Source organism: Rhodococcus sp. P3_B8 (assembly GCF_056402775.1).
The window spans coordinates 1-43,711 of record NZ_JBFUGT010000039.1 but is presented as its reverse complement, the minus strand read 5'-3'; the positions used below and the strand labels follow the sequence as shown (position 1 = coordinate 43,711).

Genomic DNA, 43,711 nt, shown 5'->3' with positions numbered 1-43,711 from the left:
GGTCCTTGGTGTCCAGGACCAGCGGGATCGAGTTCAGGCCCGCGAAGTTCTTGAACAGGGCGGACTTGCCCTCCATCACGGGAAGCGAGGCCCGCGGGCCGATGTCCCCGAGACCGAGTACCGCGGAGCCGTCGGAGACGACGACCACCAGGCGGCTGGTCCAGGTGTACCGGTCGGCGAGGGTTTCATCGGCGGCGATGGCGCGGGAAACCTGCGCGACACCCGGGGTGTAGGCGATGGACAGATCACGCTGGGTGTCGAGCGGGGCGGTCAGTTCGACGGACAACTTGCCGCCGAGATGCCCGGCGAAGATCTCCTCCGCCGTAAGCTCGACCTTCTGCGGTGTGGTGGGTTCGGACACGACAGTCACGGGTGTACTCCAAAGGTATTGGGAGGGACTCGGTGGTGGGATTTCAGTGCACGGCGGCGAACCGGGCCGCGGGCGCGGAGAGCACCTTGCCGGACCAGCTGTGGTGGGCGGGGTCGGCGAGAAAGACGAGGGCGGTGTCGAAATCCGGAGTGATGTGCTCGTCGGGGAAAGCGGGTGACGGGAGTTCGTCGACCAAGCGGATGGTGTTGACCTGTAGGGTTCGTGCGCTGATGTCGTGTGCCGCGGCGGCGGTGAAGGCCTCGATCGCGCCGTCGATCACCTGACGGGCCAGGGTGGATACCCCTGTGCCAGTCTCTGTTCGGTTCACGCCGACGATGGTGACGATCGATCCCGCGCGGTTGCGGTCACTCATCGACTGCATTGCCCGGCGCACGGTTGTGAACAGCATCCGCAGGTGAGCGTGGAGGAATCGGTCCCAGTCGTGGGGATGGATCGATTGGAGTGGCGTGCCGGTGGATTCGGGTCCGGGGATCCAGGCGGCGTGAACGACGGTGTCGATATGGCCGTGGGTGTCTTCGATGCCGGTGAACAGCCGGTCGACCTCCCCGTGGATGGTGAGATCGGCGACGGCGGCGGTCGCGCGGCCACCGATGCCGGTGATGTCGTGGGCGATCTGTTCGGCCGCCTCCGAAATGAAACTGTGTGCGATGACGTCGAATCCGTGCGTGCCGAGAGTGCGGGCAGCATAGGCGCCCTCAGGCTGTTCGACGCCGGTGACCAGAACCAGTCTGTCTCGTGCGGGTGGAGTCTGCGGGTTCAGCGGAATGGAGTCCACCAGGGCTAGTCCGTCCTTCTGGGATAACTCGATCGTCAGGGTGCGCCGGTGTCGGCGAGGATCCGCTGGGCTCCGGCCACGGCGACGGCTGTCATCCGAGCCGCTGCAGGGTGTGCCCCATGCGGTCGCGTTTGGTGGTCAGATACGACCGGTTGTAGACGGTCGGTGACGACTCGTGTGGGATTTGTTCGGCGACGGTGATGCCGTGATCGCTCAGGGCCCGAACCTTGTCGGGGTTGTTCGTCATCAGCCGCACTCGGCCCACCCTCAGGTCGTCGAGGATTTCGCAGGCGACGCGGTAGTCGCGGCTGTCGACCGGCAGGCCGAGACTGACGTTGGCGTCGATGGTGTCGAGGCCCTCATGTTGCTGGAGTTCGTAGGCGCGCAGTTTGTGACCCAGGCCGATTCCGCGGCCTTCGTGTCCGCGAAGGTAGATCAGGACGCCGGTGCCGGCGTCGGCGATCGCGCTCATGGCGGATCGGAACTGGGGGCCGCAGTCGCAGCGCAGGGAGCCGGCGAGGTCACCGGTGATGCATTCGCTGTGCAGCCGGACCAGCGGGGCGTCGTCGGCGGCAACGTCACCCATCACCAGGGCCAGGTGCTCGACGCCGTTGCCGGGTGCTTGATAGGCGAGCGCGTCGAATGTCCCGACCTCGGTCGGCAGGGTGCTGCGACCGGACCGGAGAACGATGTTCTCGGAGCGGGCGGCACTGTGGCGCAGCGGTGTCACCGTGCTCGCCGCGCGTGAGCGCCAGGCGCGCAGTTCGGCGATGGAGATCATCGGGATCGAGTGCCGTGCCGCGAGTTGCCGGAGGTCGTCGCGGCGCATCATCTCGCGCCGGTCGGGGGTGACGATCTCACAGAGCAGGGCGGCGCCGCTGAGCCCGGCCATGCGGCACAGGTCGACTCCGGCTTCGGTGTGCCCCGGGCGCTCGAGAACACCTCCGGGCTTCGCGAGCAGCGGCATCACGTGGCCGGGCCTGGCGAGGTCGGCGGGGTGCAGGGCGGGGTCGGCCAGTGCCCGGATGGTGGCGCCGCGATCGCCCGCACTGATTCCCGTGGTGGTGCCGTGCCGGTAGTCGACGCTGACCAGGAAGGCAGTGTTGTGGGCTTCGGTGTTGTCGGGGACCATCAGGTCGAGACCGAGCTTGCCGGCGCGGGCCTCGTCGATGGCGACGCAGAGAAACCCGGATGTGTGTTCGAGGAAGAACGCGACCGCATCGGTGCTCGCGTATTCGGCGGCCATGATCAGGTCGCCCTCGTTCTCGCGGTCCTCGTCGTCGACGACGAGGGCCATTCCCTTGTTTGCCAGTGCGGTGACCGCGTCCGAGATGGTCGACATGATCGCTGGCTCCTTCCTTGGCGAACACACGGAGTGTGGTGGGACGTTCTGGGTCGAGGCGGAGTCGCGGGCTGACATCGTTGTCGGCCCGACGACTCCGCGCTCGGGATTGTGGGTGGTTACCGCTGGTGCGGAGCGGAGGTTTGGCTGAGGCTGCGGCCCATCGTTTCCGGGGCGAGGAGCTGGGAGACCGAGGCGCCGACGACGCAGATGCCGGCGGCGATGAGCATCGTGGTGCCCGCGCCGAGGTTGTGCATCGACCAGGGCAGCAGGAACGTGCCCAGACCGGCGCCGACGCGGCTGAACGCGGTCGCGAAACCCGTACCGAGGCCGCGGATCTCGGTCGGGAAGATCTCACCCGGGTAGACACCGGTCAGCGCGGTGCACATGGCGTTGGCGAACGCGAAGACCAGGAAGCCGATCAGCACCAGTACCGGCGGTGCAGAGGTCCACAGCCCGATGGCGGCCAGGACCGCGGCGCACACCCACTGCTGCGGGATGGTCAGCTTCCGCCGGCCGATGCGTTCGATGAGCAGGACCGAAACAACCACACCGGCGAGGGCGAGGCCGTTGACCCCCAGGGCGCCGACGAGTCCGTCACCGAGACCGTAGTCGGCGAGCACGCTGGCCGCGAAGGTGGCGATGGCGAAGTACGGTGCCACCACGCAGAACCAGAACACGGAGATGAAGATCGTCGCGCGCCGGTAGGCCGGGGAGAACAACATCCCGAAGGTGCCCTTGCGGGTTTGCTCGTTGGTGATGTCGAGGACGTCGGCGGGGTCTTCGAGATACGTATGGGCGATCTCGGTTGCCTCTTCGGTGCGGCCCTTGTTCATCAGCCAGCGCGGGGATTCGGGCATACCCAACCGGGCCAGGAGCAGGATGACGGCGGGCAGAGTGCTCGAGCCGAGCACGATGCGCCAGTCGAGGGACCACACGGTGGTCATCAGGAAGCCGGCGATAAAGGCCGTCATGAATCCGAGGTACCAGGCGACCTCGTTGCAGGCCATCAACCGGCCGCGCAGACGGGCGGGAGCGAATTCGGCGAGCAGTGGCCAGCCGACCGAGTAGTCGGCGCCGATCGCGACGCCCATCAGAAGCCGGACCAGGAACAGCTGCCACGTCGAGTCGACGAAGAACTGCAGGACCGAACCGACGGTGAAGATCGCCAGATCGATCGTGAACAGCGGCTTGCGGCCGAGTTTGTCGGCGAGCCAGCCACCGAGGGGGCCGCCGATGAAGATGCCGATCAGCGCGGACGCCCCGATCAGCCCCTCCCAGAACAGCGACATGCCGAGATCGAGGGTGATGGCCCCGATGACGGTGCCGATGATGCCGAGGATGTAACCGTCGATGAACATGCCGCCGGCGATGACACCGGTCAGCTTGACCAGGAAGCGCTGCTTGTCGACTGACTGTTGGCCGATGTCCACGGCCTCGTTGTTCGTGATGGTCATCAGGCCTCCTCGCTCGTGCGCTTGGGCATGGCGATCACGACCGACGACGGTGGGCAATCGCCGTGCGCAGTGGCGGATGGGCGGGAAGCAGATGTTCGCACGTGTTGTCACAACCTTCGTGAAATGGTGCACGGCCGCGGAATCCGAGGGATCTCCGGCGACTGCGGGTCGGTGGGATGGGCTCTATCGGTAGGGCGCTGCAGCGCAACCGTGCTGCGTGTTCATAAACTGAACGATGTGGTCAAAAGTGTGACATGGGACTCAGGGCGCGTCAAGACCTGTCCCGGGACGCGCGATGAATCCGGGCGTGCCGCCTCGCGGTCGGCGCCGGCGGATCGCGCCCCACTTATGGCGCCAGCTGGGAATTCGGTACACATCCCAAGTCGCCAGCGCCTGGGCCCGTGCGGTCGTGGGTCGGTGATTGGCCGGGGGCTGCGTCGCTCGAGTGCGGGCTGTACGCATGCTTCCCCTGAGCGCGCTCCGCCCGGCACACGCCCGGCGTCCGTCGCTCTTGACAGATTGTGACCTACAGCTCAGGATCAATGGCGAGAGGTTTTGAACGAGACGTTCAGTTTATGAACATCACGCGTACGCAGGGGTCCCGAATCCGTCCCCTGAGTTCACGGCGGTGAGGAGTGGATATGGCGGACAATGCCCACCAGCAGCACGAAGCCGATGTCGTCGTGGTCGGCGGCGGCATCGCCGGGTTGATCGCCGCCCGGGAACTGTCCGGCACAGGACTGAGTGTCGTGGTGCTCGAAGCGCGCGACCGGCTCGGCGGACGGGTGTGGACCGACCATCGTCTCGGTCGGGACCTCGAGATCGGCGGCACCTGGATGCACTGGGTGCAGCCGCACGTGTGGGCCGAAATCACCCGATACGGACTCGAGGTGACCCGCGGACCGCGCGCGGAGCAGGCGTACTGGCTCGCCGGCGACCAGGTGCGCACCGGCACGCTCGATCAATTCATGGAACTGATCGATCCCGGTATGCGTCGGCTGCTCGCCGACACCATGAAGTTCGTCCCCCGGCCCGATCTGCCGCCGGCAGCACCCGAGCTCGCGAATATCGACCGGTACAGCGTGCAGGACATGCTCGACCGATTACAGCTGAGCGAGGACGAATACCAGGCGAACGAGGCGGCGTGGGTCGGCCACTTCAATGGCCCTCTCACCGAGGGGGCMTTCACCACCGCCCTGCGGTGGACCGCCGCCGCCGCCGGCTCGTGGCATTTGATGCACGAGGCGTCGGCAGTATTCCGCCTCGCCGCCGGCACCCAGGCCCTGGTGGCGGCGATCGCCGCCGACACCACCGCGGAACTGCGCACCGGCGCGGAGGTCACCCGCATCGATCACGACGCCGAACGCGCTCACGTGCACCTGAGCGACGGTCACGTGATCACGGCGCGTCGAGTCGTGATCACCGTTCCCCAGAACATCCTCGGCGATCTCTCCGTCACCCCACCGCTCAACGACGGCAAGCTCTCCGCAAGCAAGGAGAAGGCGGCCTCACGCGGCGTCAAGTGCTGGATCCGGGTGCGGGGTCCGATCGCCCCGTTCTTCGCGTACTCCTCCGCCGCCCACCCGCTGTCGGTCGTGCGCACCGAATACCTCGGCGACGACGACGCGGTCCTGGTGGCGTTCGGCGCCGACTCGACGCGGCTGGATCCGAACGATCGCGATGCCGTGCAGCGGGCACTGACCGTCTGGCGTGACGATCTCGATGTCCTCGAGGTGACCGGACACGACTGGATGAGCGACCCGTACTCGCGGGAGACCTGGATGATGCACCGCCCGAACCAGGTCACTCGCTACCTGGGCGCGCAGCAAGCTACCGAAGGCGTCCYGCACTTCGCGAGCAGTGACATCGCCAATCTGTGGGCCGGATTCATCGACGGCGCCATCGAGAGTGCGCTGCGTGCCGCACGAGACGTCGCCACCGAACTGCACCCCGACCACTCCGCCCGCGCCGCTGCCGGGGCCGGCACCACGATCTGACAAGGAGTCATCATGCCTACTTCCACCATCGACCAGGCGCACTACCGGAATGTGATGGGGAACCTGCCCACCGGTGTGGTCGCCCTGTCCGGCATCACCGCCGACGCGGAGTACCCGTGCGGCCTGGTGGTCGGTACCTTCCAGTCGTTGTCGCTGGATCCGCCGTTGGTCAGCTTCAGTGTCGCGCACACCTCCACCAGTTGGCCGAAGGTCCGGGCCGCAGGACGACTGTGCGCCAGCGTCCTCTCCGCCGGCCAGGAATCGGTCTGCCGCGCACTCTCGAGCAAGCAGCCCAACAAGTTCGCCGACATCGACTGGTCCCTCTCCGAGGCCGGATCACCCCGGATCGACGGGGCGCATGCGTTCGTCGACTGCGAGGTCACCCACGAACTCGACGGCGGCGACCACGTCATCGTCATCGCCCGGGTGTTGCAGATGGACACCGGACACGGCGAGCCTCTCGTTTTCCATCAGGGCCGACTCGGTGGAATCCGGCAACTCACCGCCGCCTGACCCACACACCCCGGCTGCGCCGCACTCCGGCGCGAGCCTCGAACTCAGAAAAGGATTTCGCATTTCATGACTGACACCCGTTCGATCGAGCAGGACACCACCGACGCACAGCTCGACCGTCTCCTCGACGCCGCGGCCGCCGCCGCACCGCTCTGGGAGGACCGCACCCCCCACGGTCGCGCTGCTGTGCTCGTCGCGATCGCCGACGCCCTCGAGGCGCACGCGGAAGCGCTGGTCGCCGAGGCCCTCACCGAAACCGGGCTTCCCCAGGCTCGGTTGAGCGGTGAACTGAACCGCACCTGTGTGCAGTTGCGGATGTTCGCCGAGGAACTGATCGACGGCACCTTCCTGGACGTGATCATCGACCGCGCAGATCCCGACTTCGTCCTCGGCGCCCGCCCGGACCTGCGCCGGTATCAGATCCCCGTGGGCCCGGTCCTGGTCTTCGCCGCCAGCAACTTCCCCTTCGCGTTCTCCGTCGCCGGCACCGACACCGCCTCGGCGCTCGCTGCCGGCTGCCCGGTGGTGCTCAAGGCCCATCCCGGCCACCCCCGCACCTCCGCCGCCACCGCCGAGGTCGTCGCCGGGGCACTGTCCGCGGCCGGCGCCCCCGACGGCACGTTTGCGCTGATCAGCGGTTTCCGGGCCGGCACCCGTGCCCTCGAGGACCCGCGGATCGCCGCTGCCGCCTTCACCGGGTCCGTCGCCGGTGGCCGTGCCCTGTTCGACATCGCCGCCGCCCGACCCAACCCGATCCCCTTCTTCGGTGAACTCGGCAGCGTCAACCCGGCCGTCGTCACCGCCGGTGCACTCGACGAGCGTGCCGAGGCGATCGCGTCCGGCTTCGTCGGTTCGTTCACCCTCGGAGCCGGACAGTTCTGCACGAAGCCCGGCATCCTGCTGGTGCCTGCCGGATCGCCGATCACCGAACAGATCACCGCCCTCTCCCAGCAGGTGCCCGCGGCGCGGATGCTCACCGCGAAGATCGCCGAGGGTTACCACCATCGGATCGAGGCGGCCGCCGCGGCACCCGGCGTCGAGGTCCTCGTCAAGGGCACCGCATCGACCGGCGAGAGTGGGGTACCCGAGGTCACCCCGACGCTGCTACGCACGACCGCCGAGCAGTTGGTCGCCCAGGCGGACACGCTGCTCGAGGAGAGTTTCGGCCCCGCCGCGATCATCGCGGAGTACGGCTCCGAGGACGAGGTGAACCGAGTCCTGAACGGTGTCGACGGCACCCTCACCGTGACCGTCCACACCCGCACAGAACCGACCCCCGACGAACGCGACCAGCTCCGCAGGATCACCCGGATCGCCGCCACCCGCGCCGGGCGACTGGTGTTCAACGGGTGGCCCACCGGCGTCGCGGTCACCCCCGCCCAGCACCACGGCGGCCCCTACCCCGCCACCACCGCGGTCTCGCATACCTCGGTGGGCACCACTGCGATCCGCCGATTCCTGCGCCCGGTCACCTACCAGGACGCCCCGGAAGTGCTCCTGCCCGCACCGATTCAGGAACGCAACCCCCTCGAGATCCCCCGCACGGTCAACTCTGCCGGCGAATCGTCCACTTGGGGCCGCGCCCAGTCCTGACAACCGACGAGCGCGCGGTATGCGCCCGAGAGTGCCCCACCCAGCCGCCCCGGCGTTCACTATATGAACGCCGGGGCGGTAGAGTGGTCGTGGAAGCGCGCACCCGAGGGTGTGGTGCGCACCGACGCGACAAAGGGGTGGCATGAGCGAAGTACCCGAACCGACGGAGATGACGAACAAGTCGGTGACCAAAGCGGTTCGGCTGCTACGGGAGTTGGCCGCGCACCCGCGCACCGGCGCCACCGTGACCACGCTCGCGAAGGGGGTCGGGATCTCCCGGCCCACCGCGTTCCGTCTGCTCTACAGTCTCGAACGCACCGGGCTCGTGGACCGAATCGACAACAACTACATCCTCGGCTGGGAAATGGCCCGCCTCGGACGGCGCGCCGACCCCTACGCCGGACTCGTCGCGCGCGCGCAACCGCTGCTGCAGGAGCTGGCCGACAAGTTCAACGAATCGGTGACGCTGTCGGTGCCGAATTCGCAGGACGGCCTGGACCTGGTCGCCGAGGCCGCCGGCTCGCACGTGGTCGGGATCATGAGCCGCATGTCATCGCACATGGTCGGCCAGCAATATCCGCTGCACGCCAGCTCCACCGGCAAGGTACTGCTCGCCGAGATGCCGCTGGACAAGGTGCTCGCGCTGCTGCCCGAGAAGCTCGAGGCCTATACGCCCCACACCATCACCGATCGTGCCGTTCTGCTCCGGGAACTCGATCAGGTCCGCGAGCAGGGGTTCGGCATCATCGACAACGAACTCGAAGAAGAACTGATTTCGCTGTCGCGGCCGGTGCGGGACTCCTCCGGCACGCTGGTGGCGATCTTGACGCTCAACAGCCCCCGCTACCGCTTCGGGCGCGACCGCATTCCCGAAGCGCTCCAGCAGATGCAGGCCATCGTAGAGCGCCTCGTCGAGGTGTTCTGGCAGGACGCGGTGGGCGAATAGTCCCGCCGATCAGCCATTCTGGGTGAATCACCGAGAAACCGGAGCCCTGGTACGGACTCCGGTTCCCGGTGCTCTCGGCGGATGCCTCTCGTGATTCCGCTTGGGGGCGTTTCGGTCAGGTTCGTGCGGGCTGACCGACGCGGGGGGCCGAGGTTTCGCTCAGGTTGCGGCCCATCGTTTCCGGGGCGAGGACCTGGGAGACTGCGGCGCCGACGACGCAGATGCCGGCGGCGATCAGCATCGTGATCCCGGCGCCGAGGTTGTGCATCGACCAGGGCAGCAGGAAGGTGCCCAGGCCTGCACCGACGCGGCTGAACGCGGTCGCGAAACCGGTTCCCAGGCCACGGATCTCGGTCGGGAAGATCTCCCCCGGGTAAACCCCGGTCAGGGCGGTGGACATGGCGTTGGCGAACGCGAAGACCAAGAAGCAGATCAGCACCACCGCGGGCGGCGCGGACGACCACAATCCGATGATCAGCAGGACCACCGCGCAGACCCACTGCTGCGGGATGGTCAGCTTCCGCCGGCCGACACGTTCGATGAGCAGGACCGAGACCATGACGCCGACCAGGGCGAGGCCGTTGACCCCGATGGCGCCGACGAGTCCGTCACCGAGTCCGTAGCCCTCCAGCACACTGGCTGCGAACGTGGCGATCGCGAAATACGGTGCCACCGCGCAGAACCAGAAGATCGAGATGAAGATTGTCGCCCGCCGGTAGGCCGGGGAGAACAGCATCCCGAAGGTGCCCTTGCGGGTGCCCTCGTTGGCGATGTCGACGACGTCGGACRGGTCCTCGAGGTAGGCGTGGGCGATCTCGGTTGCGTCTTCGGTGCGCCCCTTGTTCATCAGCCAGCGCGGGGATTCGGGCATGCCCAACCGGGCCAGGAACAAGATCACCGCCGGAACGGTGCTCGAGCCGAGCACGATGCGCCAGTCGAGGGACCACACGGTGGTCATCAGGAAGCCGGAGACGAAGGCGAACATGAAGCCGACGTACCAGGCGACCTCGCAATAGGCCAGCAGTTTGCCGCGCAACCGTCGGGGGGCGAATTCGGAGAGCAGCGGCCAGCCGACGGAGTAGTCGGCCCCGATCGCGATGCCCATCAGCAACCGGACGGCGAACAGTTGCCAGGCCGAGTCGACGAAGAACTGCATAACCGATCCGAGGATGAAGATCGCCAGGTCGATCGCGAACAGCGGCTTGCGGCCGAGTTTGTCGGCCAGCCAACCGCCGAGGGGGCCGCCGACGAAGATGCCGATCAGCGCGGAGGCGCCGATCAGCCCCTCCCAGTACAGCGACATATCCAAATCGAGGGTGATGGCACCGATGACGGTGCCGACGATGCCGAGGATGTAACCGTCGATGAACATGCCACCGGCGATCACACCGGTCAGTTTGACCAGGAATCGCTTCTTGTCGACCGGCCCTGGGTCGGCCTTCGTGCCGACCGGGCCGTCCTCATACTCTCCGACGGAATCCGTGTTGGTAATCGTCACCAGGTCACTCCTTGCTGGTGCGCGTCGACATGACAGCCGACGTGGACGGTGCGAATGCCGTCCGGGGCGGGGAAAGGCGGGGATGAAGTGTGCGCGTGTGTCGGCGGCACCGTGTTCAACCACCGACATTGCAAACGTTCAATAAGTGAACGCCACGATCAAAATTGTGACATGCACCTCATGAACCGTCAAGACCCCAGTTCCTCACAGCTGCGACGAACCCTGCTCTCGCTTCAGGGGGATGCCGGCCGCGCGGGATGCGGACCGAGGGTGTGAACTTCCAAAAGCCCGGTTTCGACAGCACAAATCGACAGTGTCGCGAAATGGAATGCCCAGGCCCTGCCGCCTGCCGAGGTGGGTGGCGCGAGCGGCCGGGTCGTCGCCCACCTTGACAAGCTGTGACCTACACCGCACTATTCATCAACCACGAAGAATGAACGCACTGTTCACAAAGTGAGAGCCGCGCACACCAGGTCCCAGTCGCGGGACGGTCTCGTCCCCGGTCTGCGGAATCGGCCACGCAGCGCAGACGATGGGAGAGTTTCAGATGCGGCTGATCAATCTCGACGGCCGCCTCCAGGTTTCGACGCGGAGCGGCCCCGTCGATGTCGAGGCGGAGAGCCACGGCTACTTTTCGTCCGAACCGCAGAAGATCTACGAGCGGTGGGCGGAGTTCGTTACCTGGTACACGGGTAACCGAGACAGAATCACCCCGACGCACTGCGGCGGGATCGACCCGGGACGGATCGGGTCGCCGGTGCCGGCGCCGCGCCAGGTGTTCGCCGTCGGGTTGAACTATGCCGACCACGCGGCCGAGTCCGGGGTGGAGCGACCCGAGTCGCCGGTGATCTTCACCAAGTTCGCGTCGGCGATCTCGGGCCCGGTCACGACGGTGCCTCTTCCCTCGGAAACAGTGGACTGGGAGGTCGAACTCGTGGTCGTGATCGGCCGGGGTGGACGCAACATCCCGGCCGATCGGGCATGGGAGTCCGTCGCGGGGTTGTCCGTCGGGCAGGATCTGTCCGACCGCGGCCGGCAGTTGGCCGGACCGGTTCCGCAGTTCAGCCTGGCGAAGTCGCATCGCGGGTTCGCCCCGATCGGACCTGCTTTGGTGACGATCGACGAATTCGACGATCCGAACGATCTCACGCTGGAGGCCGGAATCAACGGCGAACTCGTCCAGTTCGGACGTACCGCGCAGATGATCTTCCCGGTTCCGGCGTTGATCGAGCACCTGTCGCACACCCTCGAGCTCTATCCCGGCGACGTGGTGTTCACGGGAACGCCCGCCGGTGTGGGGGTGGGCCGGACACCACAGCGGTTCCTCGCCCCCGGTGACGTGCTGCGTAGTCGTATCACCGACATCGGCGAACTCGTCCAGACCTTCACCTCCAGAGAACCGGTCGCCGCGCTGGTGTGATCGGGGTACACCTGCCACGGCGCACATCCCCTGAAACGCAGAAGGAGCGAACCTTGTTGCCGGAACACATGACCGCAGTTCTCCTGACCGGACACGGAGGGCTCGACAAGCTCGAGTACCGCACCGACGTCCCTGTCCCTCGAGCCGATCAGGGCGAGGTGTTGATCGAGGTCGCCGCCGCCGGGATCAACAACACCGACATCAACACCCGCATCGGGTGGTATTCGAAGACGATCACCTCCGAGACGAGCTCCGGTGGCGCGAGCGGCTTCGAGTCGGTCGACGACGACGACGCCAGCTGGTCCGGCACGACCCTGAAATTCCCCCGAATCCAGGGGGCGGACGTGTGCGGGCGCATTGTCGCGGTCGGCGACGGTGTCTCCCCGCACCGCATCGGTGAACGGGTCCTCGTGAGCACCATGCTGCGCAGCTACGTCGACTACCGCCCCTACGAATGCTGGACCTTCGGTAGTGAGGTCGACGGCGGCTTCGCGCAGTACGCGGTGGCACCGGCACGGGAGACCTACGCGGTCGACTGCGACTGGAGCGACGCCGAGCTCGCGGCGCTACCGTGCGCGTACTCGACCGCCGAGAACATGCTGCACCGTGCCGCGGTCGGAGCCGAACGCGTGCTGATCACCGGCGCATCGGGCGGTGTGGGCCTCGCTGCGGTGCAGCTCGCGAAACGCCGCGGCGCCACGGTGGTCGCCGTCTGCTCGCCCGACAAGGCGGCAGAGGTGAAGGCGCAGGGCGCCGACCAGATCATCGAGCGGGGAGCCGATCTGATCGGAGCGCTCGGTGCAGGATCGGTGGATGTGGTGATCGACCTCGTCGTGGGACCGCAGTGGCCTCAACTGCTCGACGTGTTGCGCACGGGTGGGCGCTATGCCATTGCCGGTGCCATCGGTGGGCCGATCTCCGAGATCGACCTGCGCACGGTCTACCTCCGGGACCTCACGCTGTACGGGTGCACCTTCCAGGTCGACGTCGTGTTCGAGAACCTCATCGGATACATCGAGCGGGATGAAATCCGTCCGGTCGTCTCGGCCACCTATCCGTTGTCCGACATCGTTCGCGCGCAAGAAGATTTCCTTGCCAAGAAGCACACCGGCAAACTGGTGCTGGTTCCACCGACCCCAGAGAAGTGACCGAGCCCGGCCGACCTCCGCTGCTCCACCCGCTACCGGTACAGAACTGGGATTACATGTCCGACAGATGTTTCCGCCTCCCTCAGCGCTCGACCGCTCATTGTTCCGCGGCGGGGGTTCCAGGATGAGGAGCGATCGGTGGTTCGCGCGCGACGATCTGGCCGGCTTCCTGCATCGCTCCTCGATCGCGGCCACCGGTATGGACAGGCACACCCTCGACGGGCGCCCGGTGATCGGCATCTGCAATTCGTGGTCGGACCTGGTGAGCTGCAACTTCCACCTGAGGGGACTCGCCGACGCCGTGAAGCGCGGCGTCGCCCGGGCCGGCGGCATCGCCGTCGAGTTTCCGACCATGAGCCTGGGCGAGAGCCTGATGAAACCGACCGCGATGCTGTACCGCAACCTGGTGGCGATGGAGGTCGAGGAGTCCATCCGGGCGTACCCGATCGACGCCGTCGTACTGCTCGGCGGCTGCGACAAGACCGTTCCCGCGCAGCTCATGGGTGCGGCCGGTGCCGACGTGCCGGCGATCGCCCTCACCGGYGGCCCGGCGAACCCCGCGATCTTCCGGGGCCGGGAACTCGGTGTCGGAACCGACCTGTGGGGGTACGTCAACGAACTGCGTGCCGGGCGGATGAGTCAGTCCGACTTCGACGAGCTCGAGGCGGCATCCATGCCGTCGGTGGGGCACTGCCCGGAACTCGGCACCGCGTCCACCATGGCCGCACTCACCGAAGCTCTGGGTATGGCCCTGCCGGGGAGCGCGACGATACCGGCCACGAATTCCCGGCGCTACGCGTTCGGTGAAGCGACCGGCGAGCGCGCCGTGACCCTGGCCCGCAGCGACCTTCGGCCGTCGCAGATCCTTACCGCGGCCGCCTTCGACAACGCGATCACCACCCTCATGGCGCTCGGTGGCTCCACGAACGCGGTGGTCCACCTGCTCGCGATCGCCCGCCGGGCCGGGGTCCCGCTCGCCTTGGATCGCTTCGACGAGATCTCCTCCCGGACACCGCTGATCGCCAACCTGCGACCGAGCGGCGAGGAGTTGTTCTCGCGCCTCAACGCCGTCGGCGGCATCCCCGCGGTCCTCGACCGGCTGGCCCCGCTGCTCGACCCCACCGCGCTCACCGTGACCGGCGAGCCGCTACTGGCCGGGGCCCGCCCCAGCCCGGTCGACGACGTCGTCCTGTCCTCGCTCGACACGCCGTTCGCCTCCACTGGGGGCATCGCGGTGCTGCGGGGCAACCTCGCCCCCGACGGTGCGCTGATCAAGACCAGTGCCGCGACACGAGCGTTGTTGCGGCACCGAGGCCCGGCGCTCGTCTTCGAAAATCACCACGAGCTCAGCCACCGCATCGACGACCCGGACCTCGATGTCACACCGGACACCGTGCTGGTATTGCGCAATGCCGGTCCCGTCGGAGGACCCGGAATGCCCGAATGGGGAGCACTGCCGCTACCCGCGAAGATTCTGCGTCGAGGGGTCACCGACATGGTGCGCATCTCGGACGGCCGAATGAGCGGAACGGCGTTCGGCACGGTAGCCGTGCACGTCGCGCCGGAGTCGGCCGCGGGCGGGCCGCTGAGCAAGCTCCGCACCGGTGATCCGGTAGTGCTCGACGTCGATCAGCGGCTGCTCGCTGTGGATGTTCCCGACGACGAGTTCCACCGGCGAGCCCCGGCGACCGCGCCGGACAGTCCCTCGCGGGGATACCTGCGGCTGGTCAACGACCACATCATGCAGGCCGACCAAGGATGCGACTTCGACTTCATGCCCGCAGACGGCGCCGCGCAGGACCTGGCTCCGCGCTCGATCCCCGCCGGCTGGCACGGAGGTTGGTAGTGCCTTCGCGGACGGTCGCCGATAGATGCACCGAATGGAGTACAACAGAATGACGTCGAACTCACCCTCCCCTTCGCTCGGAGCATGGCTGACACTCGACTCCGTGTTCGCTGCCGAACTCATGGTGCGAACAGGATTCGATTGGGCCGTCATCGATTTGCAGCACGGCGCGATAGGAACAGACTCGGTAGTGCCCCTGCTCTCTGCCGTGCAGGGCGCCGGCGCCGAGGCCTGGGTACGGACGCAGGCGACGAACTACGCACAAGCGAACTGGGCACTCGACATGGGGGCCGATGTCGTTGTCGTGCCGCAGATCGGCTCGGCCGCCCAGGCACGTGAGGCGGTGGCCTTCTGCCGCTACGCCCCCGAGGGGCACCGCTCGTGGGGACCGATTCGGGCAGCACTACGGCCGGCCTCGGCACCCCCTCAACGGGTCTACCTGATGATCGAGGACACGTACGGCCTGGCCGAAGCCGACGACATCTGCGCGACGCCCGGGCTCGACGGGATTCTGATCGGTACCGCAGACCTCACGTTGTCCCTGGCCGGCTCCGCCTCGGATGTGCTGGGCGGAGCTACTTTCGATGCCGTTCGCACCATCGTGGAGGCATGCACCCGCCACGGCCTGGACGTCGCCGCCTACGGGGGAAGTCAGGAGATGACGACAGCCTGCTCCGAAAACGGTATCCGGACGGTCTCTCTCGCCGCCGACTACGAAGTACTTCACGAAGGAGCTCGAGCAGCCTTGGCGCAGGCGCGCGCTTCGTATGCGGCACAGGGTGCCCGGCTCTGACATCTGTTGCCGTACACGTTCTTGCGTGGAGCGAGGCCCGCCTCGGGGTGAGTGGCAACACCCACCCCGACGCGGGCCTCGCTGCTACCTCAAGCGCTCCACACGGCGACCGGGTCGCCGAGCACGGCCTCGTCGACCTCGATTCCGAGGCCGGGGGCGGTAGGGGGCAGGATGCCACCGTTCTCGGTCAGTACGTCGAACCTTGCGGTCTGCAGCGTGACCATGTCCTCGCAATTGAGGACGCACCGCAGGGTGCGCGGCGGGACGGTGGCACCGAGCTGCACGATCGCCGCGAACGCGATGGACGAGCCGACAGTGTCCTGCACACTGACGGTCATCCCCGCAGCGCGGCAGATGTCGCGGTGACGACGGCCCCGGGTCAGACCTCCGGCCTTGGAGATCTTCAGGCCGATCCCGTCGGCGACATCGTGTGCCGAGGCGAAGGCGATGTCGTCGTCCTGCTGGGCGAGTTCGTCGATGATGATCGGGTACGGGCAGCGCTGGCGCAGTGAGATCGTCTCCCGCCACGTGGCACACGGGGCCTCGAGCACGAAGTCCAGGTTCGGCGGCAGCATCCGCAGCATCCGCAGCGCGGTCTCCGGCAGCATCCCACCGTTCGCGTCGACGAGGAAGAACTCACCGGGCTGCTTGTCGGCCAGGGACGCGGCGATCCGCTCCGCATCGAGCGCGGGTCCACCCTCGCTGTCGAGTGCACCGATCTTGATGGAGTGACCGCGGTATCCCTTGGCACGGTGGTCGGCAACCCGGCGGCGCATCTCCTCCGGTTCACCGGCGTAGATCGAGGAGATCATCGGCATCGGAACACCGGTCGGGCCGCCGAGGAGTTCGGCGACCGGAAGTCCGACGGACTTGCCGAAGACGTCCCAGCAGGCCACGTCGAGTGCGGTCTTGGCGTGGTTGTGGCCGACGAGTGCCTCGTCCATGGCGTCGTTGATCCGGTCGACCTGACGCGGGTCCCGGCCGAGGAGGTGCGGTGCGATCTCCGCAATCCCGGCGCGGGTGCCGAGAGCATGGGAGGCGATATAGGTCGAGCCGAACGGTGTGCTCTCGCCCCAACCCTGGATGCCGTCATCGGTGGTGATGCGGACGATGGAGGCATCGAACGAGCTGTACGAACGGCCGCCCGAGAGCAGGTAGACACCGCCCGAGTACGGCAAGTCCACCTGGAAGAGTTCGATCTGCGAGATCTTCACCTGTTCTCCTTATTCATCATCTGTTCTCGTACGTTGTGTCTGTCGGGCCGCCGCGACACGTCAGCCCTTCCCGCTTCAGCGAGAGGGTCCCGTTCGTCTTTCGAATACGTGCTGAAGTAGCGGGTTTCGCGTCCGTGCTGGTCGAATAATCGATGGCCCCTTTCGTGGCTCGGCTACCACACCGTGGTGGCGTGTCGATCTGATGGGATCGCGGAGCGCCCGCGGTGACCACGTCGTCTTCGCGGGCGCTCCGCTGCTGGGGAAGGGGTGGTTCAGGTGCGGGGGCGAGGTTTCGCTGAGGTTGCGGCCCATCGTCTCCGGGGCGAGAACCTGAGAGACCGACGCACCGACGACGCAGATGCCGGCGGCGATGAGCATCGTCACCCTGCCTCCGAGGTTGTGCATCGACCACGGCAGCAACAACGTGCCCAGACCCAGGAGCACCGATGACGGTGCCGATGATGCCGAGGATGTAGCCGTCGATGAACATGCCACCGGGGAGAAGCAGCAAGACAAAAAGCACACACCGCACGTGTTCATATACCGAACACAGCGATTGAAGTGTGACAGAGACCTCGTTGGTCGTCAAGGCAATCTTGGGCCATGCCTACATCGGCCACCGCCACCGAGGTCTGACTCACCCCCAGGGAGGCCGGCGCCACCACGAGGCCTGGCGCGCCGCGACAACACTCGAGTCCTCGCGACACCCTGCACCCGCAGCAATCTGATCGGAAAACGCTTGGCCAACAGCATAATGGCAGCCGAGATGACTGGCGAGCGAAGATCCACGACCGTGCGGTGTGGATGGATTCGGGTACATAGTTCCCGCACTCAGGCGGTCACGGACCGGCGTGGGCGCCGACGCGCACAGGTTGGGCCGGTCACCGTTGCACGCTTGACAGAGTGTGACCAAGGACGCAATACTGATACCAGTTTGAACAATACGTTCACATTATGAACGTCATTGAGTCGCATTCGCCCTGACCTGACTGGCGTCAGCGAAATGACCCGAAGAGGAGCCACCATGCTCACTGCCACCATCGACCAGGCGCACTACCGCACCGTGATGGGCCACCTGCCCACCGGCGTCGTCGCCCTCTCCGGCATCACACCCGACGCCGAATACCCCTGCGGCCTGGTGGTCGGCACCTTCCAGTCCCTGTCCCTGGACCCGCCGCTGGTCAGCTTCAGCGTCGCCCACACCTCCACCAGCTGGCCCAAGGTCCGCGCCACCGGACAACTGTGCGCCAGCATCCTCGCCGCCGGCCAGGAATCGGTCTGCCGCGCCCTCTCGAGCAAGCAGCCCAACAAGTTCGCCGACATCGACTGGTCCCTCTCCGAGGCCGGATCACCCCGGATCAGCGGCGCCCACGCCTTCGTCGACTGCGAGGTCACCCACGAACTCGACGGCGGCGACCACGTCATCGTCATCGACCGGGTCCTGCAGATGGACACCGGACACGGCGAACCCCTCGTCTTCCACCAGGGCCGACTCGGCGGAATCCGGCAACTCGCCGCCGCCTGACCCACACACCCACAACCTGGGCATTGCCTCACCTGACTCGAAAAGGAGTCGGCGCGAGAAGATTTGAACGATTGGAAACCGAGTAGGCGTGAGTCGCGTCCCACCTGAGATGGGATGCGCCGACGAAATCAGGGGTGCCATGAGCGAGCCGAAGGCGACCRCACTGATCGCGGTGAAGACCAGCGAGCCGGCGGAGATCGCCAACAAGTCGGTGACCAAGGCGGTTCGCCTGCTGCGCGAGCTCGCTTCCCGACCCAAGACCGGTGCGACGGTGAGTACCCTTGCCAAAGCGGTCGGAATTTCCCGTCCCACCGCGTTTCGTCTGCTTTACAGCCTCGAGCGGACCGGCATGGTGGACCGCATCGACAACAACTACATCCTGGGCTCGGAAGTGTCCCGACTCGGACGGCACGCCGACCCCTATGCCGGTCTCGCTGCCCGGGCTCTGCCACTACTGCGGGAGCTGGCCGACCAGTTCAATGAAACGGTGACGTTGTCGGTGCCGAATGCGAAGGATGAACTCGACCTCATCGCCGAGGCCGCCGGATCGCATGTCGTGGGCACCACATCCCGGATGTCGCATCACATGATCGGCAAACAGTTTCCACTCCACGCCAGCTCCAGCGGCAAGGTGCTCTTGGCTGAGTGGCCGATCAAGAAGATCGTGGGCCGGTTGCCCGAAAGGCTCGACGCATTCACAGCGCACACCATCACCGACCGCACAGCCCTGCTGGCCGAGCTCGATCAGATCCGCGAAAGCGGCTTCGCACTCATAGACAACGAACTCGAAGAAGAATTGATCTCCCTCTCCCTTCCCGTCAGGGATTCGTCGGGGAATCTGGTGGCGATCGTGTCCCTCAACGGTCCGCGATATCGGTTCGGCCCCGACCGCATTCCCGAAGGCCTTCACCGGATGCAGCAGCTCGTCGAGCGTCTCGTCGATGTCTTCTGGCAGGATTCGACAATCGCTTGACCGGTACCGCAACAGATATGCCCCTGAACGCAGCATGTCGATCTCCACGAAACGGGAACGTACTGAGCGGGATACATATAGTGTTCGGCGCCGCCGCGGACCTCCCGTTGCCGATCCGTCAGCAGCTCACCCAAACCTGCCATCTACGTTTCCGTGATCGACGCGCTCGACGAGGTCAGGATCGCACCATTTGCGGGACCGCAGTGACAACAGCACAACCACCCGGAAGTATCGGGAATCGCGACGGAAGGTCGGTGTGGTGACGCCGTACCGCTCGATGAACTCGTGCTGTTCGACGAACCGAAGGTCACCGGACGTGCCGGGCACCGAGTACTGCCGATTCGGCATGCGCCACGTGCCCGTGTCGGGTACGTCCCACATCTGCACGTTGGCGGGCAACAGTTTCCAGCCCTGGTCGGTGTGCAGTTCGAGGTTCGCGACGACCTCGATGGTCGCGACCACTCCGCTGACGGACAGTACTGGCTGAGGGGAGAACCCCGGGTACCTGTCGACGTAGAAGACTCCTCGGCCGACACCGTTCGGCCGACTCTCGACCTCCTCGGCCAGTGATCGGAGCTCGGCGGGAAGCTGCTGCTCGTCGAGCCACGAGAGGGCAGTGGTCACGGTGTCACCCGGGTGCCAGACGGAGTCTGCGGAGACAGGCTCGTCGTCGACGAAGACCGTGAGCGTCTGGGGTGAGGCATGGTCAGGCGTGCGCCGTGGTCGTTCGTCGAGCATCGTCAGACCCCGCGCAGTAGGCGGACCGATGGGCGAAGCCATCGGGTGCGGGGTTACCGTGCAGCAGACGATACGCGCCCGCCGCATCGGTTCGACCGCCGCTGCCGCACTGAACGCGGCAGCGGCGCCGGCGGAGGGCAGCTCGATCGATGCGAATCAGTACGGCAGAGACGAGCAGCTGGGGCGGTCGACGATGGCCTGGCCCTCGCAGAGCATGGCCTGCTCGTCGTCGTCGAAACGGTCGCGCCGATCCCGGTCGCGGGCATCGCGGTCCGACTGTGCGGCCACCGCGACATCAGTCCCCGACGAGGCGGGCATGGCGTGCGCGATTCCGGCTGCGCCGGTGAGAGAGAACGCGACCGCGGCGAACATCAGGCCGGCGCGAATGGCAGTGTGGCGAAACATGCGGTGTCCTTGGTGGTGTGTGGTCGAGTATTCCTTGGCCACAACAACACTGCCGTCCGGACATGCGGTTCGACAGACACCCTAGGGTGCGCGTTGCCCACCCCTGTGTGAACGCCGGGAACGCGTCCGGGCTGAGCGGTGCCGTCGTGAACGCAGATGACCAAGGCTGTTCGGGTCCGACCCGCCGCAAACAAAACCTTTGATAGCAGTATCACGAAATTCTATTACCACCCCATCATCATGTTGTTTCATGATCTTTGGGAGCGTCCATCGTCATGAATCGGAGCACCCATGAATTCCACCGTCAGCGCACCCGGCTGGCAGAAGTCCGTGTTCGACGTTCTGCGTGAAGGAGATGTCAAACAGATCGCGTACGTACCGGACGCCGGCCACTCGTACGCAATCCAAGCAGCGATCGCCGACCCCGGCATCGAAGACGTCGTCCTGACCACCGAGGAAGAGGGCGTCGGACTTGTCAGCGGCGCGTGGCTCGGCGGGCAGCGCGCGGTCCTGCTCATGCAGAGCAGCGGAGTCGGCAACTGTGTCAACATGTTTTCCCTGCTGGAGATGTGCAAGTTCCCGTTCCTCACGCTGGTGACGATGCGTGGTGAGTACGCCGAGTTCAACCCTTGGCAGATCCCCATGGGTTCGACCACGCAGCAGGCCCTCGAACTCATGGGCATCACAGTTTTCCGGGTCGACGACCCCGATCAGGTCGGCGAGGTCGTCTCCGCCGCCTTCGATCAGGCTTTCCTCGCTGGTGAGCGCGTCGCAGTGCTCCTGGGCCAGCGGCTCATCGGACGCAAGAAATGGGAGCGCAAGTGAACGCACACGACTCGACCATCGGAACCCTCGCCGGCGAACGCCTCGACCGACGCGATTTCGTCGCGACACTGCTCGACCGGGCGCCGGAGGCACTGTTCGTCACCGGTCTCGGCTCCCCCTCCTATGACGTGTTCGCCGCCGGGGAGCGTGACCGCAACTTCTATCTGTGGGGCGCCATGGGCGCCGCCGTACCCACCGGCCTGGGCCTCGCGCTCGCTCGCCCGGACGAGTCCGTGGTCGTCATCACCGGTGACGGGGAGCAGCTCATGGGCATCGGCGCGCTCGGATCGGTCGCGGTCAAGGCCCCGAAGAACCTCACCATCGTCGTCGTCGACAACGGGCACTTCGGCGAAACCGGCATGCAGCGCAGCCACTCGAGCCTCGGCGCCGATTTGGCCGGCATCGCGTCGTCGTTCGGCATTGCCCGCACCGAACGGGTCCGCGACATCGCCGACGCCGAGCGTGTCGCACGGATCGTCACCGCCCGGGAAGGTACGACCTTCGTTCAGGTGTTCATCGAGCAGACCGAGCCGCCGCGCGCCCTTCCGCCCCGGGACGGCACGGCGGTGAAGAACAAGTTCCGTGCCGCGCTCGGCCTCGACACGTTCTGATGGCCGACACCGAAGCGAAAGAGAACACTGTCATGCAGAAATACCTGCTCCATATCGACGGCCAGCAGCGCCCGTCCGCTGTCGATTCCTACTTCGAGACCGACAATCCCTTCACCGGCCGGCCGTGGGCGCAGATCGCGCGCGGACAAGCATCGGATGTCGAGGACGCCGCCCAGGCCGCGCACCGTGCCATGACCACGGGGCCGTGGGCGAGCATGAGTCCCAGCGCCCGCGGTCTCGTCCTCCAGCGCGTCGCCGACGTGCTCGAGGAGAACGCCGAATTTCTCGCCCGCATCGAGGTCCGCGACAACGGCAAGCTCTACAACGAGATGTTGGGCCAGTGCCGGTATCTCGCGCAGTGGTACCGGTACTACGGCGGTCTCGCCGACAAGACCGAAGGCCGCGTCGTTCCCGTCGACAAACCGGGATACTTCACCTACACCCGGCGCGAGCCCATCGGGGTCGTCGGAATCATCACCCCATGGAACTCACCGCTGCTGCTGCTCACCTGGAAGCTGGCACCCGCGTTGGCCGCTGGTTGCTCGGTCGTCGTCAAACCCTCCGAATACACCTCCGCCTCGACGTTCGAATTCGTTCGTATCCTCGAGCAGGCGGGCCTGCCTGCGGGAGCGGTCAACGTGGTCAGCGGATTCGGGCCGGACGTGGGTGGGCCGCTGGTCGAGCACCCCCTGGTGCGCAAGGTGGGATTCACCGGCTCCGACGCGACCGGGCGGCACATCGGCGCCGCGGCGGCGCGCGGCCTCAAACGGGTTTCGCTCGAACTCGGCGGCAAATCACCGAACATCGTCTTCGCCGACGCCGATCTCGACGCTGCGGTCAACGGCGCGGTGTCCGGAATCTTCGCCGCGACCGGTCAGACCTGCATCGCCGGAAGCCGGCTTCTGGTGCAGCGATCCGTGCACGACGAGGTCGTCGCCAAGCTGGTCGCGCTTGCCTCGACCGCGCGGATCGGTGACCCGATGTCCCCCGACACCCAGGTGGGGCCGATCACGACTCGGGACCAGCACAAGAAGGTCCTCGAGTACATCGACATCGCCACCGCCGAGGGCGCACAACTCGCGCTCGGTGGCGGCGTGGCCACCGGCACCGGAACCGATGGGTGGTTCGTACAGCCGACAGTGTTCACCGGGGTGAGCAACCAATCCCGGTTGGCGCAAGAGGAAGTCTTCGGCCCGGTGCTGGCGGTGATCCCGTTCGACACCGAAGACGAGGCGATCACCATCGCCAACGACTCGAAGTACGGTCTCGGCGCCGGGGTCTGGACCACCGATCTGCCTCGCGCGTTCCGCATGGCGGAGGCGATCGAGTCCGGGACGGTCTGGGTCAACACCTACCGCGCGGTCAGCTTCATGCTGCCGTTCGGCGGGGTGAAGGACTCCGGTATCGGCCGGGAAAACGGTGCCGAGGCAATCGACGAGTACCTCGAAACCAAGAGCGTGTGGATCAATACCGGGGCACCGACCGGCAACCCGTTCGTCCTGCGCTGACCCCCGCGCCGAGGGTCGTCTGTCGACTGAGAGGCAGGCACGATCATTCGCGTCGAGGAGGCCCGGCGAGGCCCGTGGTGTTCTCGACGAGCGTCTCGAGAACGAACCTCTGAAAGCCTGCGGCGACCGAGGAGGTGAGGGGTCGATCGGCCTGGATCATGCCGATCGTTCGCCAGGCATCGCGATCGCGGAGTTCGACCAGTGCAGTTCCGTCGGGAGGGGCGGCGACGGCCGGCGGGGCAGGCACAACTCCCACGCCGACTCCGGCCGCGATCATGGCGCGCATCGTGCCGACCTCGGTGACCGAGAACGTGATTCGTGGGGCGAAGCCGGCAGCTCGGGCGAGACGGTCGGTGAGCTGGCGCAGCCCGTACTCCGGCGTGAGCGCCACGAAATCGTCTTCGGCGACTTCGGCGAGACTCACCGTCTTGCGGCGGGCCAACCGGTGACGGACAGGGACGAGCAAGCGAACCGGTTCGGTGGCCACTGGTGTCCACACGAGGTCGTCGACGGAGGGCTCGGGGGCTACGAAGCCGAGATCGGACCGCCCGAGCCGGATGTCGTCGACAACCGAATCTGCTGCGGCGCCGCGTAGTTCGAATCTCACTTTGGGATGTTCGGCGCGATACCTGCTGATCAGTTCCGGCACGAGCCACTCGCCGAGACTGTGCAGGAAGCAGAGGGAGACGGTGCCCTCGTTCGGATCCGCAAGGGTGCTGATCCGGTTGTGTGCGGAATCCACCTCGCTCAATGCGCGCAACGCATGTGCGCGGAGAATCTCGCCGTACCGGTTGAGATGGAGCCGATTGTGCCGCCGGTCGAACAAGCGCACCCCGAACCCCGTCTCCAGCCGGGCTATGGCCCGCGACAACGTCGGTTGCGTGACGTGCATCTCCGCGGCGACAGCGGTGATGTTCTCCGATTCGGTGAGGGCGACGAACCACCGCAACTCCTGCAAGTTCACTGCCTGAGCTTATACGCGAAGCGTATGAGAGTCGGCGGATATCGGCATTTCACAAACACCCGCGGGAGCGCGACAGTGAAAGGGCACTGACACGACTGCCCCGGCAAGGAGAATGACGTGAGTACCGAGCGTTCGGATTTTGTTTCCCACCCTGTGCATCGGCCCTTGGAGGGTGTCGTGGTGGTCTCGCTCGAACAGGCGATCGCGGCACCGTTCGCGACCCGGCAACTCGCCGACCTCGGTGCGCGGGTGATCAAGATCGAACGTCCCGGCGTCGGAGATCTCGCACGCGGATACGACCGAACGGTCCAGGGGATGGCGAGTCATTTCGTGTGGACTAACCGAGGGAAGGAGAGCATCGAGCTCGACGTTCGCTCCGAGGAGGGCAACCGGATCCTGCACCAACTCGTCGACCGCGCCGACGTCCTCGTCCAGAACCTGGCACCCGGCGCGGCAGGGCGCCTCGGCATCGGCGCCGACCGCTTGCGGGAAACCCACCCACACCTGATCACGTGCGATATCTCCGGATATGGCCGCGGCGGCCCCTATGAGGCACGAAAGGCCTACGACCTGCTGATCCAATGCGAGGCCGGACTGGTGTCGATCACCGGAACCGAGGACGAGCCCTCGAAGGTCGGACTGTCCATCGCGGACATCTGCGCCGGCACGTATGCCTACTCGGGGATCCTCACCGCCTTGCTCGATCGTGGGCGGACCGGCCGAGGCGCCAACCTCGAGATCTCGATGCTCGAGGCGCTCGGCGAGTGGATGGGGTACGCCGACTACTACGCCCGATACGGCGGGTCGGCGCCGAAGCGGACGGGAGCGAGCCACGCGACCATCGCGCCGTACGGACCGTTCACTGCGGCCGACGGGGAGGTCGTCAACCTGGGTCTGCAGAACGAACGCGAATGGGACGTGTTCTGTCGTGTCGTGCTGCATGCGCCGGAGCTGATCGACGATCCGCGGTTCGTCACCAACGCCGACCGGGTCGCACACCGCGCCGAGCTCGATGGCGTCATCGACGACGTTGCCGCAGGCCTCACCGGCGCGGACCTCGTCCACAGGTTGGAAGCGGCGAAGATCGCGTATGCCCGGCAGCGCACGATGGACGAGTTCGCCGAGCACCCGCAGCTCGCGGCACGCTCCCGGTGGGCGCAATTCGATTCCCCCGTCGGACGGCTCGAAGGACTACTTCCCCCGGTGACGGTGATGGGCGCCGAACACGAGATGCGCCCCGTACCAGGTCTGGGGGAACACACCGACAGCATCCTGACGTGGCTCGACGAGTACGCAGCGGTCGGGTCCTGACACACACTCTTCCCTCCGCCGTCGGCCGAGTCGCGCCGTCGGCGACGAACTACCGAAGGAGAACTACCTTGAGCAGCAGCGAAATCCAGGTCGAGCAGTCGGCGCCACCGGTCACCGGCTGGCCCGGCCGCTACTTCGAAGACTTCGAGATCGGAGACGTGTACCGGCACCCACTCGGCCGCACGGTGCTGCCGGTCGACAACTCGTGGATGACGCTCCTCACCCAGAACACGGCGCCGATCCACTTCGACGCGCACTACTCGAGTCAGACGACGTGGGGTAAGCCGCTCGTCGACTCCACCTTCACCCTTGCCCTCGTCACCGGGCAGAGCGTCACCGACATCTCCCAGCACGTGCACGCCAACCTCGGTTGGGACCGGGTGCGCCTGCCGAACCCGGTATTCGAGGGCGACACCATCTACTCCCAATCGGAGGTCCTCACCAAACGAGAGTCCTCGTCCCACAGGGACATCGGCATCGTCACCGTGCGCACCATCGGGTACAACCAGGACGGCACCATCGTCATCACCTTCGAACGGACCCTCATGGTGTATCGCAAGGGACACGGACCGCACACTGCAGGCGTCGACCCCAAGTGGGACGACCGGTCACGGCGCGCAGCCGGGATCGAGTAGTTGATCGAGTTGCCGGGCAGGCAGGGCCGGCGCGGCAACACCCTGGGCGTCGAATACCGAGCCTTGTGGACGTTTGTGGCTGTTCTGCCATGCCCCGCGACTGGCCGGTCTCGGCAGATCATCAACCACCCCGACGATGACCCAGAAGGCTTCTTCGCCGAATTCATCGACCGAGCCTGGAATTCGCGGTACTTCTCGAGCGCTCTGTATTCCGCCAGTCTGCGGCACAAGGTCCGGGCCGGTGCCGTGCGTGGAATCTTCGAGTCGATGGTGGAACTCTCCGACCAGGGCGATCTGATGAACCGCTTCCTGGCGATACCCGCGCCCAAGATGTTCATGTATGGACAGCAGAACGCATCGTTGTCGTATTTGGAACACCTGTCTGCCCATGGTGTGGAGGTCGCCGAAATCCGGATTTTGTGCCGCCCGCGCTCCGAGCTACCTGCGGCAGTGCCGTCTAAAGCGAATGTAAGGAAAGCGGACCATCCCTTCCCTCTCGCTGTGGCGGCGACCACATTGGTGTCAGTGACTATGCATCATCACAGCAGTCGAGGAAGGAACATCATGCGACACACGACTTCGAACCCCACGTCGTCGACCGGCGAGAGGCGGGTTGTTGCGAACGTGGTTCGCGGCTGCATCGGCAACCTCGTGGAGTGGTACGACTGGTTCGTCTATGCAGCGTTCAGTGTGTTCTTCGCGGCGTCCTTCTTCCCGCAGAGCAGCACGACCGCCCAGCTTCTCTCCACCGCACTGGTTTTCGCCGTCGGATTCCTGATGCGCCCGATCGGTGGGTACATCCTGGGCCGATACGCGGACCGGTACGGGCGCAAGAACGCGCTGACGTTGTCGGTGCTGATGATGGCCGCAGGATCGCTGATCATCGCTGCGACACCGAGTTTCGAGGCGATCGGCATGCTCGCCCCGGCGCTGCTGGTGATGGCGCGACTGATCCAGGGACTCTCCGTGGGAGGCGAATTCGCTTCCAGCGCAACGTACCTGTCCGAGGTCGCGACGCCCGGCCGCCGCGGCTTCTACTCGAGCTTCCAGTACGTGTCGATTATTCTGGGTCAGCTCGCTGCGCTCGGTGTCCAGATCATTCTGCTGCAGCTGCTGACCATCGACCAGATGCAGGCCTGGGGTTGGCGTATTCCGTTCGTGATCGGCGCGATCGCCGCCGTGACCGTGATGCTCTTCCGTCGCGGGATGGACGAGTCGGACCAGTACAAGGAGGAGGCGGCCCAGATCGCTGCCGAGAAGGCGTCCGGCACGCAGCCGTCGGCCAAGCGCGGCACCCTCCGACTGCTGCTGCAGTACCCGAAGCAGCTCGCGATGGTCTTCGGCCTCGCGATCGGCGGCACCGTCGCGTTCTACACGTACACCACGTACCTGCAGAAGTACATGATCAACACCTCGGGGATCGCCCCGGAAACGGTGGCGTGGATCAACTTCGCCGCACTGTTCATCTACATGCTGCTGCAGCCCGTGGCCGGACTGATCTCCGACCGCATCGGTCGCCGCAAGGTCATGCTGTTCTTCGGTGTCGGCTCGACCGTGCTGACCGTCCCGATTCTGACCGTTCTCGGCAACACCACCAACGCGTTCGTGGCGTTCGGCCTGATGATGACCGGACTGGTCATCGTGACCGCCTACAGCGCTCTGAGCGCGATCGTCAAGGCGGAGCTGTTCCCGACGAAGGTCCGCGCGCTCGGCGTCGGGTTGCCGCACGCGATCACCGCCGCCCTGTTCAGCGGCACGGCCGAGCCTCTCGCGCTCGCGCTCAAGCAGGCCGGACATGAATCGGCCTTCTTCTACTACGTCGTCGGCTGCTCGGCACTGACCCTAATCGCCGCGCTGTTCATGGCCAAGGGCAAGGGCGGCACCACCCTCGATCCGGAGACGGAGAATCCCGCCCGCGACGGACGCGAGGAAGACCGCGACGACCGCCGACTCGAGCGTGTCTGATCCCTCGTCCTCCGGCATTGTTCCCCGGGCGCACCGCGGCCGGGGGACAATTCCGGTTATGCGCATCGCGGTGGTCGAGGACGACGACGGCGTCGGCAACGCACTCGTTGCGGGTCTGACCCGGCAGGCGCACCAGCCCGTGCGGATGAAGTTCGGGTCCGAACTGCTGCTGCACCACGGCGAGGTGGACTTCGTCCTGCTCGATCTGGGGTTGCCGGACCGCGACGGGCTCGAGGTGTTGCGTCAGCTCCGCCAGGTCAGCGCCGTCCCCGTCATCATCCTGACCGCCCGCGACGACGAACGTTCGGTGGTGCGCGGCCTGCGCGGCGGCGCCGACGACTACCTGGTCAAGCCGGCCCGCATGTCCGAGCTGTTCGCTCGCATCGAAGTGGTGCGCCGGCGAAGCATGGCCGTCGAAGGCGGCGCACCACGAGAAGTGGTCACCGGAGACGTCCGCGTCGACCTCGATTCCCGCACCGTCACCGTGGCGGGAACAGAGGTCGACCTGACGTCGAAGGAGTTCTCCCTCCTCGAGATCCTGCTCGAGAACCCGGGGGCTGCGGTCAGCCGTCAGCAACTGATGGACCGGGTGTGGGGTGACGCGTTCGTGGCGGTCTCGCGTTCTCTCGACGTCCACATCGGCACTCTGCGCGCCAAGCTGGACCGACCCGGGTTGATCAGCACCATCCGTGGTTTCGGCTACCGGTGGGTGTGCTGACCTCGGGGTCGAAACGACATGCGCCGACGGTTACTGCTGATTCTCGCGATACTCGGATCCTAAGCGGTCGCGAGTTTCGCGATTCCCCTCGCGCTCGCGACCGCGGACTCGCGGACGCAGGAGTTCACACTCGGCCGCGAGGGAGACATCCAACGGTTCGCCGTCCTCGCCGAGGAGTACGTCAGGACCGGCGACCCGGCCCGGATCGCCGGCGAGGTCGAGGCATACGACGACGTGTACGGCGAGGGCGTTCTGGTGGTCTCCACGCGTGGTGTCCCGACCCTCGGGGTAGGCCTCGACGGCAACGAACCCGGAATCGAGGCCGCGATTCGCAGCGGACTGCGCAACGAGCGGGTCTCCACCGTCGACCGGCTGTTCCCGTGGAGCGCCGACGAGGCCCTGTTCGTCAAGCCGGTCGGGTCGGGCGCTCAGGTGAACGGCACCATCGTGCTGCGTGCCTCGACCGCCGAGGCCCGCTCCGACATCCTCCGGCAATGGGCCGTGATCGCGGCCGGTGCCGTGCTGGCACTGGTCGCTTTCGGTGTCCTCGCGATCGCCTTGAGCCGGTGGGTGCTCGGACCGCTCGCGAACTTGTCCAAGGGAATCGTGCAACTCATCCGCCGGATGCCCGACGCGAGGACACCGCCGAGTTCCGTGCCACCGCGATCCGTGCTGCCGGCCACGGCCGCAGGCGGGCCGCCCGAGGTGCGCCGGCTCGCGCATTCGTTCGACGTGATGTCTTCGGCGGTGCTGCGGGCAGCGGACGCGCAACAGCGCCTGATCGCCGATACCGCCCATCAACTGCGGAACCCGCTCGCGGCGTTGCAGTTCCGCCTCGACCTCCTCGACGACGGGATACCGGACAGCGCGCGCGAGGACTATCACAGCGTGACCGAGGAGGCCAAACGCTTGCAGACCATTCTCGACAGTCTTCTCTCGCTCGCCTCGGCCGAGACGCCGCGATTCGGGGCCGATCGGTCCGAGGCGGCCTGCGACGCACTGTCGGTGGTGGCCGACCGGGTCGACTTCTGGTCGGTGACGGCCCGCGAACGTGGTGCGCGTCTGGCCACCATCGCAGACCCCGACGTCGACCATGTTCCGGTCGCGATCGCCGAGAACGATCTGTCCCAGGTGCTCGATGTACTGATCGACAACGCCTCCCGATACGCAGGCCCGCACCCCACCATCGAAATCGGCGTCGTCGTGGAGCCGTCACCGGACCGCTCTCGGGTGTGCGTGTGGGTGGCCGACGACGGTCCAGGTGTCCCGGAAGAGTTGCGCGGCAAGCTCACCGAGCGCTTCTTCCGGGCCAGCGACCAGGTCGGAACCGGTCTCGGCCTCTCCATTGTCGAGGTGGTCGCCGCAGCCTACGGCGGCCGTCTCGTCATCGACGAGGCCCCCGCCGGCGGACTGCGCGTACGCTTGTGGCTCGAACCGCACGTGGAGAAGCTGGACGATGATTAGCCGGCGACAGTTCATCGGTGGTGTGGCCGCAGCGGTCGCACTGTCGGGATGCGCTCGTGCCCAGCCCACGGGGACGTTCGACATCGCGTCCGGGGAGCGCGACGGATTCCAGTCCGAGTTCGCCGAGTTGCTTGCGGACGTCCCGCCCCCCTCGGGTGGGGATCTCCGGTTGACGGTGCGCTACACCACCGGTTCCCTGGAGAACCTGTCGCTGCTGGCGTCGGGTGAGGTACTCATCGGGCTGACCCTGGCCGACTCCGCTGTCGAGTCGGCCACCCCGATCGTGGCCATCGGCCGGGTGTACGAGAACTATCTCCAGTGCGCGGTGCCGGCGCGCTCACCCTTTCGCACGATGAAAGATCTTCGGGGCCAGACGATCAGCCTCGGCGCCCCGGGTTCCGGCACCGCGCAGACCGGAAGGCGGGTCCTCGAGGCGAGCGGTCTGACCCTCGACGACGTGACGGTGCGCCCGGTCTCACTCACCACCGTCCTCGACTCCCTGCGCGACGGTACRGTCGCCGCCGCACTGTGGGCCGGTGGCGTGCCCACCCCGGCGGCGATGCCGCGGCCCGGGCACGGTCCGGACGGCGGAATCCGGCTACTCGACCTGTCCGCCGAGTACGTCGAGATGCGCAGGATCTACGGGCCCATGTACGAACCGGTTTCGGTCCCTGCCCGGACGTACGGTGACACTGCCGAGACCGCGACGGTGGGGGTCCCCAGCCTGCTCGTCGCCTCGCCGCAGCTGCCCGACGCCGTGGCCGGTGCCCTCGTCGACCTTCTCATCGATCGAGCCCAGGACCTGATTCCCCCCGACACCGTCGGCGCGCAGTTCCTCGACGCCCGATCGCTGATCCAGACAGCCGGCGTCCCTCGCCATCCGGGGGCTGTCGAGGCGTACCGCCGTCACCACGGTTAGAAGGCGGACGGGTACCGCCGGCAACCTCAAGTACGTGTAAAACCTGGCCCCCACCCGATTGACTATGGCGCGTACATAGAGGCAAAATGGCCGTACATTTCGAGGAAGGCTGGCTCCATGGCATCGCAGACCGCCCTACCGCTCGCGGGGATCACCGTCGTAAGCATCGAACAAGCAGTTGCTGCACCCTTCGCGACCCGGCAACTGGCCGACCTCGGTGCCCGCGTCATCAAAGTGGAACGTCCCGACGCCGGCGACTTCGCGCGGCGTTACGACGAGACCGTGCACGGCGAATCGAGCTACTTCGTCTGGCTCAACCGTTCCAAGGAGTCGCTGACGCTGGACCTGAAGTCCGACGAGGGCCGCGACATCCTCGAAAAGCTGTTGTCCACAGCGGATGTCTTCGTGCAGAACCTTGCGCCCGGCGCCGCAGCCCGAATGAACCTCGACGCCCAGTCGCTCCAGCAGCGGTATCCCGCGCTGATTCCGTGCGACGTGTCCGGCTACGGCAACACCGGTCCCTGGTCCGATCGCAAGGCCTACGACATGCTCGTCCAGGGCGAATCCGGTCTGATGTCGCTGACCGGCCCCGACGAGTGCCCGTGCAAGGTCGGTGTGTCGATCGCCGACATCGCGGCCGGCATGTACGCCTACAGCGGGATCCTGTCCGCGCTGTACACGCGTGCAACCACCGGCACCGCCCGCGCGGTGGAGGTCGCTCTGTTCGAGGCGCTCGGTGAATGGATGGGATCGCCCGCCTACTACACCGAATACGGTGGCACGCAGCCCAGCCGGGTCGGGGCCGAACACGCGACGATCGCCCCGTACGGCCCGTTTCCCACCGCCGACGGCACGGTCCTGCTGTCGATCCAGAACGACCGCGAATGGTCCGCCTTCTGTTCGGAGGTGCTCGGCGACGAGTCGATCGCCACCGACCCACGTTTCTGCCGCAACTCCGCGCGGGTGGTGCACCGTGAGGAATGCAACGCTCTGATCTCCGCGCGGACGCGTCTGCTCAACACCGACGACGCCCTCGCCCTGCTCGACAAGGTGTCGATCGCCAACGGCAGGCTGGGCTCCGTATCGGATTTTCTGTCCCACCCATCCCTGGCCGGCCGTGACCGCTGGCGTGAGGTGGAGACCCCGGGCGGCCCGGTGCGAGCGCTGCTGCCGCCGGCGAACCTCAGTGGTGTGGAACCTCGATTCGATCCGGTTCCGGCTCTGGGTGCGCACACCGATGCCATTCTGGGGGAACTCGGTTACAGCGGCGCGGCGATCTCCGAACTGCGTACTGCCGACTCGATCTGAGGCTGGGCAGTGCCCCACGCAGTGGCGTCCGATGGAACTCGAATCGCGTACCAGGTCAGCGGCGAAGGACCGCCGCTGCTGCTGCTCGCCGGTCAGGCCAACAATCACCATTGGTGGGATCGTGTTCGCGCGGACTTCGATACGCACTTCCGCACCATCACGGTGGACTACCGCGGCACCGGAGCAAGCGACAAGCCCGAGACCGGGTACAGCACAATACTGTTCGCCGACGACGTGATCTGCGTGCTGGACTCCCTCGGAATCGGGAGGGCGCACGTCTACGGCACGTCGATGGGAGGCCGGGTGGCGCAGTGGGTCGCCGCGCGTCACCCGGAGCGTGTCGACGCCCTGATCCTCGGCTGCACCTCGCCCGGTGGAACGCACGCGGTGGAGCGCAGCAGGGAAGTCCGAGCGAGCCTGGCGCAATCCGATCCCGACCGGTCGCGCCGCGCCCTGCTGGAGTTGATGTACACGCCGGAGTGGCTAGGTCGAAATCCCGGTCCCTACAACACTCTCGGGGACCCGGACATGCCCGCGCACGCCAAGCTCGCCCACCTGCGGGCAAGCAACGGTCATGACGCGTGGGATGCGCTGCCGTCGATCAGTGCGCCGACCCTCGTCCTGCACGGGACCGACGACCTTCTGTCCCCGGCCGACAACGCACCCCTGCTCGCCGAGCGGATCCCGAACTCCCGCGTGCACTTGCTCCCGGGCGCACGGCACGCGTACTTCGAAGAGGGGTGCACTGCCGCGGGCGCCGCAGCGATCGGCTTCCTCGCCGAACAATAAGAGCGCGTTCGCGAGTGGGGTCGAGGCGCGCTAGTTGCGGGATCCGGGCATGACGATGCCGACCTTCGCCGCACCGAGGCCGTGGTCGCGGGCGGCGTCGAGTGCGGCGGGAGTGTCCTCGAGGTCGAACATCGTCTCGAGACAGTGGTCGACCTCGATCGTCCCGTTCTCGATGGCCTCGACTGCCGCCCGGAACGACAGCAGCCCGCCCTCGGACTGCGTACCGTTGACCCACTCCATGGTCAGGGACTTGCGGAATGAACGCTCCACGGGGAACGGGGAGTTGCCCGTCGATTCGGGGTAACCGAAGAATCCGATCGTTCCGCGAACGCGCGCGGCTTCGACCGCTGCGGCACGGGCGAGATCGTAGCCGGCGGCCTCGATCACCAAGTCCGCACCGACGCCGCCGGTCGTATCGAGGACGACCTCGGCGATCGACTCGACCGGTTCGAGGACGGTCCGCGCCGCGCCGAGCCGTTCGGCGACGGCGAGGCGATCCTTGTTCAGGTCTGCAATGGTGACCTTGAGGCCCCGAGCAATCAAGTGCTGCAGGTAGAACAATCCCGAGGAGCCGGCGCCGATGATCGCCGCCGTCCGCGGCATCCGCTCGACCGGTGTGTCGGCAGGTAGAAACTTCTTCATCCCGAAGAGGGTGGTACCGAGTTGCTGGGCGAGCAGCATGCGCCGAAGGTCTACGCCCTCGTTCAACGCGATCACGTGACTGGCGTCGACGGCCTGGAACTCGGCGAAACAACCACCGCGCTGACCGTGGGGGACGGTAAGCACCGGACGTCCGACTTCGACCCTCGAATCCTCGCTTCGAACAACGATTCCCACGCCTTCGTGGCCCGGATATCCGGGTCTCCCGAGGAGTACCGGGTCATGGAATCCGTCGAAGACGATGTGGACGTCGGAACCGCAGATCGAGGCGTATCGCATCTCCACGAGCACTTGGTTTGGCTCCGGGACCGGCCGGGGGAAGTCGCGAACTTCGACGACGCCGGGTGTGGTCACGCATGCTGCACGCATTCAGGCCTCGCTTGGGTGAGTCGGTGCTGGGAGTTGGAGGACGCATCGGATAGCCGCTCGGCGCGCCTTCCTGGATGGCGGTCACCGTATCGCACGCAGCCGGCGGCGGCAAGAGAAATCGCGTACGGGGCTGCCGGACAGATAGCGTCCGAACAATGTGCGGCGCAGTCGGTTTCACTCTGCTGGTAGCCATGCCTGCTCGTAATCAATCCATCAGAATTTGGCATTATCGCGCCAGGTCCATCAGGTAGCAGAATCACCAGAGTCACGACAACGAAGTGAGACCCAGATAACTACTTCGGGGTGAAGTATCGCAGGCTACAGAGGGCGTGGTGCATGGTCGATGTGCCTTCCTCGACGCCGAGCAATCACGGAACGTAGTGCATACCAATGGGTGTCGAAGTCCTGAGCCCCTGACGCGGTTCGTGACGGACCGGACCGTCGATCGGTGAAGCCCGCAGCCATTGCAGGATCCATTCCCACCACAAGGAGTCGCCATGACCCCCTCCACACCGCCGCACGCTCACAGAACCGATGATCGATCCGAGGAGCCGCCTCGCTCGCGCGGTCACTACGTCAAGTCGGTGCTGGTCGGTTCCATCGGCAACATGATCGAATGGTTCGACTGGTTCGTGTATTCGACTTTCGCAATCTATTTTGCCGGACAATTCTTTCCGAGCGACGACCGCACCGCGCAGCTCCTGAACACGGCGGCCATCTTCGCCGTCGGATTCCTGGCGAGGCCTCTCGGCGGCTGGTTGCTCGGGCGTCTGTCGGACCGCAACGGCCGTAAAGCCGGCCTGACGGTGTCCGTCGGAATGATGTCTGCGAGCGCCTTGATGATCGCTCTCGCGCCGAACTACGAGACGGCCGGCAATCTGGGAGCCTGCCTGTTGGTCACCGCGCGCATCCTGCAGGGACTGTCGGTCGGTGGCGAGTATGCCGCGTCGGCGGCGTATCTGACCGAGGTATCCAAGAAGGGCTGGCGGGGTCTGGGGGCGAGTTTCCAATACATCTCCGTCACCCTGGGGCAGCTCGCCGGCCTGCTGGTCCTCATCGTCTTGCAGTTCTCCTTGTCCGACGAACAGCTGACGTCGTGGGGTTGGAGAGTGCCGTTCGCGATGGGTGCCATCGGTGCCGTCGCGGTCTTCTACCTGCGGCGCGGAATGCACGAGACGACGGCCTACTCGGTTGCCGAAACGGTCGATACCGAAGATCGCCGGGGAACACTGGCCGAGGTATGGCGCAACCGGCGCGCCGCCGTCGTCGTCTTCACCCTGACCCTCGGGGGCACCGTCGCCTACTACACCTACACCACCTACCTGACCAGCTACTTCGTGAACAGCGTCGGCCTCGAGAAGTCGCAGGCCTCGACGATCAGCTTCATCGGACTGGTGGTGTTCCTGGTCCTCTTGCCGATCGGTGGGTACGTCTCCGACCGCATCGGCCGGCGGCCCGTCCTCATCTTCTTCGGCATCGGCACCACGATCGGAACGTATCCGATCCTGCAGGGAATGCAGAACAATCCCACGTGGCTCACCTGCCTGGTGCTCACCGTCCTCGGTCTGGTATTCGTGGTCGGGTACTCGTCGGTCAACGCGGTGGTCAAGGCCGAACTGTTCCCCACCGGGGTGCGGACGGTCGGTGTTGCCATCCCGTACAGCATCGCCACCGCCGTGTTCGGAGGAACTGCCCCATACATCGCACTGGCGTTCCGCGACGCGGGCCGGGAGAGTTGGTTCTTCATATACGTCTCGATCTGCGCGGCCATCTCACTGATCACCTACGTGTTCATGCGTGAGACCAGGGACGTCAACCTCATCGACGAGACGGTCGCCCCGGGACCACACGACCGCGCGCAGCACTCGGCCTCGAACGGGACACCGATCAAAACCGTTCAGGGTTGACCATTGCTATTCTTCGTTGTGATCGATGTCGCTCTTGCATATCGCCTGCTGATGGTGCGGGACGGCGGTAGCTCGGGAAGGTGGTCGTCCGGTGGACGTCAAGCAGTTGACCGCACTCGTTGCGGTGGCGGACGCCGGGAGCGTGACCCGCGCAGCCGAACTACTCCACTTGGTTCAGCCGGCGGTGACACGCCAAATTCACACGCTCGAGCAGGAACTGGGTGTCCCGCTGTTCGAACGTAGCCGTGCGGGAATGGAATTGACGGAGTCCGGCCGGCTCATGCTCGAGCGCGCCCGGAGGGTGCTGTCCGAACTCGAGCGTGCCCGGGCCGAGATCCGCCCGAATCCGGGGGTGCTGCAAGGGATCGTGACGGTCGGACTTCTGTCCTCCACCTCCGAACTGCTCGCCGAACGACTCGTCGCGGCCGTGTTGCAGGAGCATCCGGCCGTCCGGTTGCGAATAGTGTCCGGGTACGCCGGACACGTGCGGCAGTGGCTCGATGCCGGTGACATCGACCTCGGTCTGCTCTACAACCTGAAATCCACGTCGTCGCTCAACGTGCGAGCATTGYTCGCCGAAAACCTGTGGGCGGTTGCCCCGCCCGACGGCGGGCTCGACACCGGACGACCGGTCACCCTCGAGGAAGTGGCGACCCACCCGGTCGTGATGCCCAGCGCGCCCCACGGAATTCGCACATTGGTTGCGGAGGCGTGCGCGAGACTCGACATCGGTCTGAACATCGTCGTCGAGACCAACGAGGTGAGCATCCAGAAGAGACTCGTGCGAGCCGGTCACGGCTGGACGATCCTGCCGGGCATCGCCGTTGCCGGTGATGTCGCCGGCGGTCTGCTCAGTGCGGCGCCGCTCCATTCCCCGGCGGTCGAGCGCACCGTCGTGCTCGCGTTACCGAGCGCCCCCCGGATCCCGCCTGCCGTCCACGCGGTGGCCGATCTGCTCGTCCGCCAGATGCGCGACGCCGTCGAGCGCGGTGAGTGGCCGTCCGCTCACTGGAAGCCGGACAACTAGCCGCGCGCGAATCAGAGCCCTCCGCGCGATACGAGTTGCGAGACGATGACGTTGCGCTGGATCTCGTTGGTGCCCTCACCGACGATCATCAGCGGGGCGTCCCGGAAGTACCGCTCGACGTCGTACTCGGTGGAATAGCCGTAACCGCCGTGGATGCGCACCGCGTTCAGGGCGATGTCCATCGCCACCTCCGACGCGTACAGCTTCGCCATCCCGGCTTCCATGTCGCACCGGTCACCGCTGTCGTACTGCTCGGCCGCATGCCAGGTCAGCTGCCGGGCCGCCGTCAACTTGGTCGCCATGTCGGCGAGGTAGTTGCCGATCGACTGGTGCTTCCAGATCGGCTTGCCGAAGCTCTCCCGCTGCTGTGCGTAGGCGAGGGAGTCCTCGAGCGCCGCCGTGGCCACACCCAGCGCCCGGCAGGCCACCTGGATGCGGCCGGTCTCGAGGCCCTTCATCATCTGCGCGAACCCCTTGCCCGGGGTCCCGCCGAGGATCGCCGTGGCCGGGGTCCGGTAGTTGTCGAACGACAGCTCACAGGTTTCGACGCCCTTGTAGCCGAGCTTGGGCAGATCCCGTGACACCGTCAGACCGGGACCGTGCTCGACCAGGACGATCGAAATCCCCTTGTGCTGGGGGGTCGCCTTCGGGTCGGTCTTGCACAGCAGCGCGATCAGCCCGGACCGGCGGGCGTTGGAGATCCACGTCTTCGACCCGGAGATCACCAGATCGTCGCCGTCGGTCTTGGCGTTGGTGGACATCGCCTGCAGATCCGACCCGCCGCCGGGCTCGGTCAGCGCCATCGTGGCCCGGATCTCACCGGTCGCCATCTTCGGCAGGTACTGCCGCTTCTGCTCCTCGGTGCCGTACARCGACAGCAGCTTCGCCACGACGGTGTGCCCGCCCATCGCCCCGGCCAGGCTCATCCASCCRCGKGCSAGTTCCTGGGTCACCTGCGCRTARCAGGGCATCGACACCGGTGATCCGCCGTACTCCTCCGGRACCGCCAGACCGTAGATCCCGATCTGCTTCATCTGCTCGATCCACTTCTCGGGGTACTCGTTGGCGTGCTCCACCGCCTGCACCGTCGGCTTCACGTCGCGGTCGATGAAGGCGCGCACCGTCTCGACCAGGTACGCCTCTTCCTCGTTCAGCTTGCCCATCACTCCACCTCGCACTCGCACAACATTTGTACGGCCATAATCCGACAATGTCTGCTTAAAGTCAACGATCGGTCTTGACATGACGGCTACGCCGCTGCCAGCATCAGCAGCGCAGCCCTACCGGGCTGGCCGTACATATCCAGCCCGAACCGGGCTCCCGGACCCTAGGAATGAAGCATCGTGCAGAACCTCACCCGCAGGCGCGCCGTTCTGGTGGCCCCCGGATCCGACGAACGCAAGGCCGTCAAGGCGCTCGCGTCGACCGCCGACGAGGTGGTCCTCGACCTCGAGGACGCCGTCGCCCCGGCCAGGAAGGCCGACGCCCGCGACCTCGTGCGCCGTCTCGTGCGCGAGTCCGACTGCTCCCGGGCCGTCTCGGTCCGCATCAACGCGCTGGCCACACCGTGGGCCGAGGACGACCTCGCCCTGTGCGCCTCCCTCGGCGCCGCCCTCACGAGCATCGTGGTTCCCAAGGCGGAGACGGCGCAGGATCTGGCGCACGCCGATCAGGCTCTCGCCGGCACCGACATCGGGTTGCAGGCTCTCGTCGAAACTCCGGTCGGCGTGCAGAACATCGGCGACATCACCCGGTCCGTCGCCCGGCTCGAGTCCGTCATCATCGGCTACGCCGATCTCGGGGCGGCCCTCGGCCGTTCCCGATCCGCCCTCCCAGAGCACTGGCTCGCGATCCAGGACGGCGTCCTCGTCGCCGCCCGCGCCGCAGGCATCCAGGCGATCGACGGACCCTTCCTCGGAATCGCCGACGACGACGCCTTCCGCCACTCGGCCGCATGGACCGGCGCACTCGGGTTCGACGGGAAATGGGTCATCCACCCCGCCCAGGTCGAATCGGCCGCTTCGGCGTTCACCCCCACCGACACCGCAGTCGAGGACGCGCGCCGCGTGATCGACGCACTCGCCGCCGCCGAGGCCGCGGGCAGCGGGGCCGCGCAACTCGACGGGCAGATGCTCGACGAGGCCGTCGCGGTGGCCGCACGTCGGGTCCTCGCCCAGGTAGGTGCGCAGTGACGATCACGCAGACCTACGTCGGTGGACCGTACTTCGACGAACTCGAGGTGGGGCAGGTGTTCGACACCGCCCCCGCCGTCACCCTGACCAGCGGCCTCGCCGCCGCGCATCAGGCCATCCTCGGCGACCGCCTGCGGCTGCCCCTGGACGCGCACCTGTCCCGGGCCGTTACCGGATCCGGGGACGCCGTGGCGAATCCCGGCCTCGTCTGCGACGTCGCCATCGGACAGTCCACGCTCGCCACGCATCACGTGAAGGCCAACCTGTTCTACCGCGGCCTCCGCTTCCATCACTTCCCGCACCTCGGCGACACCCTGTACACCCGCACCGAAGTGGTGGGCCTGCGCGAGAATTCGGCGAAGCCCGGACGCAAACCCACCGGGCTGGCGGCACTCCGCATGACGTCGACGGACCAGGACGGCCGCACCGTCCTCGACTTCTACCGCTGCGCCATGCTCCCGCTGAGCGAGAACCCCGACGAGGACCGCGTCCGCAAGTCCGACGACCTGTCCGCGATCGGTCCGCAGACCGAGCAGTCCTACGCCGCACCCGAGGGCTGGGACCTCGACCGTTACCGAGACAAGGTTCCCGGACAGCACTTCTCGACCGACCTCGCCGGGGCGGTCCTGCGGAGCAGCGGCGACGTGGTCTCGAGCGCCCCCGAACTGGCGCGCCTCACCCTCAACATCGCGGCCACCCATCACGACGAACGGGTCGGCGCGGACGGGCGGCTCGTCTACGGCGGGCACACCATCGGCATCGCGCTCGGGCAGGCCACGCGCGCGCTGCCCAACCTCGTCACGGTCCTGGGCTGGAAGTCCTGCGACCACACCGGTCCCGTCCACGAGGGCGACACCCTCACCAGCGAACTCGAGATCGAGAGCGCCGAGGCGTTGCCGGGCGGTGGCGGAGTTCTGCATCTGCGTTCACTCGTGTTCGCGCACAACGCCGCAGCGTCCGACGTTCCCGTCCTCGACTGGCGTTTCACCGCCCTCATGGCCTGACCTCCACCATCAAGGAGCTTCTCTCGTGACTGCCCACACTCCCCTTGCCGGACTTCGGATCGTCGAGGTCTCCAGCTTCGTCGCGTCGCCCCTGTGCGGGCTGACGCTGTCTCAACTGGGGGCCGAGGTGATCCGGGTCGACCCCATCGGCGGCTCCGCCTGCTACAAGCGCTGGCCGGTCACGAGTGACGGTGAGAGCATCTACTGGACCGGTCTCAACCGCGGCAAGCGGTCCGTGGCCGTCGACATGCGCAGCCCCGAGGGGCAGCAGCTCGTCCAGCAACTGGTCGCGGCCCCCGGTGCGGGTGGCGGAATTCTCGTCACCAACTCCGGTGGTCGTGACTGGCTCGCCCACGACGCGCTCAAGGCCCTGCGCCCCGACGTCATCACCCTCGAAGTCCTCGGTGGCACCGACGGTTCCCCCGCCGTCGACTACACCGTCAATGCGGGGCTCGGTTTCCCCTCCATCACCGGTCCCACCGATAATGCCGGCGTCGTCAACCACGTCCTGCCGGCGTGGGACGTGGTGTGTGGGCTGTATGCCGCGCTGGCCGTCGCGGCCGCCGTCCGGCACCGCGACGCCACCGGCGAGGGCACCCACATCCGCCTGCCGCTCGAGGACGTCGCGCTCGCCACCGCCGGCACGCTGGGCTACCTCACCGAAGTCCAGATCAACGGCACCGGCAGGCCGGCGACCGGAAACTCCGTCTACGGCACGTACGGAACGGATTTCACCACCAGCGACGGCGAACGGTTCATGATCGTCGCCCTCACCCCGCGCCACTTCCGTGACCTGGTTGCCGTCACCGGAACCACGGCCGCCGTGGAGGCACTCGCCACCGCACTCGACGTCGACTTCGCGCGCGACACCGATCGCTTCACCCACCGCGACGTCCTCACCGCCCTGTTCGCCCGCTGGTTCCGCGAACACACCGCGGCCGAAGTGGCCGAGGCGCTTTCGAAGACGTCCGTCCTCGCCGAGCGCTACCGCACCTTCGAGGAAGTCGTGAAGTCCGGGGAGCTCGAGAAGAACCCGATGTTCGCCCCCCTCGATCAGCCGCGCATCGGCACCTACCTCGCCTCCGGGCATCCGGCGTCGTTCGACGGCCACCACAGCACCGTCGCACCCGCCTCCGCAGTCGGCGACGACACCGGCAGCGTGCTCAGGGACCTCCTCGGCAGCTCCGACTCCGACATCGCCAAACTCCTCGACAGCGGCATCGTCGGGGGGAAGTAACGCCTCGACGACGCGACGCTGCGGAAAGCGTGGTTCCGCAGCGTCGCTCGTGAGACCGGCGTCAGCCGAGTTCGTACACCTGGCCGGTGTGAATTCCGTGCACTGATTTGACGAAGGCACGTGCTACGTCGGCGACGAAGGGCAGCCCCCAGGGAACCAGTTCGATCTGCCCGAGCAGTTTGTCGTCGAAGCCCTGCCGGAAGTCGGCCGAGGTGGTGTCGCCGAACGACGGGAACGGGGTGACGCCCGCGACGCTCACCACGGCGTCGACGGTGCCGACTCGGTCGTACATGCGGTCGATCGACCGTCCGTCGCGCAGGTCCACGTCGAGAGCGCTGGACCGCGACGCGACGATCACCTCGTTCTGCGAGTTCAGCGCGCGTCGGCGACGAATGCGCCGATCCGAGCCCGACCTGTTGCCTGCTCGAAGAGCCGGCGACGGTCCTCGATCTGGCGGCACGTGAACAGCTTCCGACATCGCTTGACGATGTGCGCGCCCAGGACCCCGACCGCGCCGGCATTCTCGTTACTCATCATCTCGCGGAGATTCCAACTACGACCACACATTCCGTTCTCGTGCGGAGGGTGTCATAGTCGCGCAGGGGCCGCTATCCGACGTCCTCACCACCACCGTCAGTGGCTGCTTCGACCACTCCATCGCCATGACGCAGACGCAGGTCCTCGACACCGTGGACTGACTGGGCGCACAGAGGTGGGCCGACCGCTCGGGCAGCCCACCTGCACCAGCGTCTGTGGGGACTAGTGGTGTGTGAATACCGGTGACCGCTTCTCCACGAACGCGGCCATGCCTTCCTTCTGGTCCTCGGTGGCGAAGGTGGAGTGGAAGAGCCGCCGTTCGAAGCGGATCCCTTCGGTGAGGGTGGTCTCGAATGCCCGGTTGACTGCTTCCTTCGCCATCATCGCGACGGGCAGCGACATCTCGGCGACAGTGGTGGCGGTCTGCAGTGCTTCGTCGAACAAGTCGGCGGCAGGGACGATCCGGGATACGAGTCCGGCGCGTTCGGCTTCCTCGGCATCCATGGTGCGGCCGGTCAGGCACAGTTCCATGGCCTTCGCCTTGCCGATGGCGCGAGTGAGTCGCTGTGAGCCGCCGATGCCGGGGATGACGCCGAGCTTGATCTCAGGCTGACCGAACTTGGCGGTGTCGGCGGCGAGGAGGATGTCGCACATCATTGCCAGCTCGCAGCCGCCGCCGAGCGCGTATCCCGCGACTGCGGCGATGATGGGTTTGCGCGCGGCGGCGATGCGGTCGCCGATGGAGAAGAAGTCGTCCAGGTAGACGTCCATGTACGACTTGGTGTGCATCTCCTTGATGTCGGCGCCGGCGGCGAACGCGCGGTCGGAGCCGGTGACGAGGATGGCACCGATGTCGCTGTCGGTGTCGAGTTCTTCGACGGCGGTGACGAGTTCGCGTAGAAGCTGGGTGTTCAACGCGTTGAGTGCTTTCGGGCGGTTGAGGGTGATGATCCCGACCCGGCCTTTGCGGTCGAGGAGGATGGTGTCGTAGTCGGTCACTGGTTGTCTCCGGTGGTGGTGGGTGGGGTGAGGCCGAGTTCGAGGTCGCCGAGTGGGGCGAAGAACGCGTCGACCTGCGCCGGGTCGACCTCCTCGATCGTGGCGGGCGACCACTGCGGGTTGCGGTCCTTGTCCACGACCTGCGCCCGGATGCCCTCGACGAGGTCGGGCGAGCTCAGGCAGGCGAC

At 66.5% G+C, this 43,711-nt stretch carries 40 protein-coding genes and 3 pseudogenes; 27 read left to right on the top strand and 16 right to left on the bottom strand.

Going from position 1 to position 43,711, the window contains the following annotated elements; all coding sequences use genetic code 11:
• The 4 genes and pseudogenes from AC1D1G_RS16080 to AC1D1G_RS16065 form a co-directional block, all read right to left on the bottom strand.
• A pseudogene (locus AC1D1G_RS16080) lies at window positions 1-370 on the bottom strand (NAD-dependent malic enzyme); the annotation flags it as partial.
• A gap of 43 nt (window positions 371-413) precedes the next feature.
• The gene (locus tag AC1D1G_RS16075) at window positions 414-1,166 is read right to left on the bottom strand and encodes an SDR family NAD(P)-dependent oxidoreductase (protein WP_477952863.1); all 753 of its coding nucleotides are present in this window, start codon (window positions 1,164-1,166) and stop codon (window positions 414-416) included.
• A 91-nt stretch (window positions 1,167-1,257) separates the two neighbouring features.
• Window positions 1,258-2,508, bottom strand: a complete 1,251-nt coding sequence (ribA, locus tag AC1D1G_RS16070) for a GTP cyclohydrolase II (protein WP_477952861.1) — start codon at window positions 2,506-2,508, stop codon at window positions 1,258-1,260.
• Between the two features lie 119 nt (window positions 2,509-2,627).
• Window positions 2,628-3,965 (bottom strand): MFS transporter, encoded by a 1,338-nt coding sequence (locus AC1D1G_RS16065; RefSeq protein WP_280779448.1) that lies wholly within the window; start codon window positions 3,963-3,965, stop codon window positions 2,628-2,630.
• 641 nt (window positions 3,966-4,606) lie between these two features.
• On the opposite strand from AC1D1G_RS16065, the gene AC1D1G_RS16060 reads away from it, so the two are divergent.
• The 4 genes from AC1D1G_RS16060 to AC1D1G_RS16045 all read left to right on the top strand — a co-directional run bounded on the left by AC1D1G_RS16060 (window position 4,607) and on the right by AC1D1G_RS16045 (window position 9,014).
• Window positions 4,607-5,962: a flavin monoamine oxidase family protein gene (locus AC1D1G_RS16060; protein WP_477952860.1), complete on the top strand. Its 1,356-nt coding sequence runs from the start codon at window positions 4,607-4,609 to the stop codon at window positions 5,960-5,962.
• 12 nt (window positions 5,963-5,974) lie between these two features.
• A complete protein-coding gene (locus AC1D1G_RS16055; RefSeq protein ID WP_477952859.1) occupies window positions 5,975-6,475 on the top strand; it encodes a flavin reductase family protein in 501 nt (166 codons plus the stop codon).
• Between the two features lie 66 nt (window positions 6,476-6,541).
• Window positions 6,542-8,068: an aldehyde dehydrogenase (NADP(+)) gene (locus tag AC1D1G_RS16050; RefSeq protein ID WP_477952858.1), complete on the top strand. Its 1,527-nt coding sequence runs from the start codon at window positions 6,542-6,544 to the stop codon at window positions 8,066-8,068.
• Between the two features lie 142 nt (window positions 8,069-8,210).
• A complete protein-coding gene (locus AC1D1G_RS16045; RefSeq protein WP_005249938.1) occupies window positions 8,211-9,014 on the top strand; it encodes an IclR family transcriptional regulator in 804 nt (267 codons plus the stop codon).
• 115 nt (window positions 9,015-9,129) lie between these two features.
• Here AC1D1G_RS16045 and AC1D1G_RS16040 read toward each other — a convergent pair whose 3' ends face one another.
• A complete protein-coding gene (locus AC1D1G_RS16040) occupies window positions 9,130-10,512 on the bottom strand; it encodes an MFS transporter (RefSeq protein ID WP_477952857.1) in 1,383 nt (460 codons plus the stop codon).
• Window positions 10,513-11,044: 532 nt separating this feature from the next.
• Between AC1D1G_RS16040 and AC1D1G_RS16035 the strand changes: the two genes are divergently transcribed.
• The 4 genes from AC1D1G_RS16035 (at window position 11,045) to AC1D1G_RS16020 (ending at window position 15,719) form a co-directional block, all read left to right on the top strand.
• Window positions 11,045-11,932, top strand: coding sequence for a fumarylacetoacetate hydrolase family protein (locus AC1D1G_RS16035; protein WP_477952856.1), 888 nt, complete (start codon window positions 11,045-11,047; stop codon window positions 11,930-11,932).
• Between the two features lie 53 nt (window positions 11,933-11,985).
• Window positions 11,986-13,080 carry an alcohol dehydrogenase family protein gene (locus tag AC1D1G_RS16030; RefSeq protein WP_477952854.1) on the top strand — a complete coding sequence of 365 codons (1,095 nt, stop codon included), beginning with the start codon at window positions 11,986-11,988 and terminating at the stop codon, window positions 13,078-13,080.
• A gap of 124 nt (window positions 13,081-13,204) precedes the next feature.
• A complete protein-coding gene (locus AC1D1G_RS16025) occupies window positions 13,205-14,926 on the top strand; it encodes a dihydroxy-acid dehydratase (RefSeq protein ID WP_477952853.1) in 1,722 nt (573 codons plus the stop codon).
• A gap of 49 nt (window positions 14,927-14,975) precedes the next feature.
• On the top strand, window positions 14,976-15,719 hold the full coding sequence (locus AC1D1G_RS16020; protein WP_477952851.1) for an HpcH/HpaI aldolase family protein: 744 nt from the start codon (window positions 14,976-14,978) through the stop codon (window positions 15,717-15,719).
• A gap of 89 nt (window positions 15,720-15,808) precedes the next feature.
• Here the strand turns inward: AC1D1G_RS16020 and AC1D1G_RS16015 are convergent, their stop codons facing one another.
• Entirely contained in the window at window positions 15,809-16,933 is a 1,125-nt protein-coding gene (locus AC1D1G_RS16015) for a mandelate racemase/muconate lactonizing enzyme family protein (protein WP_477952849.1), read from the bottom strand.
• A 276-nt stretch (window positions 16,934-17,209) separates the two neighbouring features.
• Window positions 17,210-17,395: pseudogene (locus AC1D1G_RS16010) on the bottom strand (MFS transporter); the annotation flags it as partial.
• A gap of 562 nt (window positions 17,396-17,957) precedes the next feature.
• On the opposite strand from AC1D1G_RS16010, the gene AC1D1G_RS16005 reads away from it, so the two are divergent.
• Both AC1D1G_RS16005 and AC1D1G_RS16000 read left to right on the top strand, forming a co-directional pair.
• Window positions 17,958-18,458 carry a flavin reductase family protein gene (locus tag AC1D1G_RS16005; protein ID WP_477952848.1) on the top strand — a complete coding sequence of 167 codons (501 nt, stop codon included), beginning with the start codon at window positions 17,958-17,960 and terminating at the stop codon, window positions 18,456-18,458.
• 139 nt (window positions 18,459-18,597) lie between these two features.
• Entirely contained in the window at window positions 18,598-19,431 is an 834-nt protein-coding gene (locus AC1D1G_RS16000) for an IclR family transcriptional regulator (RefSeq protein WP_477952847.1), read from the top strand.
• A gap of 126 nt (window positions 19,432-19,557) precedes the next feature.
• Here AC1D1G_RS16000 and AC1D1G_RS15995 read toward each other — a convergent pair whose 3' ends face one another.
• Together AC1D1G_RS15995 and AC1D1G_RS15990 are read right to left on the bottom strand one after the other, a co-directional pair.
• Window positions 19,558-20,055 carry a hypothetical protein gene (locus AC1D1G_RS15995; protein ID WP_477952845.1) on the bottom strand — a complete coding sequence of 166 codons (498 nt, stop codon included), beginning with the start codon at window positions 20,053-20,055 and terminating at the stop codon, window positions 19,558-19,560.
• Window positions 20,056-20,325: 270 nt separating this feature from the next.
• Window positions 20,326-20,574: a hypothetical protein gene (locus tag AC1D1G_RS15990; protein ID WP_280779459.1), complete on the bottom strand. Its 249-nt coding sequence runs from the start codon at window positions 20,572-20,574 to the stop codon at window positions 20,326-20,328.
• Between the two features lie 291 nt (window positions 20,575-20,865).
• On the opposite strand from AC1D1G_RS15990, the gene AC1D1G_RS15985 reads away from it, so the two are divergent.
• Genes AC1D1G_RS15985 through AC1D1G_RS15975 form a run of 3 tightly spaced genes read left to right on the top strand, consistent with a single transcriptional unit; the run spans window position 20,866 to window position 23,518 of the window.
• Window positions 20,866-21,399, top strand: a complete 534-nt coding sequence (locus AC1D1G_RS15985; protein WP_283333195.1) for a thiamine pyrophosphate-binding protein — start codon at window positions 20,866-20,868, stop codon at window positions 21,397-21,399.
• Window positions 21,396-22,010, top strand: coding sequence for a thiamine pyrophosphate-dependent enzyme (locus tag AC1D1G_RS15980; protein WP_477952843.1), 615 nt, complete (start codon window positions 21,396-21,398; stop codon window positions 22,008-22,010). The genes AC1D1G_RS15985 and AC1D1G_RS15980 overlap by 4 nt, the downstream gene beginning before the upstream one ends.
• Window positions 22,011-22,042: 32 nt before the next feature.
• Window positions 22,043-23,518: an aldehyde dehydrogenase gene (locus AC1D1G_RS15975; protein WP_477952842.1), complete on the top strand. Its 1,476-nt coding sequence runs from the start codon at window positions 22,043-22,045 to the stop codon at window positions 23,516-23,518.
• 43 nt (window positions 23,519-23,561) lie between these two features.
• Here AC1D1G_RS15975 and AC1D1G_RS15970 read toward each other — a convergent pair whose 3' ends face one another.
• Window positions 23,562-24,482, bottom strand: a complete 921-nt coding sequence (locus tag AC1D1G_RS15970) for a LysR family transcriptional regulator (protein ID WP_477952841.1) — start codon at window positions 24,480-24,482, stop codon at window positions 23,562-23,564.
• A gap of 117 nt (window positions 24,483-24,599) precedes the next feature.
• On the opposite strand from AC1D1G_RS15970, the gene AC1D1G_RS15965 reads away from it, so the two are divergent.
• A complete protein-coding gene (locus AC1D1G_RS15965) occupies window positions 24,600-25,793 on the top strand; it encodes a CaiB/BaiF CoA transferase family protein (protein WP_477952840.1) in 1,194 nt (397 codons plus the stop codon).
• A gap of 68 nt (window positions 25,794-25,861) precedes the next feature.
• Entirely contained in the window at window positions 25,862-26,428 is a 567-nt protein-coding gene (locus AC1D1G_RS15960; protein ID WP_477952839.1) for a MaoC family dehydratase, read from the top strand.
• Here AC1D1G_RS15960 and AC1D1G_RS15955 read toward each other — a convergent pair.
• Window positions 26,402-26,818: a hypothetical protein gene (locus AC1D1G_RS15955; protein WP_283333190.1), complete on the bottom strand. Its 417-nt coding sequence runs from the start codon at window positions 26,816-26,818 to the stop codon at window positions 26,402-26,404. The two genes, AC1D1G_RS15960 and AC1D1G_RS15955, sit on opposite strands and share 27 nt — an antisense overlap.
• Window positions 26,819-26,992: 174 nt before the next feature.
• Between AC1D1G_RS15955 and AC1D1G_RS15950 the strand changes: the two genes are divergently transcribed.
• The 6 genes from AC1D1G_RS15950 (at window position 26,993) to AC1D1G_RS15925 (ending at window position 33,591) form a co-directional block, all read left to right on the top strand.
• On the top strand, window positions 26,993-28,393 hold the full coding sequence (locus AC1D1G_RS15950) for an MFS transporter (RefSeq protein WP_283333189.1): 1,401 nt from the start codon (window positions 26,993-26,995) through the stop codon (window positions 28,391-28,393).
• A 58-nt stretch (window positions 28,394-28,451) separates the two neighbouring features.
• Complete coding sequence (locus tag AC1D1G_RS15945) at window positions 28,452-29,111, top strand: response regulator transcription factor (RefSeq protein WP_005249969.1); 660 nt, start codon at window positions 28,452-28,454, stop codon at window positions 29,109-29,111.
• A 255-nt stretch (window positions 29,112-29,366) separates the two neighbouring features.
• Window positions 29,367-30,575, top strand: a complete 1,209-nt coding sequence (locus AC1D1G_RS15940) for a sensor histidine kinase (protein ID WP_477952837.1) — start codon at window positions 29,367-29,369, stop codon at window positions 30,573-30,575.
• Window positions 30,568-31,494, top strand: coding sequence for a TAXI family TRAP transporter solute-binding subunit (locus AC1D1G_RS15935; protein WP_477952835.1), 927 nt, complete (start codon window positions 30,568-30,570; stop codon window positions 31,492-31,494). Before AC1D1G_RS15940 ends, AC1D1G_RS15935 begins: the two co-directional genes overlap by 8 nt.
• Before the next feature lie 117 nt (window positions 31,495-31,611).
• Window positions 31,612-32,802, top strand: a complete 1,191-nt coding sequence (locus AC1D1G_RS15930) for a CaiB/BaiF CoA transferase family protein (protein ID WP_477952834.1) — start codon at window positions 31,612-31,614, stop codon at window positions 32,800-32,802.
• Between the two features lie 9 nt (window positions 32,803-32,811).
• On the top strand, window positions 32,812-33,591 hold the full coding sequence (locus AC1D1G_RS15925; protein ID WP_477952833.1) for an alpha/beta fold hydrolase: 780 nt from the start codon (window positions 32,812-32,814) through the stop codon (window positions 33,589-33,591).
• 30 nt (window positions 33,592-33,621) lie between these two features.
• On the opposite strand, the gene AC1D1G_RS15920 is transcribed toward AC1D1G_RS15925, so the two are convergent.
• Window positions 33,622-34,605 (bottom strand): zinc-binding dehydrogenase, encoded by a 984-nt coding sequence (locus AC1D1G_RS15920; RefSeq protein WP_477952831.1) that lies wholly within the window; start codon window positions 34,603-34,605, stop codon window positions 33,622-33,624.
• A gap of 512 nt (window positions 34,606-35,117) precedes the next feature.
• Between AC1D1G_RS15920 and AC1D1G_RS15915 the strand changes: the two genes are divergently transcribed.
• Entirely contained in the window at window positions 35,118-36,527 is a 1,410-nt protein-coding gene (locus tag AC1D1G_RS15915) for an MFS transporter (RefSeq protein ID WP_477952830.1), read from the top strand.
• Between the two features lie 91 nt (window positions 36,528-36,618).
• Window positions 36,619-37,554 (top strand): LysR substrate-binding domain-containing protein, encoded by a 936-nt coding sequence (locus AC1D1G_RS15910; RefSeq protein WP_477952829.1) that lies wholly within the window; start codon window positions 36,619-36,621, stop codon window positions 37,552-37,554.
• Window positions 37,555-37,565: 11 nt separating this feature from the next.
• On the opposite strand, the gene AC1D1G_RS15905 is transcribed toward AC1D1G_RS15910, so the two are convergent.
• Window positions 37,566-38,717 carry an acyl-CoA dehydrogenase family protein gene (locus AC1D1G_RS15905; RefSeq protein ID WP_477952828.1) on the bottom strand — a complete coding sequence of 384 codons (1,152 nt, stop codon included), beginning with the start codon at window positions 38,715-38,717 and terminating at the stop codon, window positions 37,566-37,568.
• A gap of 180 nt (window positions 38,718-38,897) precedes the next feature.
• On the opposite strand from AC1D1G_RS15905, the gene AC1D1G_RS15900 reads away from it, so the two are divergent.
• From AC1D1G_RS15900 to AC1D1G_RS15890, 3 genes are read left to right on the top strand one after another with little or no spacing between them, the layout of a single operon-like run.
• Window positions 38,898-39,746 (top strand): HpcH/HpaI aldolase/citrate lyase family protein, encoded by an 849-nt coding sequence (locus tag AC1D1G_RS15900; protein ID WP_477952827.1) that lies wholly within the window; start codon window positions 38,898-38,900, stop codon window positions 39,744-39,746.
• Complete coding sequence (locus tag AC1D1G_RS15895) at window positions 39,743-40,750, top strand: MaoC family dehydratase (protein ID WP_477952826.1); 1,008 nt, start codon at window positions 39,743-39,745, stop codon at window positions 40,748-40,750. The genes AC1D1G_RS15900 and AC1D1G_RS15895 overlap by 4 nt, the downstream gene beginning before the upstream one ends.
• Before the next feature lie 25 nt (window positions 40,751-40,775).
• Complete coding sequence (locus AC1D1G_RS15890) at window positions 40,776-41,987, top strand: CoA transferase (protein WP_280781158.1); 1,212 nt, start codon at window positions 40,776-40,778, stop codon at window positions 41,985-41,987.
• Window positions 41,988-42,048: 61 nt separating this feature from the next.
• On the opposite strand, the gene AC1D1G_RS15885 is transcribed toward AC1D1G_RS15890, so the two are convergent.
• Window positions 42,049-42,345 (bottom strand): Rossmann-fold NAD(P)-binding domain-containing protein, encoded by a 297-nt coding sequence (locus tag AC1D1G_RS15885; protein ID WP_477952824.1) that lies wholly within the window; start codon window positions 42,343-42,345, stop codon window positions 42,049-42,051.
• Window positions 42,346-42,395: 50 nt separating this feature from the next.
• Here AC1D1G_RS15885 and AC1D1G_RS15880 point away from each other — a divergent pair.
• Window positions 42,396-42,685: pseudogene (locus AC1D1G_RS15880) on the top strand (ABC transporter ATP-binding protein); the annotation flags it as partial.
• A 61-nt stretch (window positions 42,686-42,746) separates the two neighbouring features.
• On the opposite strand, the gene AC1D1G_RS15875 reads toward AC1D1G_RS15880, so the two are convergent.
• Both AC1D1G_RS15875 and AC1D1G_RS15870 read right to left on the bottom strand, forming a co-directional pair.
• A complete protein-coding gene (locus AC1D1G_RS15875; protein ID WP_477952823.1) occupies window positions 42,747-43,523 on the bottom strand; it encodes an enoyl-CoA hydratase in 777 nt (258 codons plus the stop codon).
• Window positions 43,520-43,711, bottom strand: a 192-nt coding sequence (locus AC1D1G_RS15870) for an enoyl-CoA hydratase/isomerase family protein (protein ID WP_477952821.1), incomplete at its 5' end; no start/stop codon positions are given. The genes AC1D1G_RS15870 and AC1D1G_RS15875, both read right to left, overlap by 4 nt.

Excerpts from the sequence above, each read along its gene's own strand:
- AC1D1G_RS16045 (WP_005249938.1), top strand. The coding sequence starts at position 8,211 with ATGAGCGAAGTACCCGAACCGACGGAGATGACGAACAAGTCGGTGACC.
- AC1D1G_RS16065 (WP_280779448.1), bottom strand. The coding sequence starts at position 3,965 with ATGACCATCACGAACAACGAGGCCGTGGACATCGGCCAACAGTCAGTC.
- AC1D1G_RS15975 (WP_477952842.1), top strand. The coding sequence starts at position 22,043 with ATGCAGAAATACCTGCTCCATATCGACGGCCAGCAGCGCCCGTCCGCT.
- AC1D1G_RS16055 (WP_477952859.1), top strand. The coding sequence starts at position 5,975 with ATGCCTACTTCCACCATCGACCAGGCGCACTACCGGAATGTGATGGGG.
- AC1D1G_RS15945 (WP_005249969.1), top strand. The coding sequence starts at position 28,452 with ATGCGCATCGCGGTGGTCGAGGACGACGACGGCGTCGGCAACGCACTC.
- AC1D1G_RS15985 (WP_283333195.1), top strand. The coding sequence starts at position 20,866 with ATGAATTCCACCGTCAGCGCACCCGGCTGGCAGAAGTCCGTGTTCGAC.
- ribA (WP_477952861.1), bottom strand. The coding sequence starts at position 2,508 with ATGTCGACCATCTCGGACGCGGTCACCGCACTGGCAAACAAGGGAATG.
- AC1D1G_RS16005 (WP_477952848.1), top strand. The coding sequence starts at position 17,958 with ATGCTCACTGCCACCATCGACCAGGCGCACTACCGCACCGTGATGGGC.
- AC1D1G_RS16035 (WP_477952856.1), top strand. The coding sequence starts at position 11,045 with ATGGGAGAGTTTCAGATGCGGCTGATCAATCTCGACGGCCGCCTCCAG.
- AC1D1G_RS16050 (WP_477952858.1), top strand. The coding sequence starts at position 6,542 with ATGACTGACACCCGTTCGATCGAGCAGGACACCACCGACGCACAGCTC.
- AC1D1G_RS15915 (WP_477952830.1), top strand. The coding sequence starts at position 35,118 with ATGACCCCCTCCACACCGCCGCACGCTCACAGAACCGATGATCGATCC.
- AC1D1G_RS16020 (WP_477952851.1), top strand. The coding sequence starts at position 14,976 with ATGACGTCGAACTCACCCTCCCCTTCGCTCGGAGCATGGCTGACACTC.
- AC1D1G_RS15930 (WP_477952834.1), top strand. The coding sequence starts at position 31,612 with ATGGCATCGCAGACCGCCCTACCGCTCGCGGGGATCACCGTCGTAAGC.
- AC1D1G_RS15950 (WP_283333189.1), top strand. The coding sequence starts at position 26,993 with ATGCGACACACGACTTCGAACCCCACGTCGTCGACCGGCGAGAGGCGG.
- AC1D1G_RS15990 (WP_280779459.1), bottom strand. The coding sequence starts at position 20,574 with ATGTTTCGCCACACTGCCATTCGCGCCGGCCTGATGTTCGCCGCGGTC.
- AC1D1G_RS15955 (WP_283333190.1), bottom strand. The coding sequence starts at position 26,818 with ATGGGCAGACAGGTGTTCCAAATACGACAACGATGCGTTCTGCTGTCC.